Origin of the sequence: Gemmobacter nectariphilus DSM 15620, from assembly GCF_000429765.1 — a bacterium.
GTDB lineage: Bacteria > Pseudomonadota > Alphaproteobacteria > Rhodobacterales > Rhodobacteraceae > Wagnerdoeblera > Wagnerdoeblera nectariphila.
The window spans coordinates 227,117-284,441 of sequence record NZ_AUCM01000003.1 but is presented as its reverse complement, the minus strand read 5'-3'; the positions used below and the strand labels follow the sequence as shown (position 1 = coordinate 284,441).

Annotated in this window: 48 protein-coding genes, 2 tRNA genes and 1 other RNA gene (1 of these 51 only partly in view); 27 read left to right on the top strand and 24 right to left on the bottom strand. The window is 66.0% G+C overall.

Going from position 1 to position 57,325, the window contains the following annotated elements; genetic code table 11:
• Positions 1-251, bottom strand: partial view of a 3-hydroxybutyrate dehydrogenase gene (locus G481_RS0101380; RefSeq protein WP_028028408.1) — the start only. It extends 523 nt beyond the left edge of the window; 251 of the gene's 774 nt are visible here — the first part of the coding sequence; its start codon is at positions 249-251; the stop codon falls past the left edge of the window.
• Between the two features lie 263 nt (positions 252-514).
• On the opposite strand from G481_RS0101380, the gene G481_RS0101375 reads away from it, so the two are divergent.
• From G481_RS0101375 to G481_RS0101360, 4 genes are all read left to right on the top strand, one after another.
• Complete coding sequence (locus tag G481_RS0101375) at positions 515-2,344, top strand: extracellular solute-binding protein (RefSeq protein WP_084450571.1); 1,830 nt, start codon at positions 515-517, stop codon at positions 2,342-2,344.
• 142 nt (positions 2,345-2,486) lie between these two features.
• Positions 2,487-2,603 carry an entericidin gene (locus G481_RS25350; protein ID WP_154664493.1) on the top strand — a complete coding sequence of 39 codons (117 nt, stop codon included), beginning with the start codon at positions 2,487-2,489 and terminating at the stop codon, positions 2,601-2,603.
• 40 nt (positions 2,604-2,643) lie between these two features.
• Positions 2,644-3,315: a helix-turn-helix transcriptional regulator gene (locus G481_RS0101365; protein WP_028028406.1), complete on the top strand. Its 672-nt coding sequence runs from the start codon at positions 2,644-2,646 to the stop codon at positions 3,313-3,315.
• A gap of 63 nt (positions 3,316-3,378) precedes the next feature.
• Complete coding sequence (locus tag G481_RS0101360) at positions 3,379-5,007, top strand: alpha-D-glucose phosphate-specific phosphoglucomutase (RefSeq protein ID WP_028028405.1); 1,629 nt, start codon at positions 3,379-3,381, stop codon at positions 5,005-5,007.
• Between the two features lie 114 nt (positions 5,008-5,121).
• On the opposite strand, the gene G481_RS22525 is transcribed toward G481_RS0101360, so the two are convergent.
• Together G481_RS22525 and guaB are read right to left on the bottom strand one after the other, a co-directional pair.
• Positions 5,122-7,116, bottom strand: a complete 1,995-nt coding sequence (locus tag G481_RS22525) for a polysaccharide biosynthesis protein (RefSeq protein WP_035024754.1) — start codon at positions 7,114-7,116, stop codon at positions 5,122-5,124.
• 269 nt (positions 7,117-7,385) lie between these two features.
• Positions 7,386-8,834 carry an IMP dehydrogenase gene (gene guaB, locus G481_RS0101350; RefSeq protein WP_028028404.1) on the bottom strand — a complete coding sequence of 483 codons (1,449 nt, stop codon included), beginning with the start codon at positions 8,832-8,834 and terminating at the stop codon, positions 7,386-7,388.
• A 151-nt stretch (positions 8,835-8,985) separates the two neighbouring features.
• On the opposite strand from guaB, the gene G481_RS0101345 reads away from it, so the two are divergent.
• Complete coding sequence (locus tag G481_RS0101345) at positions 8,986-9,681, top strand: type 1 glutamine amidotransferase (RefSeq protein WP_028028403.1); 696 nt, start codon at positions 8,986-8,988, stop codon at positions 9,679-9,681.
• Here the strand turns inward: G481_RS0101345 and G481_RS0101340 are convergent.
• Positions 9,678-10,649 (bottom strand): TDT family transporter, encoded by a 972-nt coding sequence (locus G481_RS0101340; protein ID WP_028028402.1) that lies wholly within the window; start codon positions 10,647-10,649, stop codon positions 9,678-9,680. The genes G481_RS0101345 and G481_RS0101340 overlap by 4 nt on opposite strands.
• 237 nt (positions 10,650-10,886) lie before the next feature.
• Here G481_RS0101340 and G481_RS0101335 point away from each other — a divergent pair, with 237 nt between their 5' ends.
• On the top strand, positions 10,887-11,204 hold the full coding sequence (locus tag G481_RS0101335; protein WP_028028401.1) for a DUF3775 domain-containing protein: 318 nt from the start codon (positions 10,887-10,889) through the stop codon (positions 11,202-11,204).
• A gap of 1 nt (position 11,205) precedes the next feature.
• Here the strand turns inward: G481_RS0101335 and G481_RS0101330 are convergent, their stop codons facing one another.
• From G481_RS0101330 to glmU, 3 genes are all read right to left on the bottom strand, one after another.
• On the bottom strand, positions 11,206-11,883 hold the full coding sequence (locus G481_RS0101330) for a DNA alkylation repair protein (RefSeq protein WP_028028400.1): 678 nt from the start codon (positions 11,881-11,883) through the stop codon (positions 11,206-11,208).
• A gap of 36 nt (positions 11,884-11,919) precedes the next feature.
• Positions 11,920-13,740 carry a glutamine--fructose-6-phosphate transaminase (isomerizing) gene (gene glmS, locus G481_RS0101325; RefSeq protein WP_028028399.1) on the bottom strand — a complete coding sequence of 607 codons (1,821 nt, stop codon included), beginning with the start codon at positions 13,738-13,740 and terminating at the stop codon, positions 11,920-11,922.
• Between the two features lie 89 nt (positions 13,741-13,829).
• On the bottom strand, positions 13,830-15,167 hold the full coding sequence (gene glmU, locus G481_RS0101320) for a bifunctional UDP-N-acetylglucosamine diphosphorylase/glucosamine-1-phosphate N-acetyltransferase GlmU (protein WP_028028398.1): 1,338 nt from the start codon (positions 15,165-15,167) through the stop codon (positions 13,830-13,832).
• 104 nt (positions 15,168-15,271) lie between these two features.
• On the opposite strand from glmU, the gene G481_RS22520 reads away from it, so the two are divergent.
• The 6 genes from G481_RS22520 to G481_RS22510 all read left to right on the top strand — a co-directional run bounded on the left by G481_RS22520 (position 15,272) and on the right by G481_RS22510 (position 24,254).
• Positions 15,272-15,940 carry an HAD-IA family hydrolase gene (locus G481_RS22520; protein ID WP_035024751.1) on the top strand — a complete coding sequence of 223 codons (669 nt, stop codon included), beginning with the start codon at positions 15,272-15,274 and terminating at the stop codon, positions 15,938-15,940.
• Positions 15,941-15,943: 3 nt separating this feature from the next.
• On the top strand, positions 15,944-17,197 hold the full coding sequence (locus G481_RS0101310) for a TCR/Tet family MFS transporter (protein WP_051294229.1): 1,254 nt from the start codon (positions 15,944-15,946) through the stop codon (positions 17,195-17,197).
• Positions 17,190-18,404 carry a DegT/DnrJ/EryC1/StrS family aminotransferase gene (locus tag G481_RS22515; protein ID WP_051294228.1) on the top strand — a complete coding sequence of 405 codons (1,215 nt, stop codon included), beginning with the start codon at positions 17,190-17,192 and terminating at the stop codon, positions 18,402-18,404. Before G481_RS0101310 ends, G481_RS22515 begins: the two co-directional genes overlap by 8 nt.
• Before the next feature lie 302 nt (positions 18,405-18,706).
• Positions 18,707-20,443, top strand: coding sequence for a type I secretion system permease/ATPase (locus tag G481_RS0101300; protein ID WP_154664492.1), 1,737 nt, complete (start codon positions 18,707-18,709; stop codon positions 20,441-20,443).
• Entirely contained in the window at positions 20,440-21,759 is a 1,320-nt protein-coding gene (locus tag G481_RS0101295; RefSeq protein WP_028028395.1) for an HlyD family type I secretion periplasmic adaptor subunit, read from the top strand. The genes G481_RS0101300 and G481_RS0101295 overlap by 4 nt, the downstream gene beginning before the upstream one ends.
• A gap of 440 nt (positions 21,760-22,199) precedes the next feature.
• Complete coding sequence (locus tag G481_RS22510) at positions 22,200-24,254, top strand: calcium-binding protein (RefSeq protein ID WP_084450566.1); 2,055 nt, start codon at positions 22,200-22,202, stop codon at positions 24,252-24,254.
• 431 nt (positions 24,255-24,685) lie between these two features.
• Here the strand turns inward: G481_RS22510 and G481_RS0101285 are convergent, their stop codons facing one another.
• The 6 genes from G481_RS0101285 to G481_RS22505 form a co-directional block, all read right to left on the bottom strand.
• Positions 24,686-25,753 carry a helix-turn-helix transcriptional regulator gene (locus G481_RS0101285; protein ID WP_028028394.1) on the bottom strand — a complete coding sequence of 356 codons (1,068 nt, stop codon included), beginning with the start codon at positions 25,751-25,753 and terminating at the stop codon, positions 24,686-24,688.
• 419 nt (positions 25,754-26,172) lie between these two features.
• Positions 26,173-27,582 carry a YcjX family GTP-binding protein gene (locus tag G481_RS0101280; RefSeq protein ID WP_028028393.1) on the bottom strand — a complete coding sequence of 470 codons (1,410 nt, stop codon included), beginning with the start codon at positions 27,580-27,582 and terminating at the stop codon, positions 26,173-26,175.
• Positions 27,583-27,699: 117 nt separating this feature from the next.
• Positions 27,700-28,179, bottom strand: a complete 480-nt coding sequence (locus G481_RS0101275) for a DUF2948 family protein (RefSeq protein ID WP_028028392.1) — start codon at positions 28,177-28,179, stop codon at positions 27,700-27,702.
• The gene (gene murA / locus G481_RS0101270) at positions 28,179-29,447 is read right to left on the bottom strand and encodes a UDP-N-acetylglucosamine 1-carboxyvinyltransferase (protein WP_028028391.1); all 1,269 of its coding nucleotides are present in this window, start codon (positions 29,445-29,447) and stop codon (positions 28,179-28,181) included. Before murA ends, G481_RS0101275 begins: the two co-directional genes overlap by 1 nt.
• A gap of 5 nt (positions 29,448-29,452) precedes the next feature.
• Entirely contained in the window at positions 29,453-29,614 is a 162-nt protein-coding gene (locus tag G481_RS26335; protein WP_169728707.1) for a hypothetical protein, read from the bottom strand.
• A 107-nt stretch (positions 29,615-29,721) separates the two neighbouring features.
• Entirely contained in the window at positions 29,722-31,596 is a 1,875-nt protein-coding gene (locus G481_RS22505) for a choice-of-anchor I family protein (protein ID WP_051294226.1), read from the bottom strand.
• Between the two features lie 88 nt (positions 31,597-31,684).
• On the opposite strand from G481_RS22505, the gene ssrA reads away from it, so the two are divergent.
• Positions 31,685-32,048: a transfer-messenger RNA gene (gene ssrA / locus G481_RS25345) on the top strand.
• A gap of 7 nt (positions 32,049-32,055) precedes the next feature.
• Here ssrA and G481_RS0101255 read toward each other — a convergent pair.
• Positions 32,056-32,382 (bottom strand): hypothetical protein, encoded by a 327-nt coding sequence (locus G481_RS0101255; protein ID WP_154664491.1) that lies wholly within the window; start codon positions 32,380-32,382, stop codon positions 32,056-32,058.
• A 401-nt stretch (positions 32,383-32,783) separates the two neighbouring features.
• Between G481_RS0101255 and G481_RS0101250 the strand changes: the two genes are divergently transcribed.
• The 3 genes from G481_RS0101250 to G481_RS0101240 all read left to right on the top strand — a co-directional run bounded on the left by G481_RS0101250 (position 32,784) and on the right by G481_RS0101240 (position 35,850).
• Positions 32,784-33,785, top strand: a complete 1,002-nt coding sequence (locus tag G481_RS0101250) for an ABC transporter substrate-binding protein (protein WP_028028389.1) — start codon at positions 32,784-32,786, stop codon at positions 33,783-33,785.
• A 75-nt stretch (positions 33,786-33,860) separates the two neighbouring features.
• A complete protein-coding gene (locus tag G481_RS0101245; RefSeq protein ID WP_028028388.1) occupies positions 33,861-34,772 on the top strand; it encodes an ABC transporter permease in 912 nt (303 codons plus the stop codon).
• Positions 34,765-35,850 carry a quaternary amine ABC transporter ATP-binding protein gene (locus G481_RS0101240; RefSeq protein WP_028028387.1) on the top strand — a complete coding sequence of 362 codons (1,086 nt, stop codon included), beginning with the start codon at positions 34,765-34,767 and terminating at the stop codon, positions 35,848-35,850. The genes G481_RS0101245 and G481_RS0101240 overlap by 8 nt, the downstream gene beginning before the upstream one ends.
• A gap of 382 nt (positions 35,851-36,232) precedes the next feature.
• On the opposite strand, the gene G481_RS26585 is transcribed toward G481_RS0101240, so the two are convergent.
• Both G481_RS26585 and G481_RS26580 read right to left on the bottom strand, forming a co-directional pair.
• Positions 36,233-37,588, bottom strand: coding sequence for a hypothetical protein (locus G481_RS26585; RefSeq protein WP_084450562.1), 1,356 nt, complete (start codon positions 37,586-37,588; stop codon positions 36,233-36,235).
• Positions 37,588-38,460, bottom strand: coding sequence for a hypothetical protein (locus tag G481_RS26580; RefSeq protein WP_084450560.1), 873 nt, complete (start codon positions 38,458-38,460; stop codon positions 37,588-37,590). The genes G481_RS26585 and G481_RS26580 overlap by 1 nt, the downstream gene beginning before the upstream one ends.
• A 163-nt stretch (positions 38,461-38,623) precedes the next feature.
• On the opposite strand from G481_RS26580, the gene G481_RS0101230 reads away from it, so the two are divergent.
• Positions 38,624-40,924 carry a glycosyltransferase family 2 protein gene (locus G481_RS0101230; protein ID WP_035024748.1) on the top strand — a complete coding sequence of 767 codons (2,301 nt, stop codon included), beginning with the start codon at positions 38,624-38,626 and terminating at the stop codon, positions 40,922-40,924.
• A gap of 9 nt (positions 40,925-40,933) precedes the next feature.
• Here the strand turns inward: G481_RS0101230 and G481_RS22495 are convergent, their stop codons facing one another.
• Positions 40,934-41,395 carry a MarR family winged helix-turn-helix transcriptional regulator gene (locus G481_RS22495; protein WP_035024744.1) on the bottom strand — a complete coding sequence of 154 codons (462 nt, stop codon included), beginning with the start codon at positions 41,393-41,395 and terminating at the stop codon, positions 40,934-40,936.
• A gap of 278 nt (positions 41,396-41,673) precedes the next feature.
• On the opposite strand from G481_RS22495, the gene hmgA reads away from it, so the two are divergent.
• From hmgA to G481_RS0101200, 5 genes are all read left to right on the top strand, one after another.
• On the top strand, positions 41,674-43,029 hold the full coding sequence (gene hmgA / locus G481_RS0101220) for a homogentisate 1,2-dioxygenase (RefSeq protein WP_028028385.1): 1,356 nt from the start codon (positions 41,674-41,676) through the stop codon (positions 43,027-43,029).
• Positions 43,030-43,195: 166 nt separating this feature from the next.
• Positions 43,196-44,146: an MBL fold metallo-hydrolase gene (locus G481_RS0101215; protein ID WP_028028384.1), complete on the top strand. Its 951-nt coding sequence runs from the start codon at positions 43,196-43,198 to the stop codon at positions 44,144-44,146.
• Between the two features lie 57 nt (positions 44,147-44,203).
• A complete protein-coding gene (locus tag G481_RS0101210; protein ID WP_028028383.1) occupies positions 44,204-45,820 on the top strand; it encodes an FAD-dependent oxidoreductase in 1,617 nt (538 codons plus the stop codon).
• A gap of 3 nt (positions 45,821-45,823) precedes the next feature.
• The gene (locus tag G481_RS0101205) at positions 45,824-46,021 is read left to right on the top strand and encodes a DUF2783 domain-containing protein (protein WP_028028382.1); all 198 of its coding nucleotides are present in this window, start codon (positions 45,824-45,826) and stop codon (positions 46,019-46,021) included.
• Positions 46,022-46,073: 52 nt separating this feature from the next.
• Positions 46,074-46,150, top strand: a tRNA-His gene (locus tag G481_RS0101200).
• A 57-nt stretch (positions 46,151-46,207) separates the two neighbouring features.
• Here the strand turns inward: G481_RS0101200 and G481_RS26835 are convergent.
• Together G481_RS26835 and G481_RS26830 are read right to left on the bottom strand one after the other, a co-directional pair.
• A complete protein-coding gene (locus tag G481_RS26835) occupies positions 46,208-46,636 on the bottom strand; it encodes a Hint domain-containing protein (RefSeq protein ID WP_028028381.1) in 429 nt (142 codons plus the stop codon).
• Complete coding sequence (locus tag G481_RS26830; protein WP_154664490.1) at positions 46,618-47,328, bottom strand: Hint domain-containing protein; 711 nt, start codon at positions 47,326-47,328, stop codon at positions 46,618-46,620. Before G481_RS26830 ends, G481_RS26835 begins: the two co-directional genes overlap by 19 nt.
• 256 nt (positions 47,329-47,584) lie before the next feature.
• Between G481_RS26830 and G481_RS0101185 the strand changes: the two genes are divergently transcribed.
• From G481_RS0101185 to G481_RS0101170, 4 genes are all read left to right on the top strand, one after another.
• A complete protein-coding gene (locus G481_RS0101185) occupies positions 47,585-47,815 on the top strand; it encodes a DUF6324 family protein (protein ID WP_028028379.1) in 231 nt (76 codons plus the stop codon).
• A gap of 319 nt (positions 47,816-48,134) precedes the next feature.
• Positions 48,135-48,581: a DUF2852 domain-containing protein gene (locus tag G481_RS0101180; RefSeq protein ID WP_035024741.1), complete on the top strand. Its 447-nt coding sequence runs from the start codon at positions 48,135-48,137 to the stop codon at positions 48,579-48,581.
• Positions 48,582-48,658: 77 nt separating this feature from the next.
• A complete protein-coding gene (locus tag G481_RS0101175) occupies positions 48,659-49,117 on the top strand; it encodes an RDD family protein (RefSeq protein WP_028028377.1) in 459 nt (152 codons plus the stop codon).
• 81 nt (positions 49,118-49,198) lie between these two features.
• Positions 49,199-50,032, top strand: coding sequence for an arginyltransferase (locus tag G481_RS0101170; RefSeq protein ID WP_028028376.1), 834 nt, complete (start codon positions 49,199-49,201; stop codon positions 50,030-50,032).
• Positions 50,033-50,790: 758 nt separating this feature from the next.
• Here G481_RS0101170 and G481_RS0101160 read toward each other — a convergent pair.
• From G481_RS0101160 to G481_RS22490, 3 genes are all read right to left on the bottom strand, one after another.
• Positions 50,791-50,864, bottom strand: a tRNA-Cys gene (locus tag G481_RS0101160).
• A 956-nt stretch (positions 50,865-51,820) separates the two neighbouring features.
• Entirely contained in the window at positions 51,821-52,246 is a 426-nt protein-coding gene (zapA, locus tag G481_RS0101155; RefSeq protein WP_028028374.1) for a cell division protein ZapA, read from the bottom strand.
• Positions 52,233-52,769, bottom strand: a complete 537-nt coding sequence (locus G481_RS22490; RefSeq protein WP_051294225.1) for a hypothetical protein — start codon at positions 52,767-52,769, stop codon at positions 52,233-52,235. The genes zapA and G481_RS22490 overlap by 14 nt, the downstream gene beginning before the upstream one ends.
• 199 nt (positions 52,770-52,968) lie before the next feature.
• Between G481_RS22490 and tkt the strand changes: the two genes are divergently transcribed.
• Positions 52,969-54,990 (top strand): transketolase, encoded by a 2,022-nt coding sequence (tkt, locus tag G481_RS0101145; protein WP_028028373.1) that lies wholly within the window; start codon positions 52,969-52,971, stop codon positions 54,988-54,990.
• A gap of 126 nt (positions 54,991-55,116) precedes the next feature.
• Here the strand turns inward: tkt and G481_RS0101140 are convergent, their stop codons facing one another.
• Positions 55,117-56,175: a dipeptidase gene (locus G481_RS0101140; protein ID WP_028028372.1), complete on the bottom strand. Its 1,059-nt coding sequence runs from the start codon at positions 56,173-56,175 to the stop codon at positions 55,117-55,119.
• 66 nt (positions 56,176-56,241) lie between these two features.
• Positions 56,242-57,195 carry a DUF808 domain-containing protein gene (locus G481_RS0101135; RefSeq protein WP_028028371.1) on the bottom strand — a complete coding sequence of 318 codons (954 nt, stop codon included), beginning with the start codon at positions 57,193-57,195 and terminating at the stop codon, positions 56,242-56,244.
• Between the last annotated feature and the right edge of the window lie 130 nt (positions 57,196-57,325).

Sequence of the window (57,325 nt, the reverse complement as noted above, 5' to 3'; positions counted from 1 at the left end):
AGAATATCGCAGCCGCCCGCCTGTTCGATCAGCGCGCGGCACTCGGCCCCCTTGGACATGTCGGCCTGAATATAGCGCACGGGAACGCCATGGTCGGCCGACAGCTTCGCGGCCAGCGCGTGATCCTCGGGCGTGTCGGTGAACGAATTGATCACCAGCTCTGCCCCGGCCTTCGCCAGTTCCACCGCGACGCCCAGACCGATGCCGGAATTCGATCCGGTCACGATTGCGCGTTTCCCCTTCAAGGCCATGGCACCCTCCGTGTTTTGTGCGTACGCAGCATAGGCAATGGATCGGGCAATGCCAGAGGGTGGACTGCGGGGGCCAAAAAAAACGCCCGCGTGACGCGGGCGTTGAGTGTTGAGGCAGGTTTCATACAGGCAAGAAACCTATCGAGCAGTGCCTAACATATACGCTGCAACATGCCGGATTCCAACCCGAAAGTTTGCACGATCAATCACGACCGCGTATCACGGGGCTCAACGAAACAAGGGCGAGAGGCATTGTTGCCAGAATGACAGGGCATTTTTTCCGCAGCGCATGGACCGGACTCGCGGTGATTTCCACGCTGGCCTTCGCTGCGCCGACATGGGGCGATTCTGCACAGGCGCAGACCACCAGCCATGGTATTGCCATGCATGGACAGCCCGCCCTGCCCCCGGATTTTGTGGCCCTGCCTCAGGCCAATCCCGACGCCCCCAAGGGCGGGCGCATCGTGATGGGAGAGGTCGGAGGCTTCGATTCGCTCAATCCTTTCACCACGCTGGGACGTGCGCCGGCCTGGGTCTCGCCCCTGACGGTCGAGACATTGATGGGCCGCGCCTGGGACGAACCCTTTACCGTCTACGGGCTGCTGGCGGAAAGCGTGACAACGAACGACTCACGAACTTTTGTCGAATTCACCCTGCGCGAGGGGGCCCGATTCGCGGATGGCAGCCCGGTGACCGTCGAGGATGTGCTGTGGTCCTTTGATGCGCTGGCCGAGGCACACCCGCGCTATGCTGCAGCGCATGGCAAGGTGGCGAAAGCCTGGGCGACCGGGCCGCGCAGCGTGCGGTTCGATTTTTCCGAAGCCGACCGCGAATTGCCGCTGATCCTTGGGCTGCGCCCGGTCCTGAGCCGCAAGGACTGGGACGGGCGCGATCTCAAGGCCTCGGCCATGCGTGCGCCGCTGGGGTCGGGGCCCTATGAGGTGGCTGCGGTCGATCCCGGCCGCTCGATCACCTTGCGCAAGCGGGCTGACTGGTGGGCCCGGGATCTGCCACTGATGCGGGGGCTGCACAATTTCGACGAGGTGAAGATCGAATATTTCGCCGATGCCTCGGTGATGTTCGAGGCGTTCAAGGCCGGCGCCATCATGACCTTCCGCGAAGGTCAGGCCGCCCGCTGGATGAGCGGCTATGATTTCCCGCGCGTGACATCGGGCGAGGTGGTGAAATCGGAAATCCCCCATGGCCGCCCTGCCATGATGACCGGCCTTGCAATGAACACCCGCCGCCCGCAATTCTCTGACTGGCGGGTCCGTCAGGCGCTGATCGACAGTTTCAACTATGAGTTCATCAACACCACGATCAACGGCGGCACCGAGCCGCGCGCCCGGTCGTGGTTCTGGAATTCCGATCTGGCGATGGGCGAGGGACCGGCGGACGAGGCGGTGCGCGCCCTGCTGGCGCCCTTTGCCAGCACGCTGCCTCCGGATGCGCTGGACGATCTGTCGCTGCCTGTCGCTGATGGGTCCGAGGCGAACCGCGCCGGACTGCGCCGCGCGGCGCGCCTGCTGGAAGAGGCAGGCTGGACCGTAACGGCCGGCCGGCGGCAGAATGCCCAGGGCGAGCCGATGGCGTTTGAAATCCTTGTGCCGATTGGCGGGTCCGAAATGCGCGCGGTGGTGACGATCTGGATCCGCGCGCTGGAGCGGCTGGGGATCACGGCGCGGCTGGTTGCGGTAGACGATGCCCAGATGAACGCCCGGCTGCGGGATTATGATTTCGACATCACTCCGATCACCCGCGCCAATTCGCTCAGCCCTGGCAACGAGCAGTTGCTGTATTGGGGCCGGGCGGGCGTGACCTTGCCTGGCACCCGCAATATCGCCGGGGTCGACAGCCCGGCCGTCGAGGCGATGATCGCCGAGATGCTGGCCGCACAGGCGCCCGAAGATTTCCGCACCGCCGTGCGCGCCCTGGACCGGGCGCTGATGGCGGGGCGCTATGTCATCCCGATGTGGTTCGCCGACCGCTCGCGCCTCGCGCATGACCGGCGGCTGAAGTATGCCGCCGATCGGCTGCCGGTCTATGGCGATGCGGCCGGGTTCCTGCCCGATGTGTGGTGGTGGCAGGACTGAAAGGCGTGACCCTCGCGCATCTGTGAGAGGCAGAAACGGGGGGCCAGCCCCCCGACCGGCTTGGCAGCCGGTCCCCCCCCGGGGTATTTGAGGCAAGGTGAATGCGCATTTCGGGCAAACCGGAGGCAATAGAGGCAGAGCAATGAAAGCGATGATACTGGGCGCGGCCCTGATGCTGGCACTGGCCGGGTGCAATACTGTCGATGGTGTGGGACGCGACATCTCGGGCGCGGCGCAGCGCGTGGGCACCTGGTTCTAGTCCCCGTTGACCTTGGCGCCGCAGCGCGCAAGGGTTTGCCATGCGCCGCACCGACCGCCTGTTCGACCTGATCCAGATCCTGCGTGACGGGCGGCTGCACCGTGCGTCCGAGATGGCCGAGCGGCTGGGCGTTTCAGTGCGCACCATCTGGCGCGACATGGCGACGCTGATGGCCAGCGGAATGCCGGTCGAGGGCGAGCGCGGCGTCGGGTATATCCTGCGCGCGCCGATCACCTTGCCGCCGATGATCCTGTCCGGGGACGAGATCGAGGCCCTGCGCGCCGGGGTGCGCCTGGTGGCCGAGGGCGCCGATCCGGCGCTGGCGCGGGCCGCGCGCAGTCTGGCCGCCAAGATCGCCTCGGTGACGCCGGCGCCGCCCGAGGGGGACGATCTCTTTGCCTTTACGGGCGAAGAGTCGGGCCATGTTCCGACCATGATCCCCGCGATCCGGTCCGCCATTACCGGGCGAGAGCGGCTGACCATCAGCTATATCGACCCCGAGGGCCGTGAAAGCCACCGCGACATCCGGCCCCTGGCGCTGGACATGGAAGGGCGGGTCTGGACCCTGGCGGCGTGGTGCGAATTGCGCGGCGGCTTTCGCAGCTTTCGCATCGACCGGATCGTCGCGCTGTCCCCCACCGGCGAGATCTTCCCGCGCGAGGCCGGGCACGAGCTGGCGGACTATCGCGCGCACATGGCGCCTGGCCCCTGACACCCGCTTGCGCTGCGGCCAGCGTTTCGCCATGGTCGCGCCGGTTAGAGACGGGAGTTTCCGATGACCAGCACCTTTGTCACCGCCGGCCCCTTTGCCGGCCAGAAGCCGGGCACCTCGGGCCTGCGCAAGAAGACCGCGCAGTTCCGCGCGCCGCATTACCTTGAATGCTTCGTCCAGGCGATCTTTGACGCTGTGGGCGCCAGCGGCAAGGTGCTGGTCCTTGGCGGCGACGGGCGCTTTTTCGGGCGCGAGGCGGCGGGGATCATCTTGCGCATGGCGGCGGCCAACGGCGTGGCGCGGGTCATTGTCGCGCAAGGCGGGCTGCTGTCGACCCCGGCCGCCTCGCATCTGATCCGGCTCAATGGGGCGGATGGCGGGATCGTGCTGTCGGCCAGCCACAATCCGGGCGGCGAGGACGGCGATTTCGGCGTCAAATACAACATCAGCAATGGTGGCCCGGCGCCCGAATCCGTGACCGCCGCGATCCATGCGGCCAGCGAGCGGCTGACCGGCTATCGCATTTCGGACCAGCCGGCGCCTGATCTGGACCGCATCGGGGAAACCGATCTGGACGGCATGGCCGTGCAGATCGTCGATCCGGTGCTGGATTATGCCGAGCTGATGGAGCGGCTGTTCGACTTTGACGCGATCCGCGCGATGATCGCGGGCGGCTTCACCCTGCGCTTCGATGCCATGTGCGCCGTGACCGGGCCCTATGCGGTCGAAATCCTGGAACGGCGGCTGGGCGCGGCGCCCGGATCGGTGGTCAATGCGGTGCCGCTGCCGGATTTCGGCGGGATGCACCCCGATCCCAATCCGACCTGGGCCTCGGACCTTTACGAGCGGCTGATGTCAGAGACCGGCCCCGATTTCGGCGCCGCCTCGGACGGCGATGGCGATCGCAACATGATCCTTGGCCGCGGCGCCTATGTGAATCCGTCGGATTCGCTGGCCGTTCTGGCGGCCCATGCTCATCTGGCGCCCGGCTATGCTGGCGGGATCAAGGGGATCGCCCGATCCATGCCCACCTCCACCGCCGCCGACCGCGTGGCCGAGGCGCTGGGGATCGAGGCGCATGAAACCCCGACCGGCTGGAAGTTCTTTGGCAACCTGCTGGACGCTGGCCGCGCCACGATCTGCGGCGAGGAAAGCTTTGGCACCGGCTCGGATCATGTGCGCGAAAAGGACGGGCTCTGGGCGGTGCTGCTGTGGCTGAATGTGCTGGCGGCCACCGGCCAGGGCGTGAGCGATCTGCTGGGCGCGCATTGGCGCCGGTTCGGCCGCACCTTCTATTCGCGCCACGACTACGAGGCGCTGCCGGTGCCGCAGGCCGAAGCCGCCATGTCCCAGCTGCGCGGCGCGCTGGACACCCTGCCCGGCAAGACCATCGCGGGCATGAAGGTCGCGGCGGCCGATGACTTCGCCTATGTCGATCCGGTGGACGGATCAGTCAGCAAGGGTCAGGGCCTTCGGGTGATCTTTGCCAATGGCGCCCGGATCGTTCTGCGCCTCTCGGGCACCGGAACCGAAGGCGCAACCCTGCGGCTTTACCTGGAACTGCACTCCGACGATCCCGAGACCTTCGGCGCAGACCCGCAGGACATGCTGGCGCCCGTGATCGCCGCAGCCGAGGAACTGGCCGGAATCGCCCGCCACACCGGACGCATCGCGCCCGACGTGATCACCTGAGCCGGCGCCCCTTTTCGCCTTGAAGAAAATATCCTGCGGGGGGAATGGCATTGGCCCTGCCAATGCCATGGGGGGCGCAAAGCCCCCCTGCGCCGTCCCCCGTCCGCGCCGGTCTCAGCCGCCAGCCGCACCGCTTTGCAAGACGCCGCCAGCCGGGGCCACCATGGCGGGCGTGACCGCAGCAACGGGCTCGCGGCGCGGCGGCTGTCCGGCGCGGCGCGGTGCAAAGTCTATGGGGGCATCGGCCAGCAGGCGGCGCAGCTCGGCCTCGTCATCGGCCTCGCAGGCGGCCTGCAACTCGGCGATCAGCGGGGCCAGTCGCTGCCAGTCCAGCGAGGTCTCGCTGGCCGTCAGAATGCGCGGGTGGCGGGTCGGCTCGCTGATCGTGCCGATGAACAGCTCTTCGAACAGTTTCTCGCCCCGGCGCGGCGCCGTAAAGGCAATCGGGATCACATCCGCGACCGCCGCCGTCTTGCGCGCCGCCGGATCGCCCTCGATCACCGGGGTAAAGCCGGACAGGCGGATCATCCGCTCGGCCAGTTCGGCAATCTTCACCGGCTCGCCCATGTCCAGCAAGAAGACGTTGCCGCCCTTGTCCCCATGGGCCAGGGCGCTGGCCTGGATCACCAGCTGCGAGGCTTCGGTGATGGTCATGAAATAGCGCATGATCTCGCGGTGGGTCACGGTGACCGGGCCGCCTGCAGCGATCTGGCGGCGAAACAGCGGGATCACCGAGCCCGAAGACCCCAGCACATTGCCGAACCGCACCATGGAAAAGCGCGTCTTGCCCCCGCCATGTGCCAGCGCCTGACAGACCAGCTCGGCCAGCCGCTTGGAGGCGCCCATCACATTGGTCGGCCGCACCGCCTTGTCGGTCGAGATCAGCGTGAAGCTTTCCACCCCGGCCGCCAGGGCCGCCTGAGCGCAGGACAGCGTGCCGAACAGGTTGTTCGCCAGCCCCTGAACGGCATTGTCCTCGACCATCGGCACATGCTTGTAGGCTGCGGCATGATAGATCGTCTGCACGCCATGGCTGCGCATCAGCTTTTCCATCCGTGCCCGGTCGCGCACAGTGCCCAGGACCTGCACGATCCGCACGTCCAGCCCTTCGGCCTTGCGGGTGGCGGACAATTCCTGCCCGATCTCGAACAGCGCGTATTCCGATTGTTCGAACAGCACCAGCACGCGGGGGCGCTGGTGCAGGATCTGGCGGCACAGCTCTGCCCCGATCGACCCGCCGGCGCCCGTCACCAGGACCGACTTGTCACGAATGTTCGCCGCCATCAGCGCGGCATCCGGCGGCACCGGATCGCGGCCCAGCAAATCCTCGACCGAGACTTCGGTGATCTCGTTCACCTTGTGCTTGCCGGTCACCAGTTCGGCCATGCCGGGGATGGTCTGCACCCGCACCGGCAGATGTTCCAGCCGCTTGAGGATCTGCGCCCGCACCGCGCGGCTGACCGACGGCATGGCCAGCAGCAGCACCTTGGCGCCGTAATCGCGCAACAGGCGTTCAAGTTCCGATGGCGCAAAGACCCGAAGCCCGGCGATCTGGCTGCCCCACAGGTCGGGGTTGTCGTCGACAAAGGCAACGGCGGTATGTTCCAGCCCCTGCCCCATCGAATGCACCGTCTGGCGCCCGGACTGTCCCGCGCCATAGATGATCACCCGCGTCTTGTCGCGCGAATGGGTGCGCTGGTAGATGGCGCGCAGCGCAAAGCGCACGCCGCCCACGGTGCACATCGCCAGCACGGCATAGATCACCGGCACGGCCGGCGGTATCGGCAGGTCCAGCCAGACGATCATCGCCGACACCGCCAGCGCGCTGGCCACGACCCCGTTGACGATGGTGATCAGCGCGCGCAGCCCCATATAGCGGATGACCGCGCGATAGAAGCCCAGCTTGACAAAGATGATCAGCGTGACCGGCAGCGCCGCCACCAGCGCCGCCCAGACCTTGCCCTGGGTCAGAAACGCAAGGCTTTCGGTGCGCAAGAACATGGCCAGCGCAAAACTTGCCGACAGCAAAATCGTATCGGCCAACACCTGAAGAATACGCTTGTGGGTGCGCGGCATATCGAACAGCGCACGAAGCGGATCACCCGACATCAGTCTTCCTACCCTGTGACGGTCATGGGGAACCGTCTTGTCAAATCGTCAAATCGAAACGTTCGTTCGCACCGATAGCATGACGCTGGAGGAGATGTCACATCAGAACTTGCACCCTGCGAGCATCGAACGGGCGTTTGCCCGGATGTTCGGCATGATTGTGCCAATGGTATGGCCGAAGGGCTGTACAATTGCCCGGGAATGCTGCAGCGCGGAAACTGCCCCGGATGGCGGGCCAGGCTGTCGCCCGCCCCGCCCGAAGGCCCCGATCACCCGGCGCGATAGTTCGGCGACTCGCGGGTGATCTGCACGTCGTGGACGTGGCTTTCCTTGAGCCCCGCATTGGTGATGCGCACGAAATTGCAGTTGGCGCGCATCTCGGCCACCGTGCGGTTGCCGGTATAGCCCATCGCGGCGCGCAATCCGCCCACCATCTGGTGCACCACGGTCGCGACCGGCCCCTTGTAGGGCACCTGACCTTCGATCCCTTCGGGGACCAGCTTGTCGCTGGCCGCATCCTTCTGGAAATAGCGGTCGGCCGAGCCGCGCGCCATGGCGCCCAGGCTGCCCATGCCGCGATAGCTCTTGAAGCTGCGGCCGTTCCACAAGATCACCTCGCCGGGCGATTCATCGGTGCCTGCGACGGCCGAGCCGACCATGGCACACGAGGCGCCCGCCGCGATGGCCTTGGCGAAATCGCCCGAATACTTGATGCCGCCATCCGCGATCACCGGAATATCCCCGGCCTCGCCCGCCGCATCCATGATCGCGGTCAGCTGCGGCACGCCGACGCCCGCCACGATCCGCGTGGTGCAGATCGACCCCGGACCGATCCCGACCTTGACCGCATCGGCCCCGGCCTTGATCAGCGCCCGCGTCGCCGCCGCCGTCGCCACGTTGCCCGCGACCACCTGCACCGAGTTCGAGAAGTTCTTGATCCGCTCGACCGCCATGGCGACGCCTTCGGAATGGCCATGGGCGGTGTCGATCACCACCATGTCCACCCCGGCCTCGATCAGCGCCTTGGACCGCTCGAACCCGTCATTGCCCACGGTCGAGGCGGCGGCAACCCGCAGGCGGCCCAGCTCGTCCTTGCAGGCCTGCGGGTTCAGCACCGATTTTTCCGTGTCCTTCAGCGTCAGAAGGCCGGTCAGCTTGCCGCGGCCATCCGTCACCAGCAGCTTTTCGATCCGGCGCGACTTCATCAGGCTGATCGCCTCTTCGCGGTCGACCGGCTCGCGCAGGACGGCAAGGTTCTCGGCCGTCATCATCACCGAAACCGGGGTGCGGTCGTCGCTGGCAAAGCGCATGTCGCGGTTGGTCACGATGCCGACGACGCGGCCCACCTCGTCCACCACCGGAAAGCCGGTGATGTTGTAGCGCTCCATCAGCAGCTTGGCATCGGCCAGCGTCTGATCGGGGCGCAGCGTGATCGGGGAATAGACGACGCCGGATTCGAACCGCTTGACGCGGCTGACCTCGCGCGCCTGTTCCTCGATGCCGAGGTTGCGGTGGATCACGCCCATCCCGCCGACCTGCGCCATGGCGATGGCCATGCGCGCTTCGGTCACGGTATCCATCGCGCTGGACAGCAACGGGATGTTCAGCCGGATCGAGCGGGTCACATTCGTCGCCGTGTCCGCCTCGGACGGCAGCACATTGGATGCAGCCGGAACCAGAAGCACGTCGTCGAAGGTAAGTGCCTCGCGAATCTCCATGGGGGCCTCCTCGGAGTTGTTCGTTTGGCGGTTCCCCCTTTCATGGCCGGGCCAAAAGCGCAAGGGGCAAACTGCCCTCTGCATCGCGCGGCCCCTTGCCGCTGTCCGCCCGGCATGGTTCATCAAGCCATCCGGCAGACAGGGGCGGAACATGCGGGTTGCCATCGTCGAGAATACCAGGATCACCCATCACGGGCAGGTCGGCGTCGCGCTGCACGAGGCGGCGGCGCGAATCGGGCTCTATCGCCCCTGGGCCGATGGCGCCCTGCCCGACCCGGCCGACCATGACGCGCTGGTGGTCTTTGGCGGCGAGCAATCGGCGCTGGCCGACGACACCCACCCCTATCTGCCGGAACTGGCCGCGCGGATGCAGGCGTTCACGCAAGCCGACAAGGCGGTTCTGGGGATCTGCCTGGGCGCGCAGGTGCTGGCCCGGGCCTTTGGCGGGGTGAACCGGCTGGGCGCGGCGCCCGAATTCGGCTGGTGCCAGGTGGACTTGCGGCCCGAGGGGCTGGCCGATCCGCTGTTTCGCGGGGTTGGCCGCGGCTTTCGCAGTTTCCATCTGCATTCCGACACGTTCGACCTGCCCACCGGCGCGGTGCATCTGGCCACGGCGCCGGGCGTGCCGTCACAGGCCTTCCGCATCGGGCGCGCCACCTATGGCACGCAGTTCCACTTCGAGGCCTCGCGCGCCGTGGTGGCCGACTGGAACCGGCTGTTCAGCCATCTCTTTCGCGAGCAGACCGCCGACTGGGACCGGATCTATCCGCAGACCGAGGCCGCGTTCGGCGCCGCCTCGGATGCCGCAGGGCTGCAACTGGCGCGCAACTGGGTGGCGCTGATCTAGGCCTGCGCGGCGTTGGTCTTGACCGCAAGGCCGCCCTTGGCCCAGGCCTGCATCACCTTGACGGCAATCGTGACCACGATGCCGGTGGCAGCCGCCAGAAGCAGCAATCCGGCCACCTGCCAGCCATTTGCCAGCAGCGCCGACGCACAGGCGGCGATCGGAAAGGTGAAGGCGCCCCACAGCGCCGAAAACCCGGATTGCGTCAGCCAGGCGCTTGCGGCCACCAGACCCAGCAAGATCACCAGCGCCAGCGCCAGGAACCCCGTGGCCAGCCCGCCAAGACCCAGCATCGCGGCAACCGTCGCAAACAGGCTGGCCGGCGCAAGATGGATCGCCAGCAGCGGGCGCAGCGGCGCTGGCGGAATGCGCGTCGCGATCTGATAGAGGCTGACCGCCCAGATCGCCGCCGCCACCGGAATGGTCGCATACAGGATCCCTTGCGCCAGCCCCGCATGGCCCAGCGGGATCAGCGACAGCGGCGCGATGATGTAGCCCACATAGGTCAGATGCCAGACCGGGGTGATCACCCGCGCCTCTTCGGGCCCGGTCAGGAACAGGCGCAGCAGGGTCAGGCCAAGCAGCACATGGGCCACCAGCGCCGCGATCAGCACCCCCAGCGCCAGCCCCGGCGCATAGGGCACCAGTGCCGCCGCAAGCAGCATGCCCGACAGGTTCGCCGCCGTCAGCCCGGCCCGCCCGGGCAGGATGCGCAAATCCTCGGCCACCACGCCAGGGCGCTGTGCGACCTTGGCCAGATAGGCCAGCAGCGCGAACAGATAAAGCAGCGTCACCGCCCCCAGCAGGGCCTCGGCCAGACCGGGCAGCAGGCCCACCGCCTCGGTCCCGCGCCGCCAGGCAAGGCCCAGGCCGAACAGCCCCATCACCGGCGGGAAGATCGCCGGGGGCGTGCGGCGGAACAGGCCGCGCTGGGTCTGGTTGCGAAAGGCGGGCGGCTGCTGACTGGTCATGGCGAACCCCTTGCGTTTTCCCGCAAGTAACAGGGCCGCGACCTTGGGCCAATCCCCTGCGGCAACCCGACGCGCGCCGCGGGGCTCCTGTGCTGCACAGATCGGGTCTTGGCCGAACGGCACCGCAACCCGCCCCCGTCATGGCGCGCGATGGAAACTTGCGCCCGGACCGGCGGCAGGGCTTGCATCCGGGGCGCATCGGGCGGACACTTGCGCCAGTCAGTCGCGGAGAGGGCCATGATCGAAATCGGGATCGACAAGGTGGTGCAAGTCCTGTTCCTCGCGCGCGAGGGCGATGCGGGCGCCGCCGAGATGAAAGCCTTTGTCGATGCGCTGAACGATGATGAAAAGGCGCATCTGACCGCGATCGCCTGGGTGGGCCGCGGCGCCTTTGAGCCCGAGGATTACGCCTCTGCCGTCGAGACCGCCTTTGCCGAGGCGACGATTCCGACCGCAACCTATCTGGCAGGGATGCCGCATCTGTCCGAAAACCTCGAGGCCGGGCTCGAGGCGCTGGGGGTGGATGTCTCGGACGCCGAGGCCGACTTCCTGTAACCTACAGGTGGCGCGCAGCCTCTTTGCGGGCAAAGGGTTTCAGCCGTGCGCCATGGTCGGCCAGGAAGGCGCGGGTGCGGTCTGCATCATGCCGTGACAGATCGCGCAGCCACCAGGCAATGGCCTTCTGGATGAACCAGTCGCGGTCATCGGCATAGTTTTCGGCCCAGCCCAGCACACGTTCGCGGATGTCCAGATCGTGCGGCTTGGGATTGTTCATCTTGGCCCAGGGCAGCGTCATCACCAGCGCGGCGCGGCGGGTCCACATGTTGGGATGCGTGGTCCAGCCCGCGACGGTTTCCAGCCGCGACGGGTCGGCCACCAGGCGCTTTTGCCCCGCGATGCTGGCGTGATCGGCGGTGGACCACCCTTCGAACCCGGGGGCCCAGCGGGCGATCAGCGCCCAGGCGCCGCTGTCATCGGGGCGGATGCGGGCCTGTTCCAGCAGCTTGGCCGCCGCGACCATGGTTTCGTGGATGCCCATGTCCCACAGCGCCGCCGCCAGCGACAGCCGGTCATCGAGCGTCAGGGTCTGGCGCCAGTCGCGCGCCAGCGCGTCGATCTGCGGCACGGCAATGCCCAGATACCGGCGCGGGATCTTGTGATAGGCCGCCATTTCGTCGGCCTTGACCGGATCGGCCAGCGCCATCAGGGCGGCAAGGGCATCATCGGGGGTCATGCAGGGTAATCCATTGCCTGAACTATACCGCGCAACCTATTCCACAGTCACGGATTTTGCCAGATTGCGCGGCTGATCCACATCGGTCCCCTTGGCCACCGCCGCATGATAGGCCAGCAACTGGGCCGGCACGGCATACAGGATCGGCGCCAGCAGCGCGGGCACGTCGGGCAGCGCAAGGCCGTGCCAGACGCCATCTCCGGCCTGATCCAGACCCGCCCGGTCCGACAGCAGCACGACCTTGCCATGGCGCGCCATGACCTCTTGCATGTTCGAGACGGTCTTTTCGAACAGCGCATCGCGCGGGGCCAGCACGACCACGGGGACCGTTGCGTCGATCAAGGCGATGGGGCCGTGCTTGAGTTCGCCCGAGGCATAACCTTCGGCGTGGATGTAGCTGATTTCCTTGAGTTTCAGCGCACCTTCCAGCGCAAGGGGATACATCGGGCCTCGCCCCAGGAACAGCACGTCCTGCGCCTTGGCCAGATCGGTGGCCAGCGCGCGGATGTCGTCGTCCAGCCCCAGCGCATGGTTCATCAGCCCCGGCAGGCTGCCCAGCGTGGTCAGATGGGCGGCCACCGCCGCCGCATCCAGCCGCCCGCGGTCCAGCCCGGCCTTGAGCGCCATCAGCACCAGCACCAGCAGCTGGTTGGTGAAGGCCTTGGTCGAGGCAACGCCCACCTCGATCCCGGCCAGGATCGGCAGGGCAAGCCCGGCCTCGCGCGCCATGGACGAGGTGGGCACGTTGACCACCGCCAGCGTGCGCGCCACCCGGTCCTGCGCATGGCGCAGCGCGGCCAGCGTATCGGCGGTTTCCCCCGACTGGCTGACGAACACCGCCCAGCTGGCCGGATCCAGCACCGGGTCGCGATAGCGGAATTCGGACGCGATATCGACGTCGCAGGGCAGGCCTGCCAGCTGTTCGAACCAGTATTTCGCGACCTGGCAGGCGATGTTCGCCGTGCCGCAGGCCACCAGCACCAGACGCGAGACGCCGGTGAAATCCAGCTCGGCCGGCAGGCGCAGGCCCGTGCGGTCCGGGGTCAGGTAATGGCGCAAGGCATCGGCCAGAACCACCGGCTGTTCGGCAATTTCCTTCATCATGAAATGGCGATAGCCGCCCTTTTCCACCCGCACGGAATCGATCTTGATCCGCGTCTGGGCCCGGTTCGCCAGCCGGCCCGAGGCATCATAGATCACCGCGCCTGCGCGGGTGACTTCGGCCCGGTCGCCTTCTTCCAGATAGGTGATGCGATCGGTCAGCGGCGCCAGCGCGATGGCATCAGAGCCGACGAACATCTCGCCATCGCCATGGCCGATCGCCAGCGGCGAGCCCTTGCGGGCCGCGATCAGCAGATCGTCCTCGCCCTCGAAGAGGAAGCACAGGGCAAAGGCGCCTTCCAGCCGGGCCAGCGTGCGGGCGGCCGCCTGGCGCGGCGCGTCGCCTTCGTCCATGTGGCGCCGGGTCATCAGGGCGACGGTTTCGGTATCGGTCTGGCTTTCGGGATGATAGCCCGCCGCAAGAAGTTCCTCGCGCAACTCCTTGAAATTCTCGATGATTCCGTTGTGGACAACCGCGACCTGACCCGCGCGGTGCGGGTGGGCATTGGCCACCGTTGCCGCACCATGGGTGGCCCAGCGGGTATGGCCGATCCCGGCCTTGCCGGTCAGCGGTTCATGCACCAGCAGATCCGATAGGTTGACCAGCTTGCCGACCGCGCGCCGGCGGTCAAGCCGGCCATGATCGACCGTGGCGATGCCCGCCGAGTCATATCCGCGATATTCCAGCCGCTTGAGCGATTCCACCAGCAGGGGCGCAACCTCGTGGTCGCCCAGCACTCCGACGATGCCGCACATTTACTGAACTCCGGTCATTGTGGCTGGCAGAGGACCGGGGGTTTCACACCCCCGGACCCCCGTGGGGTATTTGGAAAAGGCAAAGACCATCATGCCCGCGCGGCCTTGATGGCGCGCAGCTTCTCGAACAGGCGCGTGGCCAGGCCGGGCTTGTTGGCCTGGCGGGCCCGGGCGACGGCCAGGGCCTCGGGCGGGACATCCTGGGTGATGACCGATCCGCTGGCGGTCAGCGCGCCATCCCCCACGGTGACGGGCGCGACCAGCATGGTATCCGAGCCGATGAAGACGCCTTTGCCGATGGTGGTGCGGTGTTTCATCACCCCGTCGTAATTGCAGGTCACGGTGCCGGCGCCGATATTGGTATGTTCGCCCACCGTGGCATCGCCAAGGTAAGTCAGATGGCCGACCTTCACGCCCTCGTCCAGGATGGCGTTCTTGATCTCGACGAAGTTGCCGACATGCACATCTTCGGCCAGTTCCGCGCCGGGGCGCAGGCGGGCAAAGGGGCCAACGGTGGCGCCGCGGCTGATGTGGCAGCCTTCGAGATGGCAGAAGGCGCGGATTTCGGCGCCCGATTCCACGGTGACGCCGGGGCCGAAGACGACGTTGGGGCCGATGGTGGCATCGCGCCCGACGAAGGTGTCCCAGGCGAAGAAAACGGTATCTGCGGCCTGCATGGTGACGCCGGTCTCCAGCATCTCGGCGCGTTTGCGGGCCTGAAAGGCGGCTTCGGCGGCGGCAAGTTCGGCGCGGGTGTTGATGCCCAGCGTCTCGGCTTCGTCGCAGATCACGACGCCGGCGGTCAGGCCGCGCGCGCGGGCCAGGCCCACCACATCGGTGAGGTAATATTCCCCCGCCGCATTGTCGTTGCCCACCTGGTCGATCAGGTCGAACAGCACCCCGGCATCGGCAGCCATGACGCCCGAATTGCACAGCTCGATCGCGCGTTCCTCGGGGCTGGCATCCTTCCATTCCACGATGGCCAGCAGATCATCGCCGCTGGTGACCAGCCGGCCATAGCGGCCCGGATCAAGGGCGTTGAAGCCCAGCACCACCACATCATGGCGCGCCCGCGCGGCAACCAGGCGTTCCAGCGTTTCGGGGGTGATGAAGGGCGTGTCGCCATACAGCACCACGGCATCGCCATGCCCGACCTGGGACCGGGCCTGCGCGACGGCATGGGCGGTGCCAAGGCGATCTTCCTGCAGGACGATCCGTGCCTCGGGGTCAAAATCCAGCACCGCCTTGCCGACCTGATCGGCGCCGTGCCCGGCCACCACCACCACGCGCTCGGGGTCCAGTGCCCGGCCTGCGGCCAGCGCGTGGACGACAAGCGGCGCCCCGGCCAGCGGGTGCAACACCTTGGGCAGGTCAGAGTTCATGCGGGTGCCTTGGCCTGCGGCAAGGACGATCAGGGACAGCGCCATTCAGGAGGCCTTTTCATTTGCTCGTCCCCGTTCTACCCGTCAGGGGCGGCACCGCAAGGGGGCGGGGCTTCACGTCGTCTTTCCCAATGTGACAGGAGGTGGCAATGCGGGCGGTGATCTTCGATCTGGATGGCACGCTGGCCGATACCTCTGCCGATCTGCTGGCGGCGGCGAATGCGGCCTTCGGTCTGGCAGGTCATGGCGCCCCGCTGGACGCGGGCGATGCGCTGACCGCCTTTCATGGCGGGCGGGCGATGCTGCGGCTGGGGGCCGAGCGGCTGGGCCTTGGCTGGGACGAGGACGAGGTGGGGCGCCACTATCCCGTGCTGCTGGACGCCTATGAAGGCGCGATCGACACCCATACCCGGCTTTACCCTGGCGCCGCCGAGGCGGTCGAGGCGCTGCGGGCCGAGGGCATCGCGGTTGGCATCTGCACCAACAAGCCCGACCATCTGGCAGAAAAGCTGCTGGTCCGGCTGGGGGTTAGGGACATGTTCGCCGCCATGGTGGGCGCCAACACCCTGCCCGTGCGCAAGCCCGATCCGGCGCCGCTGGTCCATGCCATTGCCGGGGTCGGCGGCGATCCGGCGCGCGCCGTGCTGATCGGCGATACCGAGACCGACCGCAAGACCGGCCGCGCGGCCGGGGTGCCCGTGGTGCTGGTGACCTTTGGCCCCGAAGGCGAGGGCGTTTCACGCCTGGCCCCGGATGCGCTGCTGCATGGCTATCCGGGGTTGCGCGCCACCATCGCCCCCTTCATCGACCGGAGCTGACCGATGCAGCCAAGCCTTGCCCCCGAAGGGCCGCCGCTGGCGCCGCCTGCCTCGCGCCATGCCTTTGGCTTTGTGCTGATCACGGTCTTGCTGGACATGGTGGGGTTCGGGATCATCATTCCCGTCCTGCCCTCGCTGATCGAAGAGGTCGGCCATGTCGGGCTGGCCGAGGCTGCGACCATCGGCGGGTGGATGTTCTTTGCCTTTTCCATGGCGCAGTTCCTGTTCGCGCCGCTGGTGGGCAACCTGTCGGACAGTTTCGGGCGCCGGCCGCTGCTCTTGCTGGCGATCTTTGGGCTGGGGATGGATTATGTGCTGTCGGCCTGGGCGCCGTCGCTGGCCTGGCTGTTCGTGGGGCGCGTTCTGGCCGGGGTGTGCGGATCGTCCTGGGTCATTGCCAATGCCTATATCGCCGATGTCACCCCGCCCGAGGGGCGGGCCAAGGCATTCGGTCTGATGGGCGCGGCCTTTGGCGTCGGCTTCGTGATCGGGCCGGCCATCGGCGGGCTGCTGGGCGAGCTGGGGCCGCGGGTGCCGTTCTGGGCCGCGGCGGGGATTTCGTTCCTGAACTTCGTCTATGGCTGGGTCGTGCTGCCCGAGACGCTGGCCCCGGCCAACCGGCGCGCCTTTGACTGGCGCCGGGCCAACCCGTTCGGCGTGTTCGCGGTGTTCCGCAGCTATCCGGGCGTGATCCCCTCGCTTGTCGTGCTGTTCCTGTTCTTCTTTGCCTCGGCGGTCTATCCGGCGATCTGGCCGTTCTGGGGCATGGCGAAATTCGGCTGGTCCGAGGCGACGGTGGGCCTGACGCTGGCGATCTTCGGGCTGATCATGGCCGGGTTTCAGGGCCTGGCCACCGGCCCTGCCGTTGCCCGCTGGGGCGAGGTGCGGGTGGCGGTTGCGGGTCTGGTCTGCGCAGCCATCGCCGCCACCGGCTATGGGTTTGTCGGCACGCTGGGCGCGGTGATCGTGCTGATGCTGGTCCATGGGCCCGAAGGCTTCGTGCATCCGATGCTGATGGCGCTGATGTCGAAAGTCGTGCCCGAGAATGCGCAAGGCGAATTGCAGGGTGGCATCTCGGCGGTGATGAACATTGCCATGCTGGCAGGAACCGTGGTCTTCACGCAGGTTTTCGCGCATTTCATGGCGCCGGGGGCTGCCTGGCAGACCCCGGATGCCGCCTATTTCCTGGCCGGTGCGATCATGGCGGTCGCACTGGCGCTGTATCTGTGGACCTTGCGGGGGGAACGTGATGCCTGAGGTCTTTGCCGGCAGCTTTACCCAGCAAGAGCCGATCCCCGAAGCCGGGATCGAGGCCGCCGTTGCCGTGATGCGTCATGGCCGCCTGCACCGCTACAACACGGCCGGCGAGACCGCCGAAACCGCGCTGCTGGAGCAAGAATTCGCCCGCTACACCGGGGCGCGTTATTGCCTGGCGGTCGCCTCGGGCGGGGCGGCGATGCGGCTCGCGTTGCAGGCGGCGGGCGTCGGCCCCGGCGTTCAGGTGCTGACCAATGCCTTCACGCTGGCCCCGGTGCCCGGCGCCATTGCCGCGCTGGGGGCAGAGCCGGTCTTTGTGGAAACCACCCCTGCCCTGACCATCGACCTTGATGATCTGGCCGCCAAGGCCCGGCCCGGCATGGTGCTGCTGCTCAGCCACATGCGCGGCCATCTGGCCGACATGGACGCGCTGATGCGCCTGTGCGATGCGGCCGGTGTGCGGGTGATCGAGGATTGCGCCCATACGATGGGGGCGGCGTGGAACGGCACACCTTCGGGCCGTCATGGCCTTGCGGGCTGTTATTCGACCCAGACCTACAAGCACATGAACTCGGGCGAGGGCGGGCTGATCGTCTCGGACGATGCGGACCTTATGGCGCGGATGGTGCTGCTCTCGGGCAGCTACATGCTCTATGACCGGCACAGCGCGGCGCCAGGGCCAGGGGCCTATGAGGGCCTGCGCGAAACCGTGCCGAATGTGTCGTCCCGCATGGACAACCTGCGCGCGGCGGTGCTGCGCCCGCAGATCCCGCTGCTGGCCGACCGGGTGGCCCGCTGGCGCGCGCGGTATGAGGTGATCGAGGCCGGCTTGCAGAACATCCCCGGTCTGCTCACCATTGCGCGCCCAGCGGCGGAAACCTATGTCGGCTCGTCGTTCCAGTTCGTGTTGCCTGGCCGTGACCCGGCGTGGATCGAGGCGTTTCTGGCCCGCACCGCCGCGCGCGGGGTCGAGCTGAAATGGTTCGGCCGCCGCGCGCCGATGGGCTTTACCTCCAGCCATCACAGCTGGCGCTATGCGCCACAACAGGCGCTGCCACAGACCGATGCCGTTCTGTCGGGGCTGATCGACATGCGCCTGCCGCTGACCTTCAGCCTGGATGATTGCGCACAGATCGCCCGCATCATCGCGGCCGAGGCCACCAGCAACGCCCCGCCGCCCGCGGGCCACCTGCGCCAGGGCGACTGATCCGGCCAGCCCCCATGGAATCGCGCAAGGCGCAATCCAGCCATCTTGGCGGCTGGCACAGTGCCCGATTCGCAGGCAGTTTCCCCGGCACCGAGTCGCGCGCTGATTGTGCGGCTACAAAATCTCGCTGACGGTGCGTCAACGCGCCCGTATCGCTGGTGCCGCCGAAAGCGCCAGCGTGCAACCCACAGGTGTGATGACGCAAGTTCATCCGTCGGTTAGCATTTGGTCAGTCCAACAGGGCATTTGAGTAAATTCACTACATTTTCTGTCTGCAGCTTGATCTAGGGGGAGATCCGGTGATGCAAGACGCGAATTTTTCGGGATTGTCCGAATTGCGCGACGTGCGCCGCGAGTTGCGCGGCATCATGGTCACGGTCGGTCTGTTCAGCCTGTTCATGAACCTGCTGATGCTGACAGGGCCGCTGTTCATGCTTCAAACCTACGATCGCGTGCTGTCCGCGCGGTCGGAATCCACGCTGGTCGCGCTGGTCGCGCTGATGGCCTTCATGTTCCTGATCATGGGCCTGCTTGACTGGGCGCGGGGGCGGCTGCTGACCCGGATGGGCGCGCGGTTTCAGGCGCGCCTTGACCGGCGGGTGTTCAACGCGATCCTCAAGCGGTCGGTATCGGACCAGAAGATCGACGAAAAGACCGGCAGCGGGCAACAGCTCAAGGATCTCGAGGCGGTGAACCGCTTCTACGCCTCGCCGGTCTTTGCCGCGCTGTTCGATGCGCCCTGGACGCCAGTCTTTCTGATCGGCCTTGGCTATTTCCACCCGTGGATCGGCGCCTTTGCCGTGACGGGCGGATGCCTTCTGGCGCTGTCGGCCGTGCTGAACCAGTACAGCACCCGCACATCCAGCGTGAAGGCGGCGGTTTCGGGCTTTGTCTCGGACCGCTACGCCGACCAGCTGCGCGACGAGGCCGAGACGATCCGCAGCCTTGGGATGCAGTCGAACGCCTTCGAGAAATGGGGCCGCTCGCGCGAGAAGGCGCTGGATCTGAGCGTGCGTTCGGCCGATATGGGGGGCACATTCTCCAGCCTGTCGCGCATCTTCCGCATGTTCCTGCAATCGGCCATGCTGGGATTGGGCGCCTATCTGGTGCTGCAAGGCCAGATCGCACCGGGCGTGATGATCGCCTCGTCGATCCTGATGGGGCGCGCGCTTCAGCCGGTCGAGACGTTGATCAACCAATGGCCGATGGTGCAACGGTCCAAGCGGGCCTGGGACAATCTGGCCGCCCTGCTGGCCGAGGTGGACGAGGACAAGCCGACCGTCGAATTGCCCCGCCCGCGGGCCCGGCTGGAGGTGCAGGGCATCTCCGTGACCCCGCCCAAAGGCAAGGCCCCGACCCTGCGGCAGGTCAGCTTCAGCATCAACCCCGGCGAGGCGATCGGCGTGATCGGCCCAAGCGGGGCGGGCAAATCGACGCTGGCACGCTGCCTGACGGGGGTGTGGCCGCTGACATCGGGCAAGATCAAGCTCGATGGCGCGCCGCTTGATCAATACCACCCGGAACGCCTGTCGGAATATATCGGCTACCTGCCCCAGCGCGTGTCGCTGTTCGATGGCACTGTGGCCGAGAATATCGCCCGGCTGTCGCAGAAGTTCGACCATGAACGGGTGATCGAGGCCGCCCGCAAGGCCGCCGCGCATGACATGATCCTGCGCTTGCCGCAAGGCTACAACACGCCCGTGCAATCCATCGGCACCCAGCTTTCGGGCGGGCAGATCCAGCGCATCGGCCTTGCGCGGGCGCTGTATGGCAATCCGGTGCTGCTGGTGCTGGACGAGCCCAACTCGAACCTCGACAACGAGGGATCGGTTGCCCTGAACCGCGCGATCATCGCCATGAAAGAGGCTGGGAACGCGGTGATGATCATGGCGCACCGGCCATCTGCCATCAAGGAATGCGACAAGCTGCTGGTGCTGGAAGACGGCACCCGCAAGGCCTGGGGCCCGCGGGAACAGGTGATGTCGGAAATGCTGGCGAATGTTCAGGTGATCCGCAAGGCGGTCGGGGGGCTGGCATGACCGACGCAGCCCATACCCCCGGCTATACCACCGCGCGCCTTCCGACCCTTGTGGGTTTTGGTGCCATGGCGATCATGATCGCAGGTCTTGGCATCTGGGCGACCCAGGCGCAGATCGACGGCGCCGTCGTTGCCTCGGGCCGGGTGATCGTCGATCGCAACCGCCAGGCAGTGCAGCACCCCGACGGCGGGGTCGTCAAGGCGGTGCTGGTCAAGGAAGGCGATTCGATCACCCGCGGCGATGTGCTGGTCCAGCTGGACCCCACCTTGCCGCAATCGGAGCTGAGCATCATCGAAAGCCAGCTTTACGAGCTGATGTCGCGCCGCGGCCGGCTGGAGGCGGAACGCGATGGTGCCACCGACATCGTCTTTGACCCCGCCCTTGTCGAGGCGGCGGCCAGGGACGAGCGGATCGCCACGCTGATGCGCGGCCAGAAATCGCTGTTCGAGGCCCGGCTGGAAAGCTTTCGCCAGGGTCTGACCCAGCTGGAAAACCAGCAACTGCAACTGGAACAGCAGGTCGAGGGGATCGACGCGCAGCGCGCCTCGTTGCAGCGGCAGATCGAGCTGACCGAGGAAGAGAAAACCGGCCAGGAAACGCTGCTGGAACGCGGGCTGGCCCAGGGCACCCGCGTTCTGAACCTGCGCCGCGAGGTGGCCCGTCTGGCCGGTTCCATCGGCGAGATGCAGGCCCGGCGCGGGCAGGCAATGGAAAACATCTCGGAAATCAAGATCGAGATGCTGCGCATGCACAGCCAGCGCCGGGAAGAGGCCATCACCACCTTGCGCGATCTTCAGATCAGCGAAATGGAGCTGGCCGAACGGCGCTATGCCCTGACCACCCGGCTCAACCGGATGGAGATCCGCGCCCCGCTGACGGGCGTGGTCTACGACGTGCGGCTGCTGGGCGAGCAATCGGTGATCCGGCCGGCCGATCCGCTGCTGTTCATCATCCCGCAGGACCGCCCCATGGTGATCGAATCGCGCGTCAGCCCGATCAACATCAACTCGGTCCATATCGGCCAAGAGGTGGTGATCCGCTTTCGCGCCTTCGACATGCGCGAAACGCCCGACCTTTTGGGCCGGGTCACGCGGATCTCGCCCGATGCCTTTACCGACCCGACGAACGGGGCGTCTTTCTATCGGGTCGAGGTGGAGCTGCCCGAGGCCGAACTTGCCAAGCTGCACGAAGGCCAGGTGGTCATCCCCGGAATGCCGGTCGATACCTTCCTGCGGACCGGTGAATATTCGCCCCTGACCTATCTGACCCAGCCGCTGACCCGCTATTTCAAGGATGCGATGCGGGAAGGCCACTGATCCCGGCCCATATTGGGCGATATCTGTTGACCTGTCTGAGGGGAAATCAATTCCCGCAGCCGGCCATGGCTGCGGGAATTTCATTTTCAATAATTCATTCTGATCCGAATTCCAGGAATTGAATCATGCCATCCGGAAATACGCCCCTTGATGGTCGACTTCCGCGGATCGCCCCATGATTGAATCTGCACAAATCAATTCACTCTGCGCTGCAGAAATTTGGCCGATCCAATATTGAGTCCCCCGGACACCTTTATTCGAACCGGGATAAGGAATTCTGACCCTCGGGCAATTTACCCCCAAATGCGGGTATCTGGACAGGCCACCAGATGATTCACTGTGCCTATCCGGGTGTTTCTGGCCTGGATTCGAGAGCGCCGCAGGTTCCCGGCAATGGGGGCTGGTGGGCATCATGAAGATCCATTTGGGGGTAAAATATCATGGCTACGATGAAAACATGGAGCGATGCCTGGGCCGCAGTGTCTGGCGTGAGCTGGCTGGGTGGCACGCCCAACAGCGACAACGGGGATTTCAAGGACATTCCCGGCGTCAACAAGGGCAAGGGCCTTGGCGGGAACGACCATATTGCCGGGAACGCCAATTCCAACACCATTGCCGGCAACGGGGGAGATGACTTCTTGCGCGGCGATGCGGGAAACGACTACCTGTTCGGTGGCAAGGGCAACGACATTCTGCTTGGCGACGAGCTTGGCGGAAGCCAGGGCAACGATGAGCTGACCGGCGGTGCCGGACGTGACGTTCTGGCCGGTGGCGGCGGGAATGACGCCTTGGCCGGTGGCGACGACTCGGACCTGCTGATTGGCGGCTCGGGCGAGGACTGCGCTGATGGCGGCGCCGGCGACGACATGGTGCTGGGCGGCTCGGACGACGACTCCCTGAAGGGCGCCGACGGCAACGACTGCATGGCCGGCCAGGCTGGCGACGACTTCATGAACGGTGGTGCGGGCGATGACATGATGTCCGGCGGCGCGGGCGATGACACGCTCTATGGGGCTGCCGGGAATGACATCATCGCCGGCAATGCAGGCGCCGACTACATCAACGCTGGTGCGGGGGATGACCTGGCCTATGGTGGTTCCGATGAGGACACCATTCGCGGCTATGATGGCAACGACACTGCCTATGGTGGTGACGGCGATGATGCCTTGCTGGGCCAGCGCGGCAACGATGCGCTGTACGGCGGTGAAGGCCACGACAACCTGCAGGGCGGTGCCGACGACGACAGGCTGTTCGGCGGCAATGGCAACGACGTCATGGAAGGCAATGACAACGCCGACTGCATGTCGGGCGGCGATGGCGATGACCTGATGTTCGGGGACAATGCCGACGGCACCGCGGCCTCTGACGAAGCCAGCGACTCGATGTCGGGTGGCCATGGCAACGACACCATGTATGCCGGTCAGGATGATGACGTTGCGGTGGGCGATGCTGGCGACGACATGATCTATGGTCAGGACGGCAACGACACGCTTGCCGGCAACGACGGCAACGACACCGTCTCTGGCGGTGATGGCGATGACCACATCCATGGCAATCAAGGTGCCGACTGCCTGATGGGCGATGCTGGCAACGACAAGATCGCTGGCGATAAAGGCAACGACAGGCTCTATGGCGGCACCGGTGACGACTGCCTCGATGGCGGCGACGGCAAGGACCGGCTGTGGGGCGAGGACGGCAACGACAGGCTTGACGGCGGCCGGGGCGACGACAGCCTTGATGGCGGCAAAGGCAACGACTTCCTGTTCGGCAACATCGGCAACGACCAGTTGCGCGGCGATACCGGCCAGACCGGCGGCGGCAACGACACGCTGCTGGGCGGAACCGGCGACGACACCCTGTGGGGCGGCAAGGATGGCGACTGCCTGATCGCTGACGAAGGCAATGACGTGCTCTATGGCGGCGCCGATGGCGACGACTTCGTGTTCGGCCACGAGCTTGACCTGGACGGCGACGGCACCTGCGATGTCATGAACCGGAACATCGGCCACAACGTTATCAAGGACTTCGACGCCGATCAGGAAGACCGCGTGGTGTTCCATACCTCCTTCGAGGGCTCGCTGTCGGCCTCGATCGTTGGGGGCGATGTGCTGGTTTCCTCCAGCCATGGCGGTTCGGTGCTGATCGAGGGGCTGGTGGCCGAGCTTGAAGGCATCGACCCGACCGATCCCTTCTTCGATGAATCGACGCTGATCGACTTCCTGACCAAGCAGGGGATCGACGGCGACGGCAAAGGGATCATCACCTTCGAGGACAAGTGCATCACGCCCTTCGTCTGCGACGCCGACCAGGCCGAAGTTCACTGCATGGAAGACTACGACTACCCCGAATGGTGCAACCGCGACCTCAGCACCGACCGGGTCGGGAATACCACGATCAGCACGACCGAAAAGCAGATCGCGGACATGTTCGTCGAGCAGGATGCCAACGTGTTCATCCAGAACGGCACGCTCTACATCAACCTGCTGGCCGAGTGATCCGGGAGGCCGAGCCCATTCTCCGAAAAGAACAGAACGCCCCGCAAGGGGCGTTCTTCCGGAGAAGACCGGGCCACGGACAAGACCCCATCCTCGGTCCGATCTCCGGGGCACCGTCCTTGAAAGAGGGCGGTGCTTCGGTTTTCGCCGGGATCAAGCGAAGAGAGCGCCCCTTTGGGGGGCGCTCTGCCGGGGAAGACCAGGCCACGGACAAGACCCCATCCTCGGTCCGTCCTCCGGGGCACCGTCCCGGAGGACGGCACTTCGCTTTGGCGAGTGTGGCAACCCCCACCCATCCAAACGTTTGCCCTGTCAATTTACCATGACGCTCCCGCCGGCACTATTCGGCCACGCGCGGACAACAACGACCGATTGTTTCGCCGGCAGATCTCAATCGTCGGCCGGAACCATGGCCGGGGCACCATCGCCGATCAGGATTGCCGGTGCGCGCCGGCCCTGGCAATCGACGTTCCGACAGGCAGGATCGACGAATAGTAAAGCGAGATCAGCTCGCTTTGCCGGTGCGTTCCCGTCTTGGCGAACACCTGCTTGAGATAGCTGCGCACTGTTGCCACCGACAGGCCCATGACCTCGGCCATCTCGGTCGGGGACCGCCCGTTCAGCACCTCTTGCGCGGTCAGGCTTTCGGATCGGGTCAGGGAATAGGCGCGAAAGAAATGCTCGCGCAGCGCGCTGTGATCGGTGCGCTGTCCTTCAAACAACACCAGCGCCAAAGGCTGATCGCCTGTCTTCAGCGGCGCCACCACCGCAAGGCGCACCAGCCCGAAACCGACCGAGACCGACACGATCGACGCGCGCTGCTGGTCGGAAACGGCCGCATGGATCGCACCTAGCAGCGCCAGGCGTTCGGCGTCCTGTGCCAGCGAAAGCCGGCCGTTGGCCACACTCCAGGCCGTGTCGGCCATCTCGTCCGCGCCGCGCCCGTCATGCACGATCTCGGCGTTGGCGTTGACGACGAAATAGGCGATCGACAGCATCTTCAGCGTCGCCTCGGCCAGCCCTTCGGGCCAGACAGGCCGGGCATAGACATGCTCGGTCAAGGCATGGGCCACATGGGCCAGCCCCATTCCCAGCAGCTCTTGCACCTCGGGCCGGTTGGTCCTGGCCGGACGGATGCAGGCCACCACGGGATAGATGCGCGCCACCGGCCTGCCGATCCCGATCAGCAGATCGCCCTGCCGGGTCCAGATCGGAAAGCGCACCGGATCCTCTGGCACCAAGGCCGGTTCTTGATCGACAGCCGGCTTTGATCGCAGGGCGCTGAATACCGCAAGCCGTGCAGTGGCCCGCCTGACCAGATCGTCTGAAATATCCGGGTGAACGTCTGGCGCAATCGATAGTCTCGGCTCGCGCAATGTTCGAATGTCGGAATCGAAGAATCCCCCCAGGATCGCCTGCATCTGGGTGATATTGCGCAGGCGATCCAGAAACTCGTCAAAATCCGCCTGCCCCGCTTGGGCAGCATTTATCTGTTGCATTGCCCCCCCGTCACGAATACCCAACTGAATCATTCGGCACCGCAAGAACGCCCGGGGTCGCAAGCAAAGTTTGTCAGGCGACAGCTTGACGAAAATCAAGCATGTCGGCCAATAAAGCATGGGCCAGAAAATGGCCTTGAATTTGTTATCACCACATCACTGGACAACACACGACCCCACAGGATCAGCTTATCAGAAATTGCCCCTGCGCGCCACAAAATCCACCAGGACATCCCGGAATCCACCGTCAAGTGCCGCGCAATACAATTTAAGATTGAATATTGGCAATAGACCAGCGCACATCTGGTGTGTATTGCAATCCAGCGCGCAATGCTGCAATTGCAAAACCGGACGATTCGCGGCGTGCGTGCGCGGATCAGTCCCGCTGACCCGACGTGCCGCAGCCCCGGATCGGGCAACTACAGCCGATCGCCCAGCAGGAATTCGGCCGCCCGGTCCAGGCGGATATGCGGCAATCCCTGCCCTGGCCGCAAATCCAAGGGGGCCGGTGCCAGCCGCATGATGCCGTAATCGCCGTCCAGCCAGGCCCCTGCCCCCTCGCGCGCCGGTGCCAGCAGGCGGGACGGGTCGACAGGCAGATCGCCCGCATACATGGCCGCCGGGCGCCCGGTGGCCTGCAAGATGCCCTGCACCGCGTGAATGGTCTCGCCCCCGCGCGACAGGTCAACCTCGGTCGTCGCCCGCAGGCTGGCAATCGCCATGGCCGCCGTCTGGGCACCGGCAAAATCCGCCCGGTCACGCGCCTCGCGCAGCATGGCGGCCAGAATGGCGGCCAGGCGCGGATGCTGGGCATGATGCAGATGATCGGCCCGGGTCGCCGCGAACAGGATCCGCTGCACCTTCTGCCCGCCGATCAGCTCGGCCAGCAGACCGCCGCGCCCCGGCCGAAAGGCCTGAAGGATCCCCGCCATCGCCCGGCGCATGTCCTCAAGCGCCGCGGGGCCGGCATGGATCGCCTCCAGCGCATCGACCAGCACGACCTGCCGGTCGATCCGCGCGAAATGGTCACGAAAGAACGGCCGCACCACGCGCGACTTGTAGGCATCGAACCGCCGCTCCATCTCGCGCCACAGCCCGCCGCGCGCCGGCGCCTCGGGCCGCGGGACAGGGGCAAAGGTCAGCGCAGGCGATCCGTCAAGCTCGCCCGGCATCAGGAACCGCCCCGGCGTCACATCCGACAGCCCCGCCTTGCGCAAAGCCGCCAGCACATCGCGCCAGCCATCGGCCAGACGCCGCGCGACCATCTCGTCCCAGCCGGTATCGGCCAGGCCCTGCAAGGCAGCCCGGTAACCCGCCGCCTCGTCCCGCCCAGCGACCCGCGCCAGCACGCCATCGGTCCATTGCTGATAGGACAGATCCATCAGCGCCAGATCCAGCAGCCATTCCCCCGGATAGTCGATGATATCCAGATGCACCTTGCGCGGCCCGGTCAAACCAAGGAACCCCGCAGGTTTCAACCGCAACGACAGGCGCAGCTCCGACACGGCACGGGTCGACTCGGGCCAATGCGGCGCCGGGCCGGTCAGCGCGGCCCGGTGCCCCTCATAGTCAAAGCGCGGCACGGTATCGTCAGGCTGGGGCTGCAACCAGACCGCCTCGATCCGCCCGTCCGCCGCGGCGCGCAATTGCGCCATCCGCGCGCGGTCCAGCAGGTTCGAGACCAGCGAGGTGATGAACACCGTCTTGCCTGCCCGCGCAAGGCCCGTCACGCCCAGCCGGATCACCGGATCGAACAGCGCCTCGGACAGCGCCGAGACCCGGCTTTCCACCCCATGCGCCAGATCCTGCGCGATTTCCGTTACACCCATGAACCCGAGCCGTCCCCATCATCTTGCCGGAAATACCCCGGGGGTCCGGGGGCTGGCCCCCGGCCGCGAGGGGGTCGCCCGATCCACCTAAGCACGATGCCCCGGAAAAACCAGAACTCAGCCTTCGGGATGCTGCGGCACCTTGCCCGACGGCGCACGATAGGGCCGTGTCACATCGGTCAGCGTCAGGTTCACGCATTCGACCGTCAGCCGCACCGCGCCATCCCCGGCCAGCACCAGCGTCAGAACACCCGTCCCATCCTCACCCGGCTCGAACTCCAGCGCCAGCACCGACAGGATCGCCGCCTTGTCGTCCTTGCCAAGGCCCTGACTGGCCACAGAAATCACATCCATCACGCTCAGAACGCTGCGCACCCGCTCAAAGGGGCGGCGCGCGCGCTCGGCGGCGCTGCGGTCCTCCCAGCGGAAGCGGTTGAGCAGCACGTCGAACCGGCGGCCCTTGCGCGAAAAGCCCATGTCGGCCCCGGTCAAGACAGCATCCTGCACCAGTGCCGAGACGACCGGCAGGTCTTCGGCCGCTTCCGCCTTCAGCCGCAGGGGCTGTTCCCCGCCATCCTCGAACCGCGCATCCACCATCAGTCGGCCACCCGTTCGATCGACGCGCCGCACGCGCCCAGCTTCTCCTCGACCCTCTCATATCCGCGATCAAGGTGATAGACCCGCTTGACCAGCGTTTCCCCCTCGGCCGCGAGCCCCGCCAGGATCAGCGAGACCGAGGCGCGCAGATCCGTCGCCATCACCGGGGCGCCGCGCAGCCGGTCCACCCCGGTCACGGTGGCGGTGCCGCCATGCACGTCGATCTTCGCGCCCATCCGCATCAGTTCCGGCGCATGCATGAAGCGGTTCTCGAAGATTTTCTCTTCCAGCACCGACACCCCGTCAGCCGTGCACAGCAGCGCCATCATCTGCGCCTGAAGATCGGTCGGAAAGCCGGGGAATGGTTCAGTCGTCACGTTCACCGCGCTGACGCGGCCATTCTTGCGCGACACTTTCAGCCCGCGCGCGGTTTCCTCGACCGAAACGCCAGCCTGATCCAGCTTTTCGGCAAAGGCCGCGACCAGATCCATCCGCCCGCCGATACATTCGACCGTGCCGCCACAGATTGCAGGCGCGAGCATATAGGTGCCCAGCTCGATCCGGTCGGTCACCACCGGATGGGTGGCCCCCGACAATCGGTCGACGCCCTGCACGGTGATGGTCGATGTGCCCTCGCCCTCGATCTGCGCGCCCATCCGGCGCAGGCATTGCGCCAGATCGACGATTTCAGGCTCGCGCGCGGCATTGCGGATCTGGGTGGTGCCGCGCGCCAGAACGGCCGCCATCAGCGCGTTTTCGGTGGCCCCGACCGAGACAAAGGGAAAGTCGATCACCGCCCCCTTCAACCCGCCTTGCGGTGCCCTGGCATGGACATAGCCATCGCGCAGGTCCATTTCGGCCCCCAGCGCCTCCATGGCCTTGAGGTGCAGATCGACCGGCCGCGCGCCAATGGCGCAGCCCCCCGGCAACGACACTTCGGCATGGCCGAACCGCGCCAGCAGCGGCCCCAGCACCAGGATGGACGCCCGCATCTTGCGCACGATGTCATAATCGGCGTGCTGGCTGGTCACGTCATGCGAGGACATGGCCAGCACCCGCCCGCCTTGCAGCGCCTGCACCTCGGCGCCCAGCGATTGCAGCAACTGGGTCATGGTGCGAATGTCCGACAGGCGCGGCGCATTGGTCAGCGTCAGCGGCTCGTCCGACAAGAGCGTTGCGGGCATCAAGGTCAGGCAGGCGTTCTTGGCGCCTGCGATGGGGATTTCCCCGTTCAGTTCCGCGCCGCCGCGCACCAGAATGGCGTCCATGCCCGTTATCCTTCGTCCTGCCCGTTATCGCCGTCCTCGTCCCCGGCGGCCCGTTCGCGCGCCTGCATCTTGCGGCGCGCCAGATTGGCCTTGAGCGCGGCCTTGAGGCGCGCCTCGCGGCTGTCGGGGGCCGTCGGCTTTTTCTTCGGGGTCTTGGAGGCGGTCATGTGCCGTAATTAGCCCAAGCCAGGCAGGCCGTCCAGATCGCGCCCGGGCAATGCGCAAGGGGGCGCCGCATGGGCGCCCCCGGGATTGTCTATCCCTGGCGCCCAGCTCAGGCGAACAGGAAGTCCTCAGCCGTCAGATCGTAGCCTGGCTCGTGATTGACCCAGATCCGCCCATTTCCCAAACCAACGACCGAAACATTCGCTGTCCGCTCGTCGATAACCAGATCCTCAAAGGCAAGCCCCGTGGCGGTCAGGTCGATCAGATCGCCCGCCTCGAAATCGGCGATGCGGTCGCGCCCGTCATGGGCGCGGAAAACGAACACATCCTCACCAGCGCCTCCGCGAAGCACGTCGTTGCCGGTGCCGCCGATCAGCGTATCGTTGCCCGTGTAACCGATCAGCGTATCTCTGCCTGCCCCGCCAGCGATCACGTCGTCATCGCCGAGGCCGGTCAGCCGGTCGTCGAGCAGCGAGCCATTCGCCCCCACATAGCGGATGCGCCCTACAACCGCCGTTCCAGCCAGCGAAATCAGCGAGGTCGTGCCCGAAATCTCGAAGGACACCGCCAGCATCGGCGCGCCCGTCGGGCTGCTCTCGGCAGGAACGAACTGGACCACCTCGGGCGAGACATCGCCTTCGCTGCTGCATTCGATATAGGTGGCGAAGGTCGCCTTGGCCGGGTCGGTGATGTCATAGACCATGATGCCGCTGTCACGCTCCAGACCGACAAAGGCAAAGGTCTTGCCACCGATCTCGCCGACGGCGATGCCCTCGGGCTCGGGGCCCTTGTTGTCCGAACGGTTGTCGCTGACCACATCCGGATCGCTGCCGCGAGTATCGTTGTTGAAGGCATTCGGCACCCGGTATTGTGCGATCAGACGTTCGAACTGGGCGCCCGAATCAAAGACCACAGTGCCGTCGGCATCAAAGATCGTGAAGCTGCGGCCGCCGTAGGAATGCAGCACGTCGATATCGCCGTCACCGTCGGTATCGCCATCGACGGTCGAGATGTTCAGCCGCTCCAGCCCCGTGGTCTTGACCGCGGCGTCGATCGACACGCCCGCCACCTTGCCGGCCAGGATGTCGCCCACACGCTGCGCCTCGCCGCGGTCATCGCCTTCGTTCGCGGTCAGGAAATAGCCCTGACCACCGATCTCGACGGCCGCGATGGCATCGGGCATCCGAAGGCCGCGCACATCCCAGGGCTTGATGTCGATCGCGCCATCCTTGTCATTGACATCCAGCGCATTGCCCTTGAGCGAATGATCGACGGTGCCCAGCGGCAACAGGCTGGTAAAGCTGCGGCTGGTCAGGTCGAACACTGCAACGGTGTTCGCCTCTTGCAGCGTCACCAGCAGGTTGCCCGACACGGGGTCGACCGCGATATACTCCGGCTCGAAATCGACCGAGGCGCTTTCGCCCGGAAAGATCCGCACGCCCAGGGCCCGCAGGTCATCTTCCATGCCGTCATAGGCCGCAAACCCATAGGTGTTCGTGGTGAAGTCGGTGCCATCGATGTCGATGACCGCGATGCCGCCTGCAGCCTGTTCGGCATAATCCGCACTGTATTCGCCTTCGAGCGCGGCATAGATCTGCGCCCCATCGGCCGAAAAGCGCACCATGTCCGGCAGGTTGCCGACCTCTTGCACCGAAACCAGCGCATGGGTGGCCGCATCGAAGATCGCGATGGCGCCGCCTTGCGGGATGCCGGCGATGGGCGCGCGGTTGATCGCGGCCGCGACAAGCGTGCCGTTCGAGGCGACCGAGGTCAGCCCGGCGAACCCGGCGATGCCGCTCAGGTCCAGATTGCCAAGGCTGGCACCGGACGCGGCGTCAAAGATGTCGATGCGTTGATCGGCGCCATTCGTCACCCAGACCTTGCCGGCCGCCAGCGAAACCACCTCGGACCCGGCCTCGCCTGCGCCGGAATCGAGTCGATGCGTCAGGGAAATGCCGCTTTCGCGTGCCAGATCGTAAGCCATGAAAACCTCCTGCGTTTCTTGCGCCCGGGGTAGCCACGGCCGGTAACGCGGGGATTTCGGCTTGATGAAGCTTCGGTGACAGCGCAGCGCCCTTGCGAACCGCTGGCCGGCCCCCTATGTTGGCGCTGTTCAGGGGCGGCAACGCACCGGGACTATGGGCATAAACGCGCACGTAATAAGCGGATCGGACCCGGGGGCGGTACCCGGCGGCTCCACCAATCACCCGTTCGTTGCGGGGGCATGGGGCCGAAACAGGATCGACGAACGTCCAAAGGTGTTTGCTTTGCCTCGGTGAGCTACCACCGTTATCGGTGCAAAAGTACAGTTGCCAACGACAACCGTGCTCCGGTCGCTCTGGCTGCGTAAGCAGCTCGGGTAACCGAAACCTAAAGCCCTTGCGCTTAGCCGCGTAAGGCGGGGCTCGCAGGTGCCTGGCAACAGAAACCTGCACCTCCCCCCTTATGCTGGCGCCTGCGGCGCGACCGTCAGTTCTGCGCGGTTTCCGCTATAGCGGAACACCAGCCGGCGCAGGGGCGCGGGTTCCATCAGCTCGATCCGCTGAAGCGAGGTTTCCAGCCCCTCGGCTTCCAGGAATGCCAGGATCTCGGCATCGGCCGTCGGATGGGTGCCGATCATCCGAACGGTGACGGCGGCCACGCCGCGCACCCCCTTGCGCAGGACAAGCGCATCATCAAGCGTCAGGAACGGCAGAGCGGGGCTGGCGGGGTCCGGGGCGGGAATGGTCATGCGCGCAAGATGGCGCAGCGCGGCAAAGGGTCCAAGCACTTGCCTGACCTTGGGCGGCGCGCTCGGCACAAGGCCGCCGGCGCCATCGCCCCGCTTCGGCAAGTTTCTGCCCGCCAGGGTTGCAAGCCGCACCCGACCCAAGCCCCCCATTCTAAACAAAAACGCACAGAATTCAGAAAACTGAACACAAGGGTTTGATATTTCATGACCCTTGAACTATATGTAGACGCATACGCGCCCAGTGATGCGCGTTTTGTGCCGCCCGAGGCCCCTGTGGCCGGCATGGTGGAGCACGTTTGTGATGCGCTTGCGCATTGCGCTTCGGCTTCCTGTCGCCTTCGGCGGCACGCGATGGAAGTCACAATAATCCAGCGGGTCGTCGCGGGGCAGCGCCGCGGCGGGTCTTGACTTGCGCTGCACAAAGACAAGGACAGTCCGTCATGACGAAACTGTTTCATGCTTCGGCCATCGCCCTTTGCTCGGGCCTGATGGCTGGGGCTGCCATGGCTCAGGATAGCTGCGGCCGCGTCTCGATTGCCGAGATGAACTGGGCCTCGGCCGGGGTTGCCGCCTGGGTCGACAAGATCATCCTGGAAGAAGCCTATGGCTGCACCGTCGATCTGGTCACGGGCGACACGATGCCGACCTTCACCTCGATGAACGAAAAGGGCGAGCCGGACATCGCCCCCGAGCTGTGGATCAACGCGGTCAAGGATCCGCTGAACGCCGCCGTCGCGGAAGGCCGGCTGATCGAAGCCGCACGCATCCTGACCGATGGCGGGGTCGAGGGCTGGTGGATCCCCAGATACATCGCCGACGCGCACCCCGACATCAAGACCGTGCCGGATGCGCTGGCCCGTCCCGACCTGTTCCCTGCCCCCGAACACCCCGACCGCGGCGGCGTGATGAACTGCCCGGCCGGCTGGAACTGCCAGATCACCACGGCGAACCTCTTCAACGCGGTCGGTGCGGCTGACAAGGGCTTTGACCTGGTCGACAGCGGCTCGGCGGCGGGGCTCGATGGCTCGATCGCCAATGCCTATGAGCGCAAGCAGGGCTGGCTGGGCTATTACTGGGCACCCACCGCGATCCTGGGCAAATATGACATGGTCAAGCTGCCCTTCGGCACCGAGCTGGACATGGCCGAATTCAACCGCTGCACGGCAGTGCCCGACTGCGAAGACCCCAAGGTGACCGAATATCCGGTGGCCGAGGTCTTTACCGTCGTGACCAGGAACGTGGCCGAAAACAATGCCGTGGTCATGGACTATCTGGGCAAGCGCGCCTGGTCGAACGATGTGGTGAACGCGATCCTGGCCTGGATGGACGCGAACCAGGGCACCAACGAAGACGCCGCCTGGTATTTCTTTGAAACCTATCCCGAGATCTGGAAGGCCTGGCTGGACGATGCCGCGGCCGCCAAGGTGCAAGGCGCGCTCTGATCCGCTGATCCGGCCTGAACTGCCCGGCATCGCCGGGCGGTTTTCCTTTTTCACCCGATACAGAAGGGATTGCCCATGGCATCTTCCTGTTGGGGGCTACCCGCGCTTTTGTGCGATGCACCCGAACTTAGCGGCAGCGCCCTGCGCCAGATGCGACGCAGCATCGACACCGGCTTTCGCGACATCGTGCGCGAGGCCTCGCCCGTCATCGACGCGGCTACCGCACCCTTGCAGAAATTCCTGAACGGGCTGGAAAGCCTGTTCGTCAACACCCCGTGGATCGTCGTCTTTGCCGTGCTGATCGCGGTGGCCTATGCTGCCAGCCGGTCCTGGCGCATCGCGCTTGGCACGGCTGCGGCGCTGCTGGCCATCGGCTGGTTCGGCCTGTGGCAGGACACGATGATCACCCTGTCGATGGTGACGGTCTGCACCCTCGTCGCGGTGATCATCGGGCTGCCCATCGGCATTCTGGCAGCCCGGTCCGACCGCGCGCAGGGCATCATCACCCCGATCCTGGACGTGATGCAGACGCTGCCCAGCTTTGTCTATCTGATCCCGGTTGTCGTGATCTTCGGCATCGGCAAGGTGCCCGGCATGATCGCCGTGGTGATCTATGCCACGCCCCCGATGATCCGGCTGACCAACCTTGGCATCCGCCTCGTCGATCGCGAGGTGATCGAGGCCGCCGATGCCTTTGGCTCGTCGAACCGGCAGAAACTGTGGAACGTGCAGCTGCCGCTGTCGCTGCCGACACTGATGACCGGGGTGAACCAGACGATCATGATGTCGCTGTCCATGGTGGTCGTCGCCTCGATGGTGGGCGTGGGCGGCCTTGGCAAGAACGTGCTTCAGGCCATCAACAACCAGTTCTTCACCATGGGCTTCCTGAACGGCTTTGCGCTGGTGGCGATCGCCATCGCCTTCGACCGCGCCTCGCAAGCCTATGGCAAGCGGCTGCAACGACATGCGGGGGCCACCGATGAGTGATCAGATCCAGACCGATCTGCCGCCGGCGGATGATGACGATACCGTCCCCGGCATCCAGATCCGCAATCTTTACAAGATCTTCGGCCCCGATGCTGCGAAACATGTCGAGGCCGTCAAGGCCGGCATGACCAAGGCGGACCTGAACCGCAAACACGGGCATACCCTGGGCCTGAGCGATATTTCCACCGATCTGCCGGCCGGCAAGATCTCGGTGATCATGGGGCTGTCGGGGTCGGGCAAGTCGACCCTTTTGCGCCACATCAACGGCCTGATCATGCCCACCGCCGGGGAGGTGCTGATCGACGGACAGGACGTCGTGAAGATGTCGCCCGAGGAATTGCGCGCCTTTCGCCGCCACAAGACGGCGATGGTGTTCCAGAAATTCGCCCTGCTGCCGCACCGGACGGTGATGGAAAACGCGGTCTATGGCCTTGATATTCAAGGCATCCCGCGCGAGGACAGCACAAGACGCGCGCGGCACTGGATCGAGCGGGTCGGCCTGAAGGGCTATGAGGACCGCTATCCCAGCCAGCTTTCGGGCGGGATGCAGCAGCGCGTCGGCCTTGCGCGGGCGCTGACCAACGATGCGCCGATCCTGCTGATGGACGAGGCGTTTTCGGCGCTGGATCCGCTGATCCGGGTGGACATGCAGACAGTGCTGCTGGATCTGCAAAAGGAGCTGGGCAAGACCATCGTCTTCATCACCCACGATCTGGACGAGGCGTTGCGGCTGGGCGACAAGATCGTCATCCTGCGCGCGGGCGAGATCTCGCAGCAGGGCACGGGCGAGGAGATCGTGCTGAACCCGCAGAACGATTACGTCCGCGCCTTCGTCAAGGAAGTGAACCGCGGCCGCGTGGTGCGCCTGCGGTCCATCCTGCGGCGCAAGGCCGATGCGATGGACTGGCCCGCGCTGCATCTGCCCGGCAACACCACGCTGGAAGAGGCCGCGCAACGCCTGATCGACGCGCCGGGCGATCTGGTGACGGTGCTGTCACGCCAGGGCCAGCCGCGCGGCATCGTGGGACTGGAAGACATCATGCGATCCATGCTGGCCAGCCCGAAAAAGGCGGCCTGAGCGGCACGCAAGAGCGGGGCCGGCCCATTCGGGGTCGGCCCCCTTGCATTCGGCGTCCGGTCCGCATCTGGCAGCCGATCCGTCCGGCCCCGACCCCGGAGGGGTTTTGCACCCCTCTGGACCACCCCGCAGGGTATTTTCAAAAAGGCAAGGCTGCCAGGCGAAGGAGCGTGGGAGCGGGCACATTCCACAAGCAGACGGGCGGTCTGCCCCGGCGGGCGGACAGCGCCCCGATGCAGCGCGCGGCCGCTTTCCTGCTTTTCGCCTTGATCCAGATATCCTCGGGGGTGAATTGGCCGAGAGGCCAAGAGGGGGCAGAAGGCCCCCTTTGCGGCATCTGCCACAAAGGCTGACGCGGATCGCGGCGAGGTATCGGCCCGTCCTACAGCGCCGCCATTCCCTGCCGGATCGCCCGGTTTTCACCCCGTGCCAGCACCCAGCGGCCCAGGCGGCGGGCAAGTTCGGGGTGTTTGCGGGCCGCGCGTTCGAACAGCTCGCGCTGATAGCGCGGAAAGTCACGCCGCGCCCGCAGGCGGGCATAGAAATCCTCGGCGGTCAGCGTGCCATCCAGTGCGCCAAGGATGATCGGCGTCAGGATGCCCATCTGGTGCAGCGAGGATCCCAGCCGGTGCCCCATCAGGGGTGCGCGCAGTTTCAGCACATTGGGGTTGGCAAAGCGGGCGACATGGCCTGCGTCCAGCGGCTCGTAGGGATCATAAAGGATCGTCACGCGCCGCGCCGCGCCCGAGACCTGCGCCGCATCGCCATAGGGGCCGGAAAAGTCACGGTCCCAGGCGGTCTTGTAGCGGGTTTCCCACGGCACCAGCCCGCGATCCAGCGTCGATTGTGGCGAGATCGCCACCACATCCGCCCCCGGACAGGCGCCCGAGAACGCCGCCGCCGCATAGCCGCCCATCGAGGCACCATAGAACACCACGCGGCGGAACCGGGCAAAGAACCCCTCGTCGCGCAGGCGGTCGAATTCGGCCCAGACCCAGGGTTCGCGATACCAGGTCCAGCCGCCTGCCATGGCGCCCAGCATGGACCAGCCCTGTTTCTCGATGAACTCGAACCCCCAGGGCCGGCGTTCCGCCCGCTTGTTCATGGCGATGTCCAGGTTGTCGAAGGTCACCACCAGCACATCGGATGATCGCGGGACATAGAGAAAGGAATGGCCTGCCTTTTCGCGGAAGAACCCTTCCTTGCCAGCCAGTTGCATGGCGATCTTCGTCCATTCCGGGTCATGCACCGGCGCAGGCGGGTTCGGGATGAACAGCACCCGGCGCAGATCGCCGCCCTGCTCTTCGGCCAAAATGACGGTGCTGCCGTAATCCTTGAGGAAGGGAAACGCCCCCGAGCCCTTGCGGATGTCGATCAGCATCCGGCTGTCGGAATGCAGGCAACGTTCCAGCACCGGGGCCATATGCTTGATCTTCCAGCGATCGCCAAAGCCGTTGAGGTTCGCGATCACGTCCCAGGGCTTCAGCCCCTTGTCCGAGCACACCACGCGGATGCACGCCGGATCGAGGCCTTGCGCGATCAGCCCGTCGCGATAGCCGGCCACCCAGTCGCTTTCGATCTGCGGGAACTGCCCCTTGCGGTCCAGATCGACCAGCACGATCTCGCAGTCCCAGCGGCCATGCGCTGCCAGCGCCAGATCGCGCGCCCCGCCGCCCAGATCGGCGAAACTTGCCACCTCGGACCGGCCAAGGGCGTCCAGCAGGTCGGCCGGCGCCATCACACCGCCTCGCCTTCCTCGACCCTGTCGGGATCGGGCAGCACGGGGCGCTTCAGCGGGGCAAGTGTCGGGTCGATCCCGTGCTTTTTCAGCAGCTTGCCAATGACGGATCGCGGGCGCGGAATGCCCGAGGCCTCGGTCGACAGGATGCGCGCCCGCATCCTCCGGCCATAGAAGTGGATCGAGAAGGTCTCGTCCGTCACATAATCCGCCATGTCGACGCCGGGCCGCAGCATCATGCGCCGGTCCTTGTAGTGGAACGGATAGAGCGCGACCCGCGGCAAGGCGAATTTCACCTCGCCGGTCTTTTTCAGATAATGCGTCAGCGCGGCCGGCCCCCAGACCCCCCAGGGCATCTCGGCCGCATGAACCGGGGTGCCGGCATCCTTCAGCGCCTGAAGCCGGGCCTTTTCGGCCTCGTCGAACCAGTCGGGAATGGCGAATTCGTCGCTGGTGAACGCCAGCAACGCCGCCAATGTCTCGCTGTCCTGGGGCAGACCCAGAACGCCGCCATTCAGCCCGTGCCTGGATTCCCAGGCGTAGAAATGCCCCGTGTCCGTCGTGAACGGCTTGACGCAATAGGCATCGGTATCGGCCCAGATCATGTCATCGTGCCTGGCCAGCATGTGATAGCGGAACACATCGGAATGCAGCGCCGGGCTGCCGGTGCGGGCATGGCGCAGAAAACCGGTCTGCGGCAGGATGTCGTTCGCATCGGCCAGTTCCACGCCCTTGGGCGCGTTGGTCACGCCTTCATAGGTATAGAGAACGACGGGCTGGCCGGCATCGACAAAGGACTTCAGGCACAGCTGTTCCAGATAGCTCAGGCTGCCGCCGATCCACAGCGCGCCGATCCGATATGCCTTGCCCATCACATTCCCTCACCTTGACGACGCTGAAGACTATAGGGGGTGCGCTGGGGAAACAATCTGACCGAATTGGGGCACAGGCTTGGCGCACAAGCATTTTGCCAGGCGCCTCGGCCATGCTATGCCCGGTGCGGGGCCGCGCAAGACGGCGCAGACGGAGGCGGCAATGGGCAGGACGGATGACAGGGCACAGGTGCTGCGGCGGCCGCTGAGCGCGCGGCTGGCGGGCGGGCGGCTGGCGCTGCTGGGTGCGGTGGCCGAAAGCGACGATCCGGGACGGGTGCGGGCCTTCTTTGCCAGCGGAACCGCGCGTGACGAATTTGCCCCCTTGCCCGGCGAGGGCCATGCCGAGGCGCTGGAAATCCGCGAGGTCTCGGGCGGGGTGCTGTATGACGCCCGCGCAACCGGCCCGGTGCGGCTGGCGCTGGCCGATGGCACGGCGGCCGAAATCCGCCCCGACCCGCAGGAACGGACTCTGCTGGCCGGGCGCAACGTGCTGCTGGCCTTCCGTCTGGACGAGCCGCCCGAGGTGGTGGCCGACTGGCTGGCCTATCACACGCGCCACCACGGCGCAGATGCCGCGCTGATCGTCAACCGCGCGCCGCTTGAGACCGGCCATGCCGCCTTTGCCAAAGGCTTGCAGGCCGCATTGGGCGCGGCCGGGATCGCCCCCATTGCCTTGCTGGTCGAACCCGACATGCCGCTTGGCAAACCCGACCTTGGCCCGGAAACCCATCCGTTCCTGGCCCCCGATGCCCCCGGCAAGGACCGGATGGACCAGCCCGCGCCCGACCCCTGGCGCTCGCAACTGGGCGAGGCGCTGGTGCTGGAGCTGCTGAAATGGCGCTGGCTGGGCGATGCGCGGGCGGTGCTGCTGCTGGATTGCTGCGATATCCTTGCCCCGCGCCCAGCCGACATGCCAACCGCCTTTGACCTGTGCGACAGCGCAAGGAACGGCGTCATCCTGATGGCCGGGCACCGCATCTACCCCTGGCGGGTGCGCAACGACCAGCCGGCCCGCTTTGGCGATCATATCTGCCGCCAGTTCGATGCCCGCCGCGGCATTGCCCGCTGGGGTGTGGCGCCGCGCAAGGCGGGGATCGACAACACATGGCGCACCATCCGCGTCTCTTATGCCAAGCCCGATCCGGGGGTCGTCGTGCCCTTCCTGCGCGCCATGGCGATCCGGGTGCCGGGGCGGTCCTCGTCGGAACTGGCGCCGAAAACCTCGCTGATCGAGGATCCCGCGCTGGTCGCGCTGGCGACCGACGCTTTCGGCTGGAAGCCCGTGCGCGCCCCCGCGTCAGAGCGGCGTCAGCCCGTGCCGGGGCGCAACCGCACCGCCATTGTCACCACGATGAAGAACGAAGGGCCCTTCATCCTGGAATGGCTGGCCTATCACCGGGCGATCGGGGTGCAGGATTTCCTGATCTATACCAACGATTGCACCGATGGCACCGACACTTTCCTGATGCTGCTGCAAGACAAGGGCCTGGTTCAGCACCGGACAAACCCCTACCGCCCGGGCGATGCGCTCAAACCCCAGCACGCCGCGTTGCAGGCAGCCGAGACCGAGCCGCTGATCCAGAATGCCGACTGGGCGATCTGCATGGATGTCGATGAATTCATCGACATCAAGCTGGGCGACGGCCGGCTTGAAACGCTTTACGCCGCGATGGAGACCGCCCTGCCCGGCGCCAACATGATCAGCCTGACCTGGCGGCTGTTCGGCAATGCCGATGTGCGCGACTACAGCGACCGCTTCTTGCTGGAGCAGTTCCCGCTGGCCGCCCCCGAGATGATGCGCAAGCCCCATCAGGCCTGGGGCTTCAAGACACTGTTTCGCAACATCGACCTTTACAAGAAGCTGGGCGTTCACCGCCCCAAGGGGCTCAAGCCCGATCTGTGGGATCAGGTGCTCTGGCTGAACGGGTCCGGCAAGCGGATGCCCAAGGAGATGTTCCGCAACGGCTGGCGATCCACCACCGACACCTATGGCTATGACTGGGTGCAGCTGAACCATTATGCCGTGCGCTCGGCCGAAAGCTTTCTGGTCAAGCGCGACCGCGGCCGGGTGAACCATGTCGACCGCGATCAGGGCCTGCACTACTGGTTCCGCATGAACCACAACGTGGTGCATGAACCCTCGATCCAGTCGCGCATCCCGATGCTGCGGGCCGAATACGACCGGCTGCTCTCGGACCCCGAGATCCGCGCCGCGCACCAGGGCTGTGTCGCCGCCCACCGTGCCAAGATCGCCGAGCTGCGCGCAACGCCGAACTATCAGGCGTTCTATGCCGAACTGACCGGACCGCGCATGGAAACCCTGTCGCGCCGCACCCCGCATTTCGGATCCGCAGTGTTCAACGCCGGACCCCAGGTGATCCCCGACAAGGTGGCACTGGCGCCCACACTTGCGCCGGATTTCTTCTTCACCGTGCATCACGCGGGCGAGGCAGAGCACTAGCCCTGCCCGTCAATCCTCGGCCGGCAAGTCCAGCCCGCCGCGCGCGATCAGCCGGCGCAACAAGCCATCCAGCTGGTCCGCCAGATCCGGCCCCAGCTCGCGCCGCAACGCATGGTCATAGCCGATGGCGCGCTGGCCCAGATCGGCAAAGGCCGCCTCGCCCGCAGCCGTCAGCGACAGGATCTCGGCCCGCCGGTCACCAGGGCTGGGCGCACGGGTCAGATAGCCGCCCGCCTCCAGCCCCGCCACCGCGCGGCTGACCTTGGTCTTGTCCATATGGGTGATCCGGCAAATGTCACGCGCGGTCATTGCGCCGAACTTGCCAAGGTTGGCCAGCACCCGCCATTGCGTGCGGGTGAACCCATAGGCCGCCCGGTAGATCGCCTGAAAATCGCGCGAGGTCGCCTCGGCCGCCTGATTGAGCAGATAGGGCAGAAATCCGCCCAGATCGAATGCCGTCTCGCCCGTCATGCCCTGCCCTCTCCTGCCCGCCAACCCTGCCACGCGCCCGCCGCCACCGCAATCGCGGCCCTGGCCCTTGATGCGCAAACCACCGAGCGCCCCTTCATCTGTCCGAAAATATCCTCGGGGGTGAATTGCCCGGAACGGGCAAGAGGGGGCAGAAGGCCCCCTTTCCACGCCCGTCACAGGCCCCGAACCTTGCCGCGCAAAGTCATCTTTGCTTGACATCGTTGCAAGTGCAACCATTATGCAGCTCAAGCAGACCACGGCCTGCAAGGGAGGATCCCATGACCAGCCACGCGCTTTCCGCCGGGATGATCCGGGCGGCGACCTCGACCGGCACGAACGAGGGCTACATGCCCGGTTTCGCCAATGACTTCGAAACCGAAGCCCTGCCCGGCGCCCTGCCGCAAGGGCAGAACAGCCCCCAGAAATGCAACTACGGGCTTTATGCCGAACAGCTGTCAGGATCGGCCTTTACCAAGCCGCACCCGGAACGCACCTGGTGCTACCGCATCCGCCCCAGCGTCAAGCACACCACCCGGTTCGAAAAGATCGACGTGCCGCTGTGGAAATCGGCGCCGCATGTGCTGCCCGATGTCGTCTCGCTGGGCCAGTATCGCTGGGATCCGGTGCCGCATTCCGATGACCGCCTGACCTGGATCACCGGGATGCGCACGGCCACCACGGCGGGCGATGTGAACACCCAGACCGGCATGGCCGCGCATATCTATCTGGTGACCGCCTCGATGCAGGACGAATATTTCTATTCGGCCGATGGCGAGTTGCTGGTGGTGCCCCAGGAAGGCCGGCTGCGGTTCTGCACAGAACTCGGGGTGATCGACCTGGAGCCCAAGGAAATCGCCATCCTGCCGCGTGGCCTTGTCTACCGGGTCGAGGTGCTGGAAGGCCCGTGCCGCGGCTTTGTGTGCGAAAACTATGGCGTGCCCTTTACCTTGCCCAACCGCGGCCCGATCGGTGCCAACTGCCTCGCGAACCCGCGCGATTTCAAGACCCCCGTTGCGGCCTTTGAAGACCGCGAGGTGCCATCCTCGGTGGTGATGAAATGGTGCGGGCAGTTCCACCGCACCCGCATTGGCCATTCGCCGCTGGATGTGGTGGCCTGGCATGGCAATTATGCGCCGTTCAAATATGATCTGCGCACCTATTCCCCGGTCGGCGCCATCCTGTTCGACCATCCCGACCCGTCGATCTTTACCGTGCTGACCGCGCCGTCGGGCCTTGAGGGCACGGCCAACATCGACTTCGTGCTGTTCCGCGAACGCTGGATGGTGGCCGAACACAGCTTCCGCCCGCCGTGGTACCACAAGAACGTCATGTCGGAACTGATGGGCAACATCTATGGCATCTATGATGCCAAGCCCAAGGGGTTCGTCCCGGGCGGCATGAGCTTGCACAACTGCATGTTGCCGCACGGGCCGGACCGCAACGCCTTTGAAGGCGCCTCGAACGCCGCTCTGAGGCCCGAGAAGCTGGACGAGACCATGAGCTTCATGTTCGAGACCCGCTTTCCCCAGCACCTGACGGAATGGGCGGCAACCTCGGCCCCGATGCAGGACGATTACATCGACTGCTGGGCCAGCCTCGAGAAGAAATTCGACGGCACACCCGGCGTGAAGTGAGGGACGGGGGGCCTTGCCCCCCGGCCGGCCGGTTTCCGGCCGCGCCGGTTGGTTCTCGAACCAATGGCGCACCAACCGGCGCCCCCAGGATATTTATGGACAGATGAAAGGGCGCGGCCATTCCGGGGAGGGACATGGCCAGACGCTTTCCCAGAAAGGACGAACCATGGCCAAGGCCTTTGCCTCGCAAGGCGATATGAGCGACAAGAAGATCAGCTTCACCGAGATCGGCGAGGGGCTTTATGCCTTTACCGCCGAGGGCGATCCGAATTCGGGCGTCATCATCGGCGATGACAGCGTGATGGTGGTCGAGGCGCAGGCAACGCCGCGTCTGGCGCAAAAGGTGATCGACTGCATCCGCACCGTCACCGACAAGCCGATCAGCCATGTCGTGCTGACCCATTACCACGCCGTGCGCGTGCTGGGCGCCAGCGCCTTTGGCGCCGGACAGGTCATCATGTCGGAGATGGGCCGCAACATGGTGGTCGAACGCGGCCAAGAGGATTGGGACAGCGAATTCCAGCGCTTTCCCCGCCTGTTCCAGGGCCATGAAAGCATTCCCGGCCTGACCTGGCCGACCACGGTGTTCAACGGCCGCATGTCGGTCTGGCTGGGCAAGCGGCGGGTCGATCTGATGCAGCTGGGCCGGGCGCATACGGCGGGCGATATCGTGATCCATGTGCCGGATCAGAACGTCATGTTCACCGGCGACATCGTGGAATACCATTCTGCCTGCTATTGCGGCGACGGGCATTTCCGCGACTGGGGCGGCACGCTGGACCGCATCAAGGCGTTCAATGTCGATGCCATCGCGCCGGGTCGGGGCGATGCGCTGGTCGGGTCTGCGATGGTGGACAAGGCCATCGAGAACACCCGCGATTTCGTGCAATCGACCTTCCGCCCGGTGGAACGCATCGCCGCGCGCGGCGGCAGCTTGAAAGAGGCCTGGGATGCCGTGCGGGCCGAATGCGATCCCAAGTTCAAGGATTACGCGATCTACGAACATTGCCTGCCATTCAACGTTGCCCGCGCCTATGACGAGGCGCGCGGGATCGACACCCCGCGCATCTGGACCGCGCAGCGCGATCTGGACATGTGGGCGGCGCTTCAGGGCTGACGGATCCGGCCGGGCGACACCGCCCGGCCCCATCGCGGCAGGCGGGGAGGCTGGCCGATGAACGACGCTGTAGAGCCGCGCTATGATCTTGCGTTCCGGCTGTATCCCTATGCGAAATCGCCCGATCAGGACGGGCCGGTGCGCCGCCATCCTGTCGTGGTGGTGGGGGGCGGGCCCATCGGCCTTGCGATGGCGCTGGATCTGGGCCGGCGCGGGGTGCCGGTGCTGGTGCTGGACGATCACGAAGGGGTGGGCGCAGGCAGCCGCGCGATCTGTTTCGCCAAGCGCACGCTGGAAATCTGCGACCGTCTGGGCGCAGCCGGGCCAATGATGGACAAGGGGGTCGTGTGGAACACCGGCAAGGTGTTTCACGATGACCGGCAGCTGTATGCCTTTGACCTGTTGCCCGAGGATGGCCACGCCTTCCCGGCCTTCATCAACCTGCAGCAGCCCTATTTCGAGAAATTCCTGCACGATGCCATTCTGGGGGCGCAAGCCGATGGCGCCCCGATCGAGATCCGCGGGCGCAACCGGGTGGATGCGATCCGGACAGCGGATGACCATGTGACGCTGGACGTCACAACGCCGGACGGCGCCTATCAGCTGGAGGCCGACTGGCTGATCGCCTGCGACGGGGCGCGCAGCCCCTTGCGTGCGATGCTGGGGCTGGCCTTCGACGGCCGCGTCTTCGAGGACAATTTCCTGATCGCCGATGTGCGGATGCAGGCCGAATTCCCGACCGAGCGCTGGTTCTGGTTCGAGCCGCATTTCAAGTCGGGCGATTCCGCGCTGCTGCACAAGCAGCCGGACGGGATCTGGCGGATCGACTTTCAGCTGGGCTGGAACATCGACCGCAAGGCCGAGCTGGACCCCGCCCGCATCCGCGCCCGCGTCGATGCCATGCTGGGCCCGGATGTGCCCTATGATCTGGTCTGGACCTCGATCTACACCTTTCAGTGCCGGCGGATGGACCGGTTCCGCCATGGCCGGGTGCTGTTCGCCGGCGACAGCGCGCATCAGGTGTCGCCCTTTGGCGCGCGCGGGGCCAATTCGGGCATTCAGGACGTGGACAACCTGGGCTGGAAACTGGCGCTGGTGCTGGACGGCACCGCGCCCGAATCGCTGCTGGACAGCTATGATGCCGAACGCGTGCATGGCGCGGACGAGAATATCCTCAACTCCACCCGGGCGACCGATTTCATCACGCCGAAGACGCCGGTGTCGAAGATGTTTCGCAATGCGGTGCTGGCGCTGGCCGAAACGCTGCCCTTTGCCCGCACCATCGTGAACTCGGGCCGCCTGTCGGTGCCCTGCACCTATGACGGGTCGGCCTTGAACGGCCCCGATGCGGACGGCCTGCCCGCCCGCACCCGCCCTGGCAGCCCCTGCCCCGATGCCCCGCTGGAAGATGGCTGGCTGCTGGCGCGGCTGGATGGCTTCACCTTGCTGACCATCGACACGGATGCACCGGACAGCCTGAGCGCCCATGGCCTGACCTTGCCGCGTCTGGCGGCCAGCGCAGGCGACAATCCGGCGCTGCGCAGCCGGTATCTGGGGGATGCGCCGCAGGCGGTCTATCTGATCCGCCCCGATCAGCATGTGGCCGCGCGCTGGACCCGGTTCGATGCTGGTGCCGTGGCGGCCGCCCTCGCCCGCGCCATTGGCAAGGAGTAAGCGATGTCCCTGATCATCCAGCCGAATCTGACCGACCCCGATGGCAGCTATGCGGCGCTGATCGCCGCGCATGAGGGGCTGAGCGAATCGCAAAGCCATGCGCTGAACGCCCGGCTTGTGCTGATCTTGATGAACCAGATCGGCGATGCGGCCACCATCGCCGAAGCCTTGCAGCTTGCCCGTGAAACCGGCGCAAAATAGGCGCGAAACCCCGCTTGCAATCCCCGGCGGTCGGGGGTAAACCGCCGCCAGTGCCGCCTTAGCTCAGTTGGTTAGAGCGCTGGATTGTGGATCCAGAGGTCCCCCGTTCGAGCCGGGGAGGCGGTACCATCCCCCCACCGGAACCAGACCTGACAGCGCATCGCCCTTATGGCGAACGCATCTCGGTCATGCCGCGATGGCCATAGGCTCTGTCTGCTGGCCTTGGCCGCCCAGTCCGGCGACGACCAGATAAACCTGCGCCTCGTGCCGTTTGAGCGTGCGAAGGCTGGTGCGTTCATGCCAGTCTCGTCCGTCTGCCGTGCGCGCAAACCGCGCCGCGATCGCAAGGCGATCCCGGTCAGACAAACGCGCCAGTGCCATGTCCCCAAGGAACAGGCTTTCGACCGGCTGGCCGTTCGCGATCACCTCGGCATGCGTGTCCAGCACGATGTTGAACCATTCGATGCAATCCTGCGCCTGCCAGTCGTCGGGCACGGGATCCGCGATCATGCTGGCCGCCGCGAAGACCCGATCCTCGTCGAACAGCATCTCGACGGCGGCCCCTGTCAGCGCGATCCGGTGATGGCGCGACAGCATCAGATCGGCCGCCGGCAAACCCGGCCCCAGCCGATCCTTGCGCAGGCACACCGGCCGCACCCCCAGTGATCCATGTGGCCCGGATCGCGGAAGCTTTGATGGGTCACATGGCGAACCGGCACGGCGGCCCCGTCAGCCGTCACGACCAGATCGCCCTCGCGCAGCTCTTCGATGGGGCGCTCGCCGCAGACGGTGCGTATCCGTGTTCCCTTCAACAGGCAGACCGGCGAGGGCGCGGGGGTCGTCGACACGCTTCCCAGATTGATCGCCCCGGTGCCAAAGCCGTTCATGTCCTGCTGGCTGGCGGTTTCCTCGGGCATGAACGAGATGCGCGTCGACTGACCGGCCGCGGGGTAATCATGCACCGTGATGATCATGATCTTGCTGCCTTCGAACTGGTCGGGCACCTTGCCCGCCCCGTCCTTTTGCAAGGTCGGCAAGACCCCGGTCATTTCATAGGTAAAGCTGTAAGTGATCCCGCCGATCTGAGCCAGCGTATCCGGGTCGCTGCCGCCGCCCGCCGGACGCTCTAGGATCAGATTGCCGCCGGCCCCCGAGGCCGCGACGAATTTGACCTCGAAGGTCGGATCGCCCTTAGGTTCAGCGCCGGGTTGTTGGCCGAAGTGCTGTCGATCCGCACCCAGAAAGTATGGTCGAACGGCATGTTCTGGCCCGCAGCTGCCGGCACGGGATTGATGCCGGTCTGGCAACAATCCAACGATACGAAATTGTTGAAATTTTGACGAACTAGGAATCTTTTGTATGCTTTTGTCTGGGTCCGCCCAGTGATGCCTGGCCCCATCGCCTGCGCGCTGGCGAATCGTCGCATTCCCGCCTATCACTCCTGCCACGCTGCCGACCCCGCCAAGTCCTTGACAGTACAGCCGTCACGGGCGTTCCGGGGGGCGCCTCGCTGCCGGTCCTTGCAGACCGTCCTGCCGCCACCTCTGAACCGGAGTTTCCGCCTTGGGCATCAACAAGCAAAGCGACATCGCCGCCAATATCCAGATCGGCCCGACCACCGAAGGCATGGTGCGCATCTATGTCGAGGGCGACGGCGTGGATCTGCCGCTGGATTTTGACGCCGATGAGGCCGAGGAAATCGCCGAAGAACTGCGCGCCGCCGCAGAAGCCGCGCGCCGGATCACCGACAGCGCAGCGACCAAGGCCGCCCCCAAGGGCAAGCCGCGCCGTTGATCGCGGCGGGCGGTCCGGGAACCTGGCCCGCCGCCCGACGCCTTGAGACCCGTTGCCAGCGCCCTGGCAACGGGCATTCGCCTTGCCCGACCTTTGCGGCACAGGCCGCGGGCAGGCAGTCGATCGCCTGACATGATCCGGGCGGACCCGGCCCGCGACCTTTGACCTGGGGCCACCCCCTTGGAAATTGCGCAAGCCTTGGGTCTTTCGCTGCCCATGTAAAAAACATTAACATCACCTCTTGAAAGCGCGGCAGGTCGCTCCGATCTTGGGTAATGTGAAAGACATTCACATAACCGAAAACCCAAGGGAGACCGCAATGACCACCTACACCATGCCCGTGCCGCGACGCTCCTGGCTAGGCCGCGCCGAGGACTGGCTCGACAACAAGGGCCGCGGCGCCTGGATCGCTGCAATGGTTCTGGGCTTCGTGCTGTTCTGGCCGGTGGGGCTGGCGCTTGTGCTCTACATCACGTTCACCAACCGCTGGAGGAATGACACCATGTTCGGAACCCGCCGTTGCAGCCACCGTGGCCACATGGCCAGTCAGGGGTTCAATGCAATGCGCCCGTCGGGCAACTTCGCCTTTGACGCCTACAAGGCCGAAACCCTGCGCCGCCTCGAAGAGGAACAGGAAGCCTTCGAGGCCTTCCTCCAGCGTCTGCGCGAGGCCAAGGACAAGCAGGAATTCGACGCCTTCATGGAAGACCGCGCCAAGGCCGCCCGCACCGCACCGGAAACGGCCGAAGGCTCGGGCAGCTACTGACCCCGTCTGCGGCCCTTGCCGGGCCGCACTGGTCCGGGCACCCTGCCCGGACCTACTCTTGCCAGATGGACACTTGAATGAGCTATGCTTTCGAACCCTCGCCCGGCCTGCCCGATCCTGACCGCCAGCCGGGGTTCTATTCGGGGATCGTCGCCAAGCGGTTCTTCGCCTGGCTGATTGACCTTGCGTTCGTGTTCGCGATCACGGGGGCGATCTCGCTGGTCACCATCGTGGGGCTGTTCGTCATTCCGCTGATCTGGGCGGTGGTCGATTTTTGCTATCGCACCATCACGCTGACCAACCGCTCGGCCACCTGGGGACACCGCATCATGGGGATCGAGTTCCGCGACAGCACCGGGCGGCGGTTCGATCTGGCGACTGCCGGGCTGCATACGCTGGGCTACATGCTGTCGATGTCGTTCCTGTTGCCGCAGATCGTCTCGGTCATCCTGATGATGACCGGATCGCGCGGTCAAAGCCTGACCGATGTGGTCCTTGGCTCGGCGGCCATCAATCGCCCGGCCGAGTCCCTCTAACCAGCGCCCGCCGCCTCACTTCCCCCTTGGCGGCGGGCATCAAGGTTGCTAGCCTCTGGAGCGAACAGTCTTCGGTCTGGAATGCGCCACACACTTCCCATCGCGCCACAATTCTATGTGACGGCCCCGCAGCCCTGCCCGTATCTTGACGGGCGGATGGAAAGAAAGCTGTTCACCGCGCTGCAGGGCGATCCGGCCGAACGGCTGAATGACACGCTGTCGAAACAGGGCTTCCGCCGCAGCCAGAACGTGCTCTATCGCCCGTCCTGCGCGGAATGTTCGGCCTGCCTGTCCGCGCGGATCCGCGTTGCCGATTTCGAACCCAGCCGCACCCAGCGCCGCACGATCAAGCGCAACGAGTCGCTGCGCCGCAACGCGACCAGCCCCTGGGCGACCGAAGACCAGTATGCGCTGTTCCGCCGCTATCTGGACAGCCGCCATGCAGATGGCGGCATGGCCGACATGGATGTCTTCGAATTCGCGGCAATGATCGAGGAAACCCCGATCCGCACCCGCGTGGTCGAATATTCCCGCCCGCCCGAACCGGGCGAACAGGGCCGCCCGCTGACCGCCGTATGCCTGACCGACATTCTCGATGACGGGCTGAGCATGGTCTATTCGTTCTACGACCCTGACCGGCTGCATCTCAGCCTTGGCACCTGGGTGATCCTTGACCACATTGCCATCGCGCGCGAGGCAGGTCTGCCCTATGTCTATCTGGGCTATTGGGTGCCCGGCAGCCGCAAGATGGGCTACAAGGCGCAGTTCTCGGCGCTGGAGATCTACAAGGGCGGCCGCTGGCAACCGATCGGGGATCCTGACAGCCACGAGGCCACGCTCCACCCGCTGTCTGTCGACCCGATCGCGGAACAGGTCGCCCGCATCCAGTTGCCCGACGGGCTGAGCGGGCGCTGACCCGGGCCGCCGTCTAGCCCGCCAGAACGGCGCGCACTGCCGCCCCGCTTCGCCTTGATCCACATATCCTTGGGGGTGAGGACCGGCCTGCCGGCCCGGCGGGGCTGAAGCCCCCTCTCCCAGCCCATCCCCAGCTCAGGCCAACGCGCGGCGTGGGCGGTGGTTTCATCAGGGATCATTCCCGATCATCCTGCAATCATACCGATAGCATCTACTGAAACCCGACAGACTGCATAGCGCACTGGCACAGGGGCGCGAACCTTGCCCATGTCACGGACACCGATGTGCTGACCGATCCGCGCGGCGGTTGCGGCCCGCCCCCCGCAAGTTCAACCGTGCGATCAGTTCGCGACCGCCGGTCTTGCCGGGGCGACCGATCGACAGCCAAGGCTCGGGGCATCACGCACCGGAATTTGCGGGCGCACGGCGGCAACGTGTCCTTCTGCTTGAAATCGGCGGTGGAACAGTGTTTCAGCGCCTCGTCCTTCGCCTTGGACAGCTCGTCCCAACCGATCGAGAACTGGTGCCACTTGCCATCCGGCAACCGGATGCGCGCCTTCCAGCACGCGCTGTGCGGGCGCAGGTCAGTCGTCAGCCTGGCATTGCGGGGGTCGGTCTGCGTTTCCCTCATCGATCCTGTCTGACGGCCAAGTCTTTGGAATCAAGATACATCCCGCCGCGACAAGACTGGTCCATCAACGCAAAACATGGCTTTGGATGGGGTACTCGGAACGAACGCAATAGTCTTGTTGCGTTAGTGGAGGCGGGTACCGGAATCGAACCGGTCTTCACGGATTTGCAATCCGCTGCGTAACCTCTCCGCCAACCCGCCGTTGTCCAGAGTAGTGATGCGTCTAGACGAGGCGCCCGGAAAGCGCAAGGGGCGATGGCAACATTCGCGCACCTTGCGGGCGCCAAAGTGCAGCAAGGCACGGGCGCCTTGGTCGTGGCGGACCTGTTGCCTTGCCCGCCGGTTCCGCGGCGTCTCGCATGGCTTGCGCGCCTTTGCCAAGGTAGCGGCAGGGATCGCCAATCGCCCAGGCCTTCCGAAGATGCGCCAAGCAGATCTTGGAGCCAGGCACCTGCCTTGGGTGTCCGGGCTTGCCCGTTCAACGCCCTTTGCACACACCACTGCGTCCACAGGTGCATGGCCCTGCCGAGCAGTCCGGGGCCGTCGTCTGAGGTCTTGCGCAGCGCTTTGGTCCGCGCTTGGCGCCGTGGCCCCCAGCTTGCTGCGCGATCAATACGATTGCGTATAGGGCCCTCTTTATCCCGCCGGGGCAACGGTCCGGGCCCTGCATCCTGTGCCCCCAGAAGGGGGCCCATGGCCTGCCGCCCGGCTGTGGTCAGGCACAGGCCCCGGTTCTCTGGCGCCATTCGGCACCGGACCATCGGCATGGTCCTCGGCCGACAAGCGGCCCCAGTGCGGACCGCAGATCGATCATGCCCGCCAGCCGCGGGGCTGCTTGTCCGGCGGCTGCAAGGCGGGACGTGAATTACAGGAGGTCCGCAGCCCCCTGACAAAAGCGGGCCGCCGATCGCCATGGACACGGCAACAGGTCAACGCAAACCCGATGCAACCGGCATTGTTCCGGACGATGCGAACACCAGCATGTCAGGAAAGGTCAAAGGACGTTGGGGGCCTTTTGCCCCCCTTTTGACCAATCCGGCCATTTGCCGAGCTGCAGGCCGATCCCCGGGCATTTCTGGATCAGGCCGAACCCCGCAGGCGGCGGGTCTTTGCCCGCGCGCCTCTGCAAGGGATCGGCGTTGACGGCCGCTGGCGGGTCAGTCGCCGCTGACGGCGGCGTCAGCCAGCGCGCCGGCGCGGTCTTCCAGTGCTTCGGCCAGGGCCTCGGCCTCGGCGGCCATGCTGGCGAGGCGGTCCAGAACAGCTTGCGGCACGACCGGGATTTCCACCCGCACCTCGACCGGAACCTCGACGCGTTCGGGCTGCGGGGCGGGGCGCGATTCAAGATCGCGCAGCCGGGCCTCGGCGCGGCGCAGCTGATCCTCGACGCCGGCAAAGCGGTCGGCCAGCATCAGGCCCGCCATCAGCAGCAGGCGCGATTCGGGCATACGGCCAGCATGGGCCGCCAGCGGTGCGGCCTCGGCATCGAGCAAGGCAGCAGCGGCGCGCAGGAAATCCTCTTCGCCAGGCTGGCAGGCGACCTGAAAGGCCCGCCCGCCAATGGTGATGTCAAGCTCGGGCATCGTCAGACTCCAGCGTTGCGGGGGCCTCGGCCTCATCCAGAAGCGGGGCCAGCGAGTCGAGCAGCAGGTCCAGATCGGCCACCTCGGCCTTGCGGGCAGCCCGCAGGCCATCAAGCTCGGCCTGAAGCGCGCGGTTGATATGGCCCGCATCGGGCACGCCGCCTTCCAGCGCCTCGCGCAAGGACCGCAGGGCCTCGCGCATCTGGACATTGGCCATGCGCATCCGCTGCAGGTCCACCGCCTGGGCGTCGATGCGCGCCGCCTGGGCGGCCAGCTGCGCCTCGAGCGCGGCGCTGGCCTCCATCTGGGCGACGGCGGTGCCAAGATGGGCTGACAGCTCCTCGTTGCGGGCACTCGCCTCGTCGAGCGCGCGGTTGAGGCGGGCAATCTCGACCTCGGAGGCGGTATCGGGTTCGGCAACGGTTTGCCCGGCCGCCGGCGGCTCCATCAACTGGGCGGCGACGGCGGAGATGCGCGCCATTGCGGCAGCAAGGCGCCGTTCGTGTTCGTCAAGGTTGTGCATGGCCTGCCTGCCGGTTCCGTTTCTGCTCGGCTACGCGGCCATTGTGCCCGCCCCGGCGGCCGCTCGCAAGGGCCGGTGCCGCCCGTGCACCGGAATCCGCCACCCCAAGGCGCCAGAAAGCTGCGGAACGCTTGCAAAGGCAGGTCAGGCTGGTATCAGACGGCCAAGCCGCCCCGGCCCCAACGGACAGGAGAGCCCCGTGGACATCGCCACCCTGCGCGCCACCCACCCCGACCACTGGCAAAAGGCCACCGCGATCCGCGCCCTTGCGATGGATGCCGTGCAGGCCGCCAATTCCGGCCACCCCGGCATGCCGATGGGCATGGCCGATGTGGCCACCGTGCTGTTCGAGCGGCACCTGAAATTCGACGCCAGCGCCCCCGACTGGGCGGACCGCGACCGCTTCATCCTGTCGGCCGGCCATGGCTCGATGCTGATCTATGCGCTGCTGCATCTGACCGGCTATGCCGACATGACGCTCGATCAGATCCGCAACTTCCGCCAGTGGGGCGCGATCACCGCAGGCCACCCGGAATATGGCCATGTGAAGGGCGTCGAGACCACCACCGGCCCGCTGGGTCAGGGCATTTCCAACGCCGTCGGCTTTGCCATGGCCGAGGAATCGCTGCGTGCCCGCTTTGGCGCCAAGACCGTCAACCACCGCACCTGGGTGATCGCCGGCGACGGCTGCCTGATGGAGGGCATCAGCCAGGAGGCCATCGGCCTTGCCGGGATGCAGCGCCTGAAGAACCTGATCGTTCTGTGGGACAACAACGACATTTCCATCGATGGGCGGATCTCGCTGTCCGACATCACCGACCAGAAGAAGCGCTTTGCCGCCTCGGGCTGGAAGGTGATTTCCTGCGATGGCCATGACCCGGCCGACATTGACCGCGCCCTGACCGAGGCCAAAACGTCGAACCGCCCGGTTCTGGTCGATTGCAAGACGCATATCGGCTTTGGCTCGCCCAAGAAGCAGGACAGCGCCTCGGCGCATGGCTCGCCGCTGGGCGATGCGGAAATCGCCGCGACCAAGGAGATCTATGGCTGGCCCCATGGCCCCTTCGTGATCCCGGCCGAGATCAAGGCCGCCTGGGAAGCCATCGGCGCGCGCGGCGCGGCAGAACGCGCCGCCTGGGAAGAGCGGTTCGCGACCCTGTCCAGGGCCCGCCAGGCCGAATTCACCCGCATCATGGCGGGCGAGGCACCGAAGAAGCTGGTCCCGGCGATCCGTGCGCTGAAGAAGGATCTGGCGGAAAAGCTGCCCAAGGTGGCCACGCGCAAGGCCAGCGAAATGGCACTGGCGGTGATCAACCCGGTGATGCCGGAAACCATGGGCGGCTCGGCCGACCTGTCGGGGTCGAACCTGACCAGGACCGGCGATCTGGACGTCTTCACCCCCGAGAACCGCAAGGGCCGCTATATCCACTATGGCATCCGCGAACATGGCATGGCGGCGGCGATGAACGGCATGGCGCTGCATGGCGGCGTGCGGCCCTATGGCGGCACTTTCCTGTGCTTTACCGACTATGCCCGCGGCGCGATGCGCCTGTCGGCGCTGATGGGGGTGCCGACGGTCTATGTGATGACGCATGACTCGATCGGTCTGGGCGAGGATGGCCCGACCCACCAGCCGGTGGAACATCTGGCGATCTGCCGCGCGACGCCCAACACGCTGACCTTCCGCCCGGCCGATGCGGTGGAAACCGCCGAAGCCTGGGAAATCGCGCTGACCCAGACGAACCGCCCGTCGGTCCTCGCGCTGAGCCGGCAGAACCTGCCGACCCTGCGCAAGGACTTCACGCCCAGGAACCTGACCGCACAGGGCGGCTATGTGCTGCTCGAGGCGTCGGCCAAGGCGCAGGTCGTGCTGATGGCCACCGGGTCCGAGGTGGAAATCGCCGTCAAGGCGCGCGATCTGCTCGAGGCCGAGGGCGTGCCGACCCGCGTGGTGTCGATGCCGTCGATGGAACTGTTCGCGGCCCAGCCCGAGGCCTATCGCCGCCGCGTGCTGCCGGCCGGCACCGTGCGCATCGCCGTCGAGGCCGCCCTGCGCGCTGGTGGCTGGGACCGCTGGCTGCTGGGCGAGCGCGGGCGCGAGGCGAAATCGGCCTTTGTCGGGATGGAGGGCTTTGGCGCCTCGGCCCCGGCCGAGCGGCTTTATGCCGAATTCGGCATCACCGCCGAGGCGGTGGCCGAAAGGGCCAAGGCGCTGCTCTGAGGTGGAGAGAGAGGGGGGCCAGCCCCCCTCTGCGGCTTGCGCCGCATTCACCCCCCGGGATATTTCTGGACAGATGAAGGGGCGGGCGCGATCGGCGCCTGCCCTTTTCGCTTCAGCGCCGCGCGGCTATTTCCAGGTGCGGTCCAGAAGGCCAACCCAATTGTCGCAGGTCAGCTTCTTCATCAGCGTCGGGCCATAGCCATGGGCCTCCATCGCGGCGGTCAGGTTGGGCAGGCCTGTCACATCGCCGATCCCTTCGGGCACGGTGGCGCCATCAAAGTCCGAGCCAAGGCCGACGTGATCCTCGCCCAGCTTGTCCAGCAGGTGATCCAGGTGGCGCAGGATCGGGTCCCAGCCCATGGCCGCGTTCTGGCGCCCGTCCTCGCGCAGGAAGACGGTGGCGAAGTTCAGGCCCACCATGCCGCGGCTGTCGCGGATGATTTCCAGCTGGCGATCGGTCAGGTTACGGGTCGACGGGGTCACGGCCCAGGCGTTGGAATGGGTGGCGACCAGCGGCGCATCGGAAATCGCCGCCACATCGTCAAAGCCCTTTTCGTTCAGGTGGCTAAGGTCAACCATGATGCCCAGCCGGTTGCATTCGCGCACCAGCCGCTTGCCGGCATCGGTCAGGCCGGGCCCGGTATCGGGCTGGCCGGGGAACTGGAACGGCACGCCATGGCCAAAGATCGTCGGGCGCGACCAGACCGGGCCAAGGCTGCGCAGCCCCAGCGCATGAAAGGCGTGCAGCGCATCCAGCCCCTCGTCGATCGCCTCGGCGCCTTCCATGTGCATGATCCCGGCGATGGTGCCGCTGGTCAGGCAGGCGCGCAGGTCCGCCATGTCGCGCACCACCTTGAAGGCGCCTTGCGAGGACCGCTCCATCCACAGCAGATGCGCCGCCATGGCCAGCGCCACGGGCTGGGCGGCCTCGTGGCCGATCAGATCGGGCAAGGGCAGCGCATAGGGCGGGTTGTCCATCATCGTCATGTAGTCCGGCGCATCATGCGCGACCGGCGAGGGGATATAGATGGCAAAGAAGCCAGCCGCAAAGCCGCCCTGCTTCATGCGCGGCAGGTCAAGATGGCCCTTGCCCTCGCCGGTCAGCCAGATCGCCTCGCGCCGGTCTGGCGCCTGCATCAAACGCAGCAGCAGATCGTTGTGACCGTCGAATACTTGCCAGACCATTGCAGCAGCCTCCATTTCCCGTGCGGCGCCACTCTGGCCCCGCGCCCCGGCAGCCGCAAGGCCCGATCAACGCCGGAGTGCCGCCCAGATCGGTGCGATGACGCCGGTTGCCGGCGGAATGACCGCAAGGCCCAGGATCAGGCCGAAGATGCCATCCAGCACGGCCTTGGCCAGCCAGGCGGCCGCCGCCGCGACCGAGGGCAGCGCCACTTCGGCCATATGCGCCAGATCGTGAATCGTGTGGCCCAGCCAGGGCATCCCCAGCACCTCGAGCCCATGCACGATGATCGACCCGCCAACCCACAGCATCGCCGCCGTCCCGACCGTGGACAGCAGCCACATCACCCCCGGCATCCCCTTGACCAGACCGCGCCCCAGCGCGCGCGTCGGCGCCAGCCGCCCCACGGCGGCCAAATGCAGCCCGATGTCGTCCATCTTCACGATCAGCGCCACCGCACCATAGACCAGCAGCGTGATTGCGACCCCGACAATGGCCAGCGCCACCGCCTCTTGCCACAGCGGGCCATCGGGAATGGCGGCCAGGGCAATGGTCATGATCTCGGCCGACAGGATGAAATCGGTCTTGATCGCGCCCGAGACCTTTTCCTCTTCCAGATGCGTCGGGTCCTTGGTGTCATGCGCCACTTCGACCGCATGGGGGGGATGGGGCAACAGCGCATGCAGCACCTTTTCCGCCCCCTCAAAGCACAGATAGGCGCCGCCCAGCATCAGAAGCGGGGTGATGATCCAGGGGGCAAAGGCATTGAGCAGCAGCGCCGCCGGCAACAGCAAGATCAGCTTGTTGCGCAGCGATCCCAGGGCGATCCGCCCGATGATCGGCAATTCGCGCTTGGCCTCGAAGCCATGCACATATTTCGGCGTCACGGCGGCATCGTCGATCACCACACCCGCGGCCTTTGCCCCGGCCTTGGCCGCCGCGCCCGCGATATCGTCGACCGAGGCCGCCGCGACCTTGGCAATCGCCGCCACATCATCGAGCAACGCCAGAAGACCGCTCATCCCCACCTCCGCGATATCTGGCTCAAGGGGTAACGCAGGCGCGGGGCATCGCAAGGGAAAAATTGCTCCATCACCTTGCCACAAATACCCTAGGGGGTTTCCAAAGGGGGCAGACAGCCCCCTTTGGCGG

What these genes read in the sequence shown, in the direction of transcription:
- G481_RS0101375 (WP_084450571.1), top strand. Translation starts at nt 515, where the DNA reads ATGACAGGGCATTTTTTCCGCAGCGCATGGACCGGACTCGCGGTGATT.
- G481_RS25350 (WP_154664493.1), top strand. Translation starts at nt 2,487, where the DNA reads ATGAAAGCGATGATACTGGGCGCGGCCCTGATGCTGGCACTGGCCGGG.
- G481_RS0101365 (WP_028028406.1), top strand. Translation starts at nt 2,644, where the DNA reads ATGCGCCGCACCGACCGCCTGTTCGACCTGATCCAGATCCTGCGTGAC.
- G481_RS0101360 (WP_028028405.1), top strand. Translation starts at nt 3,379, where the DNA reads ATGACCAGCACCTTTGTCACCGCCGGCCCCTTTGCCGGCCAGAAGCCG.
- G481_RS22525 (WP_035024754.1), bottom strand. Translation starts at nt 7,116, where the DNA reads ATGTCGGGTGATCCGCTTCGTGCGCTGTTCGATATGCCGCGCACCCAC.
- guaB (WP_028028404.1), bottom strand. Translation starts at nt 8,834, where the DNA reads ATGGAGATTCGCGAGGCACTTACCTTCGACGACGTGCTTCTGGTTCCG.
- G481_RS0101345 (WP_028028403.1), top strand. Translation starts at nt 8,986, where the DNA reads ATGCGGGTTGCCATCGTCGAGAATACCAGGATCACCCATCACGGGCAG.
- G481_RS0101340 (WP_028028402.1), bottom strand. Translation starts at nt 10,649, where the DNA reads ATGACCAGTCAGCAGCCGCCCGCCTTTCGCAACCAGACCCAGCGCGGC.
- G481_RS0101335 (WP_028028401.1), top strand. Translation starts at nt 10,887, where the DNA reads ATGATCGAAATCGGGATCGACAAGGTGGTGCAAGTCCTGTTCCTCGCG.
- G481_RS0101330 (WP_028028400.1), bottom strand. Translation starts at nt 11,883, where the DNA reads ATGACCCCCGATGATGCCCTTGCCGCCCTGATGGCGCTGGCCGATCCG.
- glmS (WP_028028399.1), bottom strand. Translation starts at nt 13,740, where the DNA reads ATGTGCGGCATCGTCGGAGTGCTGGGCGACCACGAGGTTGCGCCCCTG.
- glmU (WP_028028398.1), bottom strand. Translation starts at nt 15,167, where the DNA reads ATGGCGCTGTCCCTGATCGTCCTTGCCGCAGGCCAAGGCACCCGCATG.
- G481_RS22520 (WP_035024751.1), top strand. Translation starts at nt 15,272, where the DNA reads ATGCGGGCGGTGATCTTCGATCTGGATGGCACGCTGGCCGATACCTCT.
- G481_RS0101310 (WP_051294229.1), top strand. Translation starts at nt 15,944, where the DNA reads ATGCAGCCAAGCCTTGCCCCCGAAGGGCCGCCGCTGGCGCCGCCTGCC.
- G481_RS22515 (WP_051294228.1), top strand. Translation starts at nt 17,190, where the DNA reads ATGCCTGAGGTCTTTGCCGGCAGCTTTACCCAGCAAGAGCCGATCCCC.
- G481_RS0101300 (WP_154664492.1), top strand. Translation starts at nt 18,707, where the DNA reads ATGCAAGACGCGAATTTTTCGGGATTGTCCGAATTGCGCGACGTGCGC.
- G481_RS0101295 (WP_028028395.1), top strand. Translation starts at nt 20,440, where the DNA reads ATGACCGACGCAGCCCATACCCCCGGCTATACCACCGCGCGCCTTCCG.
- G481_RS22510 (WP_084450566.1), top strand. Translation starts at nt 22,200, where the DNA reads ATGGCTACGATGAAAACATGGAGCGATGCCTGGGCCGCAGTGTCTGGC.
- G481_RS0101285 (WP_028028394.1), bottom strand. Translation starts at nt 25,753, where the DNA reads ATGCAACAGATAAATGCTGCCCAAGCGGGGCAGGCGGATTTTGACGAG.
- G481_RS0101280 (WP_028028393.1), bottom strand. Translation starts at nt 27,582, where the DNA reads ATGGGTGTAACGGAAATCGCGCAGGATCTGGCGCATGGGGTGGAAAGC.
- G481_RS0101275 (WP_028028392.1), bottom strand. Translation starts at nt 28,179, where the DNA reads ATGGTGGATGCGCGGTTCGAGGATGGCGGGGAACAGCCCCTGCGGCTG.
- murA (WP_028028391.1), bottom strand. Translation starts at nt 29,447, where the DNA reads ATGGACGCCATTCTGGTGCGCGGCGGCGCGGAACTGAACGGGGAAATC.
- G481_RS26335 (WP_169728707.1), bottom strand. Translation starts at nt 29,614, where the DNA reads ATGACCGCCTCCAAGACCCCGAAGAAAAAGCCGACGGCCCCCGACAGC.
- G481_RS22505 (WP_051294226.1), bottom strand. Translation starts at nt 31,596, where the DNA reads ATGGCTTACGATCTGGCACGCGAAAGCGGCATTTCCCTGACGCATCGA.
- G481_RS0101250 (WP_028028389.1), top strand. Translation starts at nt 32,784, where the DNA reads ATGACGAAACTGTTTCATGCTTCGGCCATCGCCCTTTGCTCGGGCCTG.
- G481_RS0101245 (WP_028028388.1), top strand. Translation starts at nt 33,861, where the DNA reads ATGGCATCTTCCTGTTGGGGGCTACCCGCGCTTTTGTGCGATGCACCC.
- G481_RS0101240 (WP_028028387.1), top strand. Translation starts at nt 34,765, where the DNA reads ATGAGTGATCAGATCCAGACCGATCTGCCGCCGGCGGATGATGACGAT.
- G481_RS26585 (WP_084450562.1), bottom strand. Translation starts at nt 37,588, where the DNA reads ATGGCGCCGGCCGACCTGCTGGACGCCCTTGGCCGGTCCGAGGTGGCA.
- G481_RS26580 (WP_084450560.1), bottom strand. Translation starts at nt 38,460, where the DNA reads ATGGGCAAGGCATATCGGATCGGCGCGCTGTGGATCGGCGGCAGCCTG.
- G481_RS0101230 (WP_035024748.1), top strand. Translation starts at nt 38,624, where the DNA reads ATGGGCAGGACGGATGACAGGGCACAGGTGCTGCGGCGGCCGCTGAGC.
- G481_RS22495 (WP_035024744.1), bottom strand. Translation starts at nt 41,395, where the DNA reads ATGACGGGCGAGACGGCATTCGATCTGGGCGGATTTCTGCCCTATCTG.
- hmgA (WP_028028385.1), top strand. Translation starts at nt 41,674, where the DNA reads ATGACCAGCCACGCGCTTTCCGCCGGGATGATCCGGGCGGCGACCTCG.
- G481_RS0101215 (WP_028028384.1), top strand. Translation starts at nt 43,196, where the DNA reads ATGGCCAAGGCCTTTGCCTCGCAAGGCGATATGAGCGACAAGAAGATC.
- G481_RS0101210 (WP_028028383.1), top strand. Translation starts at nt 44,204, where the DNA reads ATGAACGACGCTGTAGAGCCGCGCTATGATCTTGCGTTCCGGCTGTAT.
- G481_RS0101205 (WP_028028382.1), top strand. Translation starts at nt 45,824, where the DNA reads ATGTCCCTGATCATCCAGCCGAATCTGACCGACCCCGATGGCAGCTAT.
- G481_RS0101180 (WP_035024741.1), top strand. Translation starts at nt 48,135, where the DNA reads ATGACCACCTACACCATGCCCGTGCCGCGACGCTCCTGGCTAGGCCGC.
- G481_RS0101175 (WP_028028377.1), top strand. Translation starts at nt 48,659, where the DNA reads ATGAGCTATGCTTTCGAACCCTCGCCCGGCCTGCCCGATCCTGACCGC.
- G481_RS0101170 (WP_028028376.1), top strand. Translation starts at nt 49,199, where the DNA reads ATGCGCCACACACTTCCCATCGCGCCACAATTCTATGTGACGGCCCCG.
- zapA (WP_028028374.1), bottom strand. Translation starts at nt 52,246, where the DNA reads ATGCCCGAGCTTGACATCACCATTGGCGGGCGGGCCTTTCAGGTCGCC.
- G481_RS22490 (WP_051294225.1), bottom strand. Translation starts at nt 52,769, where the DNA reads ATGCACAACCTTGACGAACACGAACGGCGCCTTGCTGCCGCAATGGCG.
- G481_RS0101140 (WP_028028372.1), bottom strand. Translation starts at nt 56,175, where the DNA reads ATGGTCTGGCAAGTATTCGACGGTCACAACGATCTGCTGCTGCGTTTG.
- G481_RS0101135 (WP_028028371.1), bottom strand. Translation starts at nt 57,195, where the DNA reads ATGAGCGGTCTTCTGGCGTTGCTCGATGATGTGGCGGCGATTGCCAAG.